The organism is Deltaproteobacteria bacterium, assembly GCA_029210625.1.
In the GTDB taxonomy this organism is placed as follows: domain Bacteria; phylum Myxococcota; class Myxococcia; order SLRQ01; family SLRQ01; genus JARGFU01.
Map to the genome: position 1 here is coordinate 172,456 of JARGFU010000009.1, position 57,223 is coordinate 229,678.

Genomic DNA, 57,223 nt, shown 5'->3' on the forward strand with positions numbered 1-57,223 from the left:
CCAGGAAGCGCAGGTCGTTGTCGAAGAGGAGCCGGAGGTCCTCGACCCGGTGGCGCAGGAGCGCGATGCGATCGACGCCCATGCCGAAGGCGAAGCCGCTGACCTTCTCCGGGTCGTAGCCCACGTGGGCGAAGACGCCGGGGTCGACCATGCCTGCCCCGAGGATCTCGAGCCAGCCGGTGTCCGAGCAGGTGCGGCAGCCCTTGCCCTCGCAGAGGGTGCAGGTCACGTCGACCTCGGCCGAGGGCTCGGTGAACTGGAAGTAGGAGGGGCGCAGGCGGATGCGTGTCTCCTCCCCGAAGAAGACCCGGGCGAAGCGCTCGAGGGTCCCCTTGAGGTGGGCCATGGTGATGCCCTCCTCCACCCAGAGCCCCTCGATCTGGTGGAACATCGGGGTGTGGGTGACGTCCGAGTCCCGCCGGTAGACCTTGCCGGGGCAGATGACCCGGATCGGCGGCGGGTGCCGGAGCATGGTGCGGACCTGCACCGGCGAGGTGTGGGTCCGCAGCAGCACCTTCCCGGGCTCGGGGCCCCGGCCGCCTCCGGCCGTCAGGGCCGCGGCGGGGTGGGCCTCGTCCACGAAGAGGGTGTCCTGCATGTCCCGGGCGGGGTGATCCGCCGGGATGCCCAGGGCCTCGAAGTTGTAGAAGTCGCCCTCGATCTCGGGGCCGTCGGCGACCTGGAAGCCCATCCGCCGGAAGACCTCGACGAGGTCCTCCATCGTGCTCATGACGGGGTGCCGAGCGCCGGTGTGGACCGGCCGCCCGGGCAGGGTCACGTCGATGGGCGGGCCCGCGACCTCGGCCTCGAGCATCCGGCGGCGGGCGTCGTCCTTGGCGGACTCGACCGCGGCCGTGATGGCATCCCGGACCCGGTTGGCCACCTGCCCCACCTGGGGCCGGGCCTCGGCCGAGAGCTTCCCCATGGCCTTGAGGATCTTGCTGACCTCGCCCTTCTTGCCGAGGTAGCCCACCCGGACGGACTCGACCGCCTCGAGAGGCCTCGCCTCGGCGAGCGAGCGCGCCAGCTCCTCGCCGGCGCGCCGCTCGGCGTCTTCCAGATCCCCGATGAGCCGCTCCGGGGAGCCCTCACCCGACATGGCTACTGCTCGAGGTTGGCGGCCGCCACGATCGCGGCGAAGCCCTCGGCGTCGTGGTAGGCGATCTCGGCCATCACCTTGCGGTCGACCTCGATGCCGGCATGCTTGAGGCCGGCGATGAGGCGGCTGTAGGTGGTGCCGTTCTGGCGGGCCGCGGCGTTGATCCGGGCGATCCAGAGGGCGCGGAAGTGGCGCTTGCGCTGCTTCCGATCCCGGGTGGCGTTCTCGCGGGCCTTGTCGACCGCTTCCTGGCCACGCCGGATGGTGTTCTTCCGGCGACCCCGGAAGCCCTCGGCGTTCTTCAGAATCCGCTTGCGACGCTGCCGCCGCTGAGCTCCTGCGCTCTTGACTCTCATCTCGAGACTCCTTTCGCCCCGGTCCGATGGCGGCGCTCGCCTCGCCCGGGAGCGGCTTCACCCCGTTCTTCGGGGCTCACCGACTTTGTTGGTTACTGCTGGGGGGAGCAGCTTCCCTAACCGTAGGGGAGCAGCTCCTTGCGGACGCGCTTGGCGTCCGGATCGGCCATCGTGGAGGTCCCACGAAGGTTCCGCTTCTGCTTCTGGGACTTGGAGAAGGTCAGCATGTGACGGGTGTGCGCATGCTTGAACTTCACCTTGCCCGACTTCCGGATCTTGAACCGCTTCGCGGCTCCCCGGTTCGACTTCAACTTCGACATCGTTCCTACTCCTTCGCTAGTTCGTCTCGGCGGCGGCCGGTGCCTCGGGCTGCTCACCCTGGCTCTCGACCTCCACCTTCTTCTTTTCGGCGGGCTTCTCGCTGGTCTTCTCGCTGCTCGATCCCTTGGAGGTCTTCCATCCGCTCTGCTGGGCGGCCTTCGGGGCCAGGATCATGTGCATGGTTCGGCCTTCCATCTTCGGCGACGCCTCGACCTTGGCGAGATCGTCCACCGCGGCGGCGACGGTCTGCAGGCGCTTGATGGCGATGTCCTTGTGGATGACCTCCCGGCCCCGGAACATGATCGTGACCTTGACCTTGTCGCCCGCCTCGATGAAGCGGCGCACGTGCTTCAGCTTGAAGTCGTAGTCGTGATCGTCGGTCTTGGGGCGGAGCTTGACCTCCTTGAGCTCCTGATGGGTCTGATTTCGCTTGGCTTCGGCCTGCTTCTTCTTCTGCAGGTACTTGTACTTGCCGAAATCCAGGATCTTGCAGACGGGCGGCCGAGCCTCCGGGGCGACCTCGACGAGATCGAGTCCGGCGTCCTCGGCTCGCTTGAGCGCAATATCCGTGGGCATCACCCCGAGGTTCTCGCCGTCGGCTCCGACGACCATCACCTCGCGGGCGCGAATTCTCATGTTGATCCGGGGACCTCGATCGGCATTTCGTTCGCGGTCGAACCGTCTGAATCGTCGGATGGCTGACATCCTCCTGGAAGGGTCTCTCTTGCCCCACCGCGAGGCGGCGGGAGCGGCAAGCCGCGAACGATACTCAAGCGGCTTGCGCTGTCAAGCGGCGCAGGGGCCGGATCTTTCGTTTCAGGGCAACTCCGGGGCAGATTCCCCCAGTTTCGGGCGCCGGGCGGCGGCCGCGAGGCGCTCGACCAGGGCCTCTCGGGCGAGGAAGCCCTCGTCCGCCCCACCCCGCAGGCGCAAGCTGGCCCCGCCCTCCTCGACCTCCTTGTCGCCCAGGACCAGCACCGCCGGCACCTTCTGGAGCGAGAAGCGCCGGATCTTGGCGTTCATCTTGTCGGAGGCCTCATCGACCTTCACCCGGATCCCGGCGGCCTTCAGGTCGGCGGCCAGGGCCAGGGCGGCCTCGAGGTGGCGGTCGGCGATGGTGACGATCCCGACCTGCACCGGAGAGAGCCAGAAGGGGAAGGCCCCGGCGTGGTGCTCGGTGAGCACGCCCACGAAGCGCTCGATGGAGCCCAGCAGGGCCCGGTGGATGACGTAGGGGCGGTGCGCGGCGTTGTCGCTCCCCACAAACTCCAGGTCGAAGCGCTCGGGGAGGTTGAAGTCGAACTGCACCGTCGAGCACTGCCAGGTCCGCCCGATGGCATCCTTGAGCTTCAGATCGATCTTCGGGCCGTAGAAGGCGCCGCCGCCCTCGTCGATCTTGTAGTCGAGCCCCGCCGCGGTGGCGGCCTTCTCCAGGGCCTTCGTGGCCCGGTCCCATTCCTCGGGCTCACCGACGGCCTTCTCGGGCATGGTCGAGACGTAGGCCTCGAACTCGCTGAAGCCGAAGGTGCGCAGGATCTGGAGGCAGAAGTTCACCACGTCGACGACCTGCTCCTCGAGGTTCTCGGGGGCCACGAAGAGGTGGGCGTCGTCCTGGGTGAAGCCGCGGACCCGCATCAGGCCGTGGAGGGTGCCGCTGCGCTCGTAGCGGTAGACCGTCCCGAGCTCGGCGAACTTCAGGGGGAGCTCGCGGTAGCTGCGGTGCCCGTGCTTGTAGATCATCATGTGGAAGGGGCAGTTCATCGGCTTCGCGTAGAAGCTCTGCCCTTCCAGCTCCATCTCCGGGTACATCCCCTCCTTGTAGAAGTCGAGGTGACCGCTGGTCTCCCAGAGGGTCGCCCGGCCGACGTGGGGGGAGTAGACGAGGTCGTAACCGGCCGCGAGGTGCTCGTCCCGCCAGAGATCCTCGATCTGCTTGCGGATCAGGGCGCCGTTCGGATGCCAGAGGATGAGGCCGCCGCCGACCTTCTCGTCCACCGAGAAGAGGTCGAGCTCCTTGCCCAGCTTGCGGTGGTCGCGCTTCTTCGCCTCCTCGAGGCGCTCGAGGTGGGCCTTGAGCTCCTTCTTGTCGGTGAAGGCGGTGCCGTAGATCCGCTGGAGCTGCTCGTTGCCCTCCTGGCCGCCCTGGTAGGCGCCGGCCACCGAGAGCACCTTGAAGGCCTTGATCTTGCCGGTGTCGGAGAGGTGCGGGCCCCGGCACATGTCCTCGAACTCGCCGTGCTTGTAGAAGGAGATCTCGGCGTCCTCGGGGAGGCGCTCGATGATCGCGGCCTTGTAGCGCTGGCCCGTCTCCTCGACCCACTTCAGGGCCTCCTCGCGGCCGCAAGAGCGCTTCACGAAGGGCGCGCCCTCCTTGAGGAGCTTCTTGCACTCCTCCTCGATCCTCTCGAGGTCCTCGGGGGTGAAGGGATCCACGCCGCCGATGTCGTAGAAGAAGCCCATCTCGGTGGCCGGGCCGTCGTCGAAGACCGCGCCGGGGAAGAGGCGCTGCACCGCCGAGGCGAGGATGTGGGCCGCCGAGTGGCGCAGCCGCATCAGGCCCTCCTCGTCCCGGGAGGTGAAGATCTTCAGGGCGCTGTCCTTCTCGATGGGCGCGCCGAGGTCGACCTCGACCCCGTCCAGGGAAGCGCCGAGCGCCGCGCGCAGGAGACCCTCGCCGATCTGCTCCCGGATAAACTCGGACACCGGGGTGCCGGCGGCGACCTGCTTCTGGCTGCCGTCTGGGAGGGAGACCTTCACTTCGCTGCTCATCGCTTCGTTCCTTTGCGGCTGCTGGAGCCATCCTGCTCCACGAACACGAACGCCACGACCCTCTTGCGTGGGCCGTGGCGTTCTCTTGGTAGGCGCGAGTGGTTTCGAACCACCGACCTCTACCGTGTCAAGGTAGCGCTCTACCCCTGAGCTACGCGCCTGTATCCGTACTGCGAGACGGGAGATTTATGCTCGCGCCGCCCGGGTGTCAACGAGGCTTTCGATCTCCGAGGGTCGTTTCCAGGAGCTCCAGCGCCCGCCGCGCCTCCTTGCGACGAGCCCCCGAGAGCCAGAGCGTGAGGCGGAGCCCATCGGGTTGCCGCTTCAGGCCCCGGAGGGTCGCGGCCTGCAGCCCGGACCCGAGCAGCAGGTCCACGTAGGCGCGCTCCTGCGGCCAGAGGGCCACGGGGCGGCCCCCCGCCTCCCGGAGGTCGAGGAGCACTCCGAGGGGATCGATGGCCGGCAGGCGCGCGGGCGCAGCACCTCGCTCGCCGATCCAGAGCGCGGCGCCCGCCTCGCCTCGGGCCACGAGGAGCGCCAACGCCTCGGGCGAGAGGCCCTCCGGCGCCTGCTGGACCAGGAGCTGATCCCGGGGGCGCGACCCCCAGCCGCGCAGCCGCTCCGGGCTCGTGGCCCCCCGGAGCCAGACCCGCACCCGGGTCGGCGGCAGCCGCCCCAGCCCCACGCGGGCCGCCTCGTCCTCCCCGGGATCCACTCCCAGGGTGATCCCTCGCAGGCCCCGCAACCCCTCCAGCTGCTTCACGTGCACGGGCAAGAGCGGCATCTCCAGCCAGAGGTGGACGGCGGGGTGCGCGCGGAGCCGGTTCAGCAGCGCCGGCCGGATCATGTTTCCGCGCGGCAGGTGCAGCGCGAGCACCACGCCCGGGATCGCCGCGGCCTGCTTCCAGGTGGCCGAGGGATCGTCCTCTCCGAGGACCACCATCCGGGGGATCGGGCCGAGGTCGAGCTCCAGGGCCTCGATGGCCTCCCGCTCCGGCTCGGGCCGGGGCGGCGGCGGCCGGGGCACCTCGGGCAGGCGCCCTCCCCGCTCGACCTCCAGGGGCAGCCCCCGCCGGGGCGGCTCCTTCGCCTCCCGCGCCTCGTCCTCCCCGGCCCACCCGGCGGCGGGCGCGGTGAGGAGCAGCGCGCAGCCGATGCTAGCGATGCAGCTCTTCGACCTCACGGTGGTAGCCCTTCCACTCCCGCAGGTGCGGATCCCAGCGCTCGTGGCGCTCGCTCCACTCCAGCAGGGCGTAGGTCAGCTTCACCTGCCGCCCCAGGTGCTCGATCTCGAGGCTGGTGACGTGGTTCCAGGTGCCGGTGTTCAGGTAGGTGCGCCCCCCGGGGTACTCCCGGAAGAGGGCGTGGTGGGTGTGGCCGAAGACCACGATCTCGCACTGCTGCGCCTCGAGGAGCTGCGCCGCCTCCCGCTCCAGGCTGGGCGAGGCGCTGTAGCGCAGGATCTTCCCGGCCAGCTCGAGGAAGCGGAAGCGCCGGTGGGCCTTGGGCGTGAAGATCGAGTGCAGGAGGAAGGCGAAGGAGCGCCGGACCAGCCGCAGCAGCCAGCGGGTGTCGTTCCAGACGGCCCAGCGCAGGAAGCGCCGGAAGGGGGTCACCTTGTCGATGTAGGGGCGCTGGGCCTTCTCCACGGCCATCACGTGGATCAGGTAGTGCGCGCCCCAGGGCAGGTTCACGACCGGCTCGGGGAGCCCACGGGTGAGGAAGAGGCGGCTGGCGTCGAAGTCGTTGAGGACGTCCCAGCGGTGGCCGTGCTCGATGTGGACCGCGTCGAAGCGCAGGTGGTCGAGGTGGAAGCTCACCCGCTCCCCCAGCCGCTCGCGCAGCAGCGCCTGCACCGAGTCGAAGAGGAGGCCCGGATCGTGGTTGCCCATCACGAAGGCGATGGAGCGGCGCGGCACGCTGGCGAAGCGCTCGAGGGCGTCGAAGAGCTTGCGGTGGCCGTCCAGCACCCGCCGCAGCAGCTCCCGGCAGACCTCCTCGGTGAAGAGGTCCTCCTGGCGGGCCACCTCGTTGAGCTGCAGCAGGTTGAAGAAGTCGCCGTTGATCACCAGCTCCACCTCGGCGTCGTGGAACTCGCCGGTGCGGTGGAACTCGAGGAACTCGACGAACTTCTCGTCGAAGAAGAAGTCCTCGAGGTAGTTGCGGGTGCCGTCGGCCCGGTAGCGGCCCGTGCCGAGGTGGAAGTCCGAGACGACGAGCTTGACCTTGCGCACGGGGCCCTCAGGCCTCGCGGTAGAACTCGGACTCCCGGTAGAAGTCGAGCACCACCTTCAGGAGGATCTTGAGGATCGCGGCCAGGGGCACCGCCACCAGGACGCCGAAGAAGCCGAAGAGCTCCCCGAAGACCAGCACCGCCACGATGATCACGAAGGGCGAGAGGCCCACCGAGTCGCCTACGATCTTAGGCGTGATCACCCAGCCCTCGAGGAACTGCACCACCCCGAAGACGGCGTAGACCGCCAGGAAGGGGCCCCAGCCGTGCCAGTCGAGGATGGCCAGCGAGGTGGCGAGGATCAACCCGACGGCGGTCCCCAGGTAGGGGACGATGTTCCCCAGGCCGGCCGAGATCCCCACCAGGGTGGCCAGCGGCAGCCCCACCGCCCAGAAGCCGACGGTGTAGAGCAGGGCCAGGATCGAGGAGACCGTGAGCTGGCCCCGGACGAAGGCGCTCATCGCCCCGTCGATGTCCCGGAAGCGGGCCGAGACCGGCTCGCGGTAGGCGGCCGGGAGCAGCTCGCGGATCCGGGCCACGATGAGGTCGAAGTCCCGCAGCAGGTAGAAGGCGAAGACCGGGATCATGAGCAGCCCGGCCAGGGAGGCCAGCAGGCTGACCGTGCCCCCGAAGAGCCCCTGGAGGACGCGCCCGACCGGCGCCGCCAGGCCCTTGAGCTCGGTGGACTGGAGCTGCCCCACCGTGTTGGTCACCAGCTCCCGCAGGCTGGCGGGCAGCTCGAGGCCGAGCTGCTCCTGCAGGTAGGGATCGGCCCGGGTCAAGAGCAGGCTCACCTTCCCCGGCACCTGGCCGAACTCGGCGACCACCTGGGGGATGATGAGCAGGGTCAGGAGGGCCAGGACCGTCAGGAAGGAGGCCAGGAGGATCACGATGGCCGAGGTGCGGGGCACCTTGCGTGCCTCGAAGCGGTCCACGACCGGATCCAGGAGGTAGGCGATGATGAACGCCACCAGCAGGGGCACCGCCACCGAGCGCACCAGGGAGGCGAGGTAGACCAGCGCGGCCAGCGCCGCCAGGACCCCGAGCCCCCAGAGCATCCTCCGCTTCAGCCCCAGGAAGACCGCCGGATCCTCCCGCGGCCCTTCGACCCCAGCATCCGCCTCAGCCTCAGCATCCGCCTCGGCGTCCGCCGCCTGCCCCTCCGCGCCCGGAGCCTCCTCGGCCTTCACCTCGACCGGGGCTTCCTCGGCCTTCACCTCGGCCCTGCGAACCTTCTTCTTCGTCACGCGCCGATTCTAGGCACACACCCCGCTTCACTCCCAGGGTGCGCGCTCGCGGCAGCGCCCTACTCGCCAGCCAGCGCCGCGTCGCGCTTCTGGTTCCAGGCGACCCACGCGGCCTCGGCGGACTTCGCCTCGTCGGCCGCGGCGAACTCCTCGGGCTCGGCGGGCAGGCCGTTGGCGCCGATCTTGATGGACATCATCTCGCCCACCAGCTTCTCCCACTGGTCCTTCGAGACCTGCTGGGGACCGGCGACCTCCTGCCGCTTCTCGCCCGTCTCGTGGGTCTGGTACATCGGCCGCATGCCGGCGACGGCCACCGCGCCGTTGTAGACCCGCACGAGGGTCGACTTGTCCTTGTTGGCGTTGACCCGGAAGGTCGTGCCCCGGACGCCGGCCACGGCGTTGTCGGTGGTGATCTCGTACTTGCTGTCCGCCCCGAAGGCCTTGGTCACCTTGGTCCAGGCCTTGCCGAGGGAGAGCCCCACCGAGACCTTGCGGCCGCCGTCGATGAAGGCGGCCTCCTTGATGGTCGCCTCGCTCTTGGGGCCGAGGCGCACCATCGAGCCGTCGCCCAGCTTGATCTCGAGCTTGGAGTTCCCGATGGTCTTCACCTTGTCGCCGGCGAAGACCGACTCGCCCTTCTTGAGGGCCTTCTTCTGGTCCTTGCCGAAGTAGCGGAAGGCGCGGCCCTCCCGGAAGGTGACCTCACCCGCGGCCTCGACCGCCGGAGCCGCCGCCGGCTCGTCGGCCGCGAAGGCCGAGGTGATGCTCACCGAGGCCAGAGTGGCGAGAGAGATCGCACCCACGAGGAGCGCGATATGGCGGCTGTCGATTCGAGCCTTCATGGGGCTGTCTCCTTGTCCTTTTCGTCCGATCCCTCGGGCATCGCCGGAAGACGCCGGAGCTTCACGGGAATGGTTTCGGTCACGTCGGCAGCGACGTGCACCTCCGCGCGGTAGGTCTCGTAACCGGTCAGGCGAACCTCGATGCGATGGGTCCCGGGATCGAGCTCGAGGTAGGCGGGCGCGATGAAGTCCGAGCCCAGGCCCTGGGTCACCCCGTCCAGCTCGATCTCCGCCTCGGTGGGCTGCACCGCCAGGCGGATCCTGCCCCGGCCCGGGGCCGGCATCTCGATGGGGAGGGCCGCCGGGGCGGCCTCCCCGGAGGTGACGGGGAGCGGGGTCGCCGGGGGGTCAGCCGAGGCGGGGCTCTGCGCTCCCGCACATCCGCCCAGGCCCCCGAGGAGGCCGAGGCCGCCCAGGAGCAGGATTGGCAATCGGCTCACCCCTCGACTCCCTCGACTACTTCTCCAGCTTCAAGGTCAGCGCGCCGGGCTTCACGCCCATCACGGCGACCGAGAAGGGCCCCAGCTTCTTGGCGGAGAGCTCAGCAGCGATGTCCTCGGCGCTGGCCGTGGTCTGCACCTCGAGCTTGGCCTTTCCATCGGCGAACTCGCGCTGCTGCACCGAGCTGATGCCGGTGATCCCGTCCTGCAGCAGACCCTTGAACTTCATCAGGTCGCCGTAGGAGGACACGCCGCTCACGTCGAGCTTCACCCAGGAGCCGCTCTCCTGGTTCTGCCAGGTGTCGGCCAGGCCCTGCTTGATCTTCACCGAGAGCGAGCGGGCGAGGCTCTGGAAGCTCCAGTTGCCGGCCAGGTCGGGGGAGACCGCGGTGCCGTTGCCGTCGCCGGAGGCCGTGGTGAGCACGGCGCCGGTGCGGATGTCGATCAGGCGGACCGAGCCGGAGGCGTGGGAGGCGACCAGCGAGTCCGAGTTCCACATCTGCTTGAGGTTGTTCTTGGGCACCATCGCCGTGGCCGTGCCGTAGACGATGATCTCGGCGTCGGTCAGGCCGCCGATCTTGGCCAGCACGTCGTCGGAGACCTTCTCGCCCTTGAGCCCCGCGACCAGCGGGTGGGAGGCGAGGGAGGTGTAGTCGAAGAAGCGGAACTGGAGGTTGGCCGGCAGGGGCTCCCAGCACTCCTTGCGCTTGGTGGCCTTGGGCGAGCCGCACTCCTCGTCGCCCTTGCGGGTCTTCACGGTCTTGCCCTCACCCACGTAGGTCTTGTTGAGGTAGTCCATGAGGGCGTTCTCGAAGACCTGCGGCCTCGGACCGGCGGCGCCACCCTCGGCGTTCCACCAGTAGCTCGGCTTCGGCGAGTCGGCGTTCTGCTCGGCGACCATCAGGAGCACGCGCGGGTAGCGCTGCTTCTGGATGAGGAGGCCGATGCGATCGAGGCGATCGCGCAGCTTGCCCTTGGACACGGTGACCTTCAGGGTCACCTTGCAGCTCGCCGCATCGCAGGAGGGCGCACCGACCGGCTCCCAGCCGCTCACGTAGCCACCGCTCTGGGCGCTGACCTCGTCGCGGACCGCGATCCAGTCCTTGCTCTCGGAGATGCCCGTGACGAAGGTGCCGGCCACCCTCTCCACCGCGTCCCGGAGGGCGTACTGCTTCGCCTTCTGCTTGGCGGCCTCCACGTTGCCCGCCACGATGGCGGCCTCACCGGTGCTCTCCACCGTCTGCTCCGCGGCCTTCTCGGCGAAGGCCGGAACCGAGAACATCGTGGTGACTGCAAGCGCCACCACCGTCCAGACCTGCTTTTCGAGGCTTCTCATCCTCTTTGCTCCTTTTTCTTGGCGCTCATCAGTCAGTAACGATCATGACGCGCCCCTCCGAGAGGAAGGGCTCGCTCTTGGCGGCTCCGCGGACCTTGCCGGCCACGTCCATGGCCAGCACGACGTCGCTGCCCTTCGCCTCGGTGGCCTTCACCACCAGCGGCGAGCAGCCGACGCGGGCGTTCGACTTCGCCTCGTCCACGGACTTCGCGTAGGCCGCGACGCCACGGTCGGCGGCCGCGCCGGGCTCCAGCAGCGCGGAGGCGGCGACCTCCTTGCCGGAGGCATCCAGGACCCGCGGCGCCAGCGCCGGCACGACGCCGGTACCCTTGGCGTCCACCACCAGGCCGGTGGTCCCGCCCGCGCAGGCGCCCTTCGGGGTGGCGCTCGCCGGGATCACGGCAGAGGCCAGCTCGCCGTCGAGCTTCATCTCCACGTCCACCTCCACGCCGCCGTCCGAGAAGTAGCGCGTCGCGGTGACCTCGAAGTTGCGCAGCACGCCCTGGACCTTGGCCTTCACCGAGGAGTTCGACTCGATGATCCCACCGACGCTCTCACCGCCGGTGACCTCGACCCCCTCGAGGGTCTCGAGGATGTTCCGCATGGCATCCAGCTTGGCGGCCTTCTCGGCCCCCAGGCGGGCGACCGTGATGTTGGCCGCCTTGAGGTTGGGAGCCCCCTTACCGGTAGCCTTGACCACCCGGTTGCTCCAGTCGACTTGACCCTTCTCCGCTACCGCCGAGCTCGACAGGCCAACCCCCAGGGTAAGACTCATCAAAGCGACGACGACCCGCCCTCGCATCATCATGCGGAACTCCTTTCCGGATGTGTCCCACTAGCGTTCTCTTTGTACTCGACAGTGATCAGACCTCTTTGGATCGGGTCCCGTCAAGCATCACCGGCGATATCCAATATGAGTCCAAGGCCTCGAAATCTCTGTGATTGTAATCACAGGGACTCATTCGGCTCCGCAGCGCTCCGACGGGAGGCGGCCCGGTCTATTCGCCGCCGCCCCAGCGGAAGCCGAAACCGAGGACCACGTCGGTGACCCAGCCCCGCCGCAGCACCTGCAGCTCGACCACCGGCTCGGCCCGGGTCCAGGGCCAGGCCAGCTGCACCCGGCCTCCGAAGACGGGGCGCAGGCTGGTGCTGGTCTCGGTCTGAACCCCGCCCGCCTCGACGCGCTGGAGGGTGGAGCCCAGCGCCACCCCGCCGAGGCCGCCCAGCTCGAGATCAGCCTCTCCCAGCCGCAGAAGCACCGAGATCGAGCCCTGCGCCGCCAGCAGGATCTGGCGCACCGTGAGCACCGAGGTGCTCCGGCGGTGCCAGCTGGCGAGCCCCCAGGCCTGGAGGCGCAGGCTTCCCAGCGCCACCCCTCCCCCGCCGGCCAGGCCCGGCGCGAGGGCCGGGCTCTCCCGCTTCGGGGACCCCAGGGCCCAGATCCCCATCACCACGCTCCCCAGGGGCCGCAGCCCCCGCCGCCCCCGGGGGCGCGCCTCGCGCTCGCCCTCGGCGGCCTCCGGCCGGGCCGGCGCCGGTCCGAGATCCACCTCCTCCAGGGAGGTCTCCTCCTCCCCCTCCTCGCCCAAGGGGGCCCACTGCGCGTGGGCCGCAGGGGCGGCGAGCAGCGCCGTCAGGAAAAGGGCGATCGGGGGGAGGCGCCGCATCATCGCTTCAGGGACACCCGTTCACGGGCCCGGCGGCGGCGAAGCGCTCGCCGAGGATCCGGCAGACCCGGGCCTGGAAGGGGGCGCCCTCGCCGGCGCTGGCGGCCGCGAGGACGGCGAGGAAGTCGGGCACGGTGAAGGTGCCCACCCTCTGGATGGCCCATTCGAGCGCGGCGGGCAGCGCCGCCAGCGCGGCGAGGACCCAGCGGTCGGCGACGCCCGGGTCCTCGCTCTCGGCGCGGATGCGCCAGAGGGCGCTGGCGAGGACCGCCCCCAGGAGGTAGGGGTCGAAGCCCGTGAGGTTCTGCTCCGCGTCCGCCATGGCCTGGGTGTAGAGGCGGGCCACCGAGACGTCCCGCCGGTCGCTCTCCGAGGGGAGCGTCAGGGCGATGAAGTCGGGATCCCCCGTGACCCAGGCCCCGAAGTAGTCGGCCAGCCCCTCGTTGAAGCCCGCCAGCCGGGCCTGCGCCGGCCCGTCGAGGGAGAGGGTCCGCCAGGAGAGGGGCTCGAAGTCGTCCACCAGGCAGGACCAGATGCCGTGGCTGTACTCGTGGGCGATGATCCCCTGGTTCATGGCCATCGCGAGGGTCGGGAACGCGTCGTGGGGGAGGAAGAAGATCGAGCCCATCAGGGGCATGAAGAAGGCGTTGTCGTGCTGCTTGCCCCCCACCCCGCCCGCGCGCTCGATGAAGGTGAGGTCGTAGTAGGTGGGCAGCCGGGCCAGGCAGGCGGGCGGCAGGCCGGCGCCCACCGCCGCGCGTCGGGCGCGGGCCACGTGGGCGTAGGCGGTGGCCATCCCGAGGGAGTGGTAGTCCTCGGCCAGCCAGACCGTCTGCGCGCCCCCCGCGCTCTCCAGGGTGCCGGGGCTGAACATCGCCCGGGGAGGCCGGCCCCTCCGGCGGACCATCGCCTCCTTCACGTCGTCCAGGGTGAGGAGCTCGCCGGCCTCGATGCCTCGGGCGATCTCGTCGTGATCGAGGACCAGCTTCGCTCCGGCCAGCACCTCCACGCCGGGGCCGCGGAGGTGAGCCAGGGACTCGATCTCCGGCAGCTCGGTCGGGACGATGGCGTAGGTCCCCGGCGTCTCACCGGGGCCGAGCACCCCCACCGTCACCGGACCCGAGACGTCGGGCCCGCACCCCGCCGCGAGGAGCAGCAGGATCGTCGGTAGGCAGCGCGGCGGACGAGAGGCCATCCGCCGCAGTCTACCCTCGCCGGCTAGTTCGCGCGCGGGAGGCTCCGCCGTCGGCGGCGGCGGCGGGCCACGTAGGCCGCGATCAGGGTGCGGTAGCGCTCGGGCATGGCGGTGAAGCGGATGCCGGAGCCTTCCCGGCCGTCCTCCCCCACCTCTCGCACGATCTCGCCGCTGGCCCAGATGACCTCGCGGCTGCCGGGCAGCGCGAACTCGAGGTGCACCTCCTTGCCCTCGAGCGCCGGCTCGATGAGGCTGCGCAGGTAGATGCCTCCGATGGAGATGTTCCGGGTCCGGCACATGAAGGGCTCGTCACCGACGATCTTGTTCAGGAAGATGTCGAGCGGTGCCCGCTGCTGCCGTCGCGTCCGCTCCTCGCTCCAGGTCTTCTCGGCTGCAATCACGGTGGCTCCTCCTTCGAGTGGGCCTTTTCGGGGGGTGGTGGGACTCGGGTCTCCCTCGGTCTCCCCGGAGAGGCGTTGTCCTACCTCCAACCTACCGACCCCCCGGCGGCCGTCAAAAAAAAGGCCCACCGCGGATCGAAGCAGTTCGGTGGGGCTGGCAAGTGCCCGGAAATCGCGGTTGAATGGCCGCAATGGCCGCGCGGATCCTCGTCGTGGACGACCACATCGAGCTCGCCACGCTCCTGGGCACAGCGCTCGAGGGACGGGGGCACGTGATCGAGCTGGCCCACAGCGGAGAGGAGGCCCTCCAGGCCGTCCGCGTGCAGCGGCCCGACGCCGCGGTCGTCGACCTGCTCCTGCCGGACATGCTGGGCACCGACGTGATCGACGCCCTGGTGGCCTCCGAGCCGCCGATCCCCGTCATCGCGATCTCGGGCGTCTTCCGGGGACCCTCCGGCAGCCACGCCGCGGTCGAGGAGCACGGGGCGCACCTCTTCCTCGAGAAGCCCTTCAGCACCAAGGCCCTCCTGGACGGGATCGCGGACCTGGTCGGCGCGACCGCCGAGGTGCCGGTGGAGATCGCCGAGGAGGACGCGGCCGAGGAGGCGCTGATCGAGCTGGAGCTCTCCGAGGCCATCGAGATCGACGAGGAGGAGCTGCAGCCGACCAACCCGCCCTCCCCTCCGGTGGCCTACGAGGCGCCCCTGACCTACGAGGCGCCGCTCCCCGAGCCCGGTCCGGCGCCCGAGCGCCGCAGCGCGGGGAAGCTGGCCCGGATGGGCTTCGTCGAGGATCTGGCGGGCGAGGCCGACCCCGGCCCCGCGCCGGATCGTTCGGCGAGGGCGCGGCTCCCCCGCCCCCCCCCGGAGCCGGCCACTCCGACCCGGCCCGCGGCGCGCTCCGGCGACCTCGCCCTCACCCGGGTCCCCCGCCTCATCGCCGCGCAGACCCTCGCCCGCACGACCGGCAGCCTGGTCCTGCGGCGCGGCAAGGCCACGAAGGCCATCTACTTCCAGAACGGTGAGCCGGTCTACGCGGCCTCCAACCTCGCCCGGGACCGCCTGCTCTCCTTCGCCGTGCGGCGCGGCAAGCTCGCCCGGGAGGACGCCGAGGCGGCCATGGAGATCGCCCGGGAGACCCAGAAGAAGACCGGCCAGATCCTCCTGGAGATGGACGTCCTCGATCGGGACGAGCTCACCGCGCTGGTGAAGGACCAGCTCCGGAGCCTCCTCTGGAGCACCTTCGACTGGCGGGAGGGCAGCTACCAGCAGCGCCCCGAGAAGGGCACCCGCTCGAACGTCGGCATGGGTCTGCCCCTCGGGAGGCTCGTCCTCCAGGGCATCGCCGAGACCCTCTCCCTCGAGGCCCTCCAGGACTGGCTCCCCGAGACCACCGTGCTGGGCCCGGGCACCGCCCCGACCGTCCCCCTCGAGGAGCTCGACCTCGACTCCGGCACCGCCCACCTCCTGGTGGCCGCCGATGGCACCAAGACCGTGCGCGACCTGCTGGCCCTCGCCGCTCCGCTGCCCGAGCGCGAGGTCCTCGCCTTCCTCGCCGGCCTCGAGGCGCTGGGCATCCTCGTGACCCGCGATCAGATGCTCACGAGCCTCTCGCGGGTCGGCTTCCTGATCTGACCTAGCGGTCCAGCTCGCCGGCCTCGCGCTTGCGGTCGCGGACCTCGCGGTGCCGGGTGACGGCGTCCAGCGCGCGCTTGCGGATCCGGATCACCTTCGGGGTGACCTCGACCAGCTCGTCGTCCCGGATCCACTCCAGGGCCCGCTCGAGGCTCATCTGCCGGGGCGGCGTGAGCAGCACGGCGTCGTCCTTGCCGGCGGCCCGGATGTTGGTGAGCTTCTTGGTCCGGCAGACGTTCACGTTCAGGTCGTTGTTGCGGTTGTGCTCGCCGACGACCATTCCGTCGTAGACCGGCACGCCCGAACCGATGAAGAAGACGCCCCGATCCTCGAGGGAGAAGAGCCCGTAGGGCACCGAGACGCCCTGCCGGTCGGAGACCAGCGCGCCACTCGAGCGGCGCACCAGCGGCCCGGCCCACTCGTCCCAGGTGTCGAAGATCGTGTGGAAGATCCCCTCCCCCTTGGTCTCGGTGAGGAAGCGGGGCCCCAGCCCCACCAGCGCGCGGGTCGGGATCCGCCACTCCATCTTGGTGCGGCCCGAGCCGGCGTCCTCCATGGCCAGCATCCTCCCCTTTCGCTCCCCCAGGATGGTGGAGATGCCGCCCACCGCCTGGGTGGGCAGGTCGAAGAAGAGGATCTCGTAGGGCTCGAGGATCTGGCCGTTCTCCTTGTGCAGCACCGGCGTGGGGGCGCTGACGGTCAGCTCGTAGCCCTCCCGCCGCATGCTCTCCACCAGCACCGCCAGCTGCAGCTCGCCCCGCCCCGAGACCTTGAAGCCCTCCATCTCGGGGAGCTTCTCGATCTGGATGGCGACGTTGCGCCGGTCCTCCTTCTCGAGGCGGGCCTGGAGGTGGCGGTTGGTCAGGTAGCGTCCGTCCTTGCCGGCGTAGGGGCCGTCGTTGACCCGGAAGACCATCGAGAGGGTCGGCGGATCGACCGTCAGGCGCGGCAGGGCCCGGACCTTCTCGGCCTCGCAGATGGTGTCCCCGACGGTCACCTCCTCGATCCCCGAGACCAGGACGATCTCGCCGGCCGAGACCTGCTCCACGGTCCGCCGGGCCATCCCGGAGTAGACCCCGAGGGTGGCGATGGTCCCGTTGATGGTCTGGCCCTCGTCCTGGCAGACGGTCACCCGCTGGTTGGTGCGCAGGCGCCCGGCGTGCAGGCGGCCGATGGCCAGCCGTCCGAGGTAGTCGTCATGGTCGAGGTTGCTGACCAGCAGCTGAGGCGGGTCGTCCTCCGAGCCGACCTCCGGAGGCGGGAGGGTCTCGATCAGGGTCTCGTAGAGGGCCTTCAGATCCGTCGCGGTCTTCAGCTCCTCCAGGCTGCGGGCCGCCTTCCCGTCCCGGGCGATGGCGTAGATCACCGGGAACTCGATCTCGCTGTCGGCGGCGTCGAGATCGATGAAGAGGGCGTAGACCTCGTCGAGGACCTCCTCCGGGCGGGCGTCCTGGCGATCGACCTTGTTGATCACCAGCACCACCGGGAGGTTCTTCTTCAGGCTCTTCTGGAGCACGAAGCGGGTCTGGGGCAGCGGCCCCTCGGCCGCGTCCACCAGGAGGAGCACCCCGTCCACGAGGTTCAGCGCCCGCTCGACCTCGCCGCCGAAGTCGGCGTGCCCGGGGGTGTCGACCAGGGTGATCCGGTGACCCTCCCACTCGAGGGCGGCGGCCTTGGCGAGGATGGTGATGCCCCGCTCCCGCTCCTGATCCATGGAGTCCATGACCCGGTCGATGGCCTCCTTCCGGGCGAGCGCGCCGCTCTGCCGGAGGAGGTGGTCCACGAGGGTCGTCTTGCCGTGGTCGACGTGCGCAACGATCCCCACGTTGCGCAGACGCCCGGCGCCTGCACGCGAAATCTCGCTCACTACTTTGCTACTTCCTGGATGGGTGCGTCAGAAGACGTACTTGAAGCGAGCCGCGATCTCGAGTCCGATGATGTTCGCCCCGCCCGCGGAGCGGAAGCGTGCCCCCAGATCCGCTCCGATGACGAAGTGGTTCAGGTAGGTATGAAGCTCGGTCGTCGCCAGCAGCCCGCCGCCGAAGCCGAGGGCGAGCCGGTTGGGAACCACCCCCCGCTGGTGCTCGGGCACCGGGCCCACGGCGGCGATCCCGCCGAGGAGCTTGCCGCCCACGAACCACTGCTGGGTCATGGGGTGGCTGTAGCCGAAGAAGACGTCGGCGGTGGTCAGCGAGAACGAGTCGGCGCCCTCGGTCACCATCCCGGGGTTGTTGACCTGGTTGCCGCAGACGTCGGCCAGGCAGGCGCCGGCGACCGATCCCATCCCCAGGCGCAGCCCGAGGGTCAGGCGGTCGGTGAGGTCGTAGCCCACCCCCAGCCCGAGGAAGGGCTGACCGTCGGAGACCCCACCCGGCCCGAAGGCGAAGTAGGTGCCGACGCTGAAGTCGGTGTAGAGCCCACGGTGCGGCTCGATCGGCACGCCCAGGGGGGGCACGGCGATCTGCCGCTTGGCCTCGTCGTCGGTGGGCGGCGCGCCGCCCTCCTGGGCGAGGGCCGGAGCCGAGAGGGCCAGGAACAGGCCCGCGAGCATGGCCCGCGAGGCCCACTTCTTCGAAAGGGTCGCACCCATCACGCTGTCCCCTCTTCCTAGTTGCTGGGCTTGAAGATCCAGGGGTACGTGACCTGCACGATGCCGCCGCCCTTGGGCTGCGGGAAGCGCCAGCGCTTCACCCGGGTGATGATGCAGTTCTCGACCTCGGAGTTGCCCATCGTCGTCTGGGCCACCGTGGCCTTCGCCACCGCACCGGTCGCGTCGATGATCCAGAGGATCGCGATCTTGCCGTAGAGGTTCGGGTCCTTCTGCAGCTCGCGCTCGTAGCAGTACTTGATCTCGTTCTGGTGCCGCCGGACGATCCGGGCGATGACCTCCTTGTCGAGGCCGCCCTTGACGATGGTGGTGCCGGAGCTCAGGTTGCTCTTGCCGCGGCCCTTGCCGCCGAGATCGACCGAGCCGTAGCCACCGCGGCCGCGGCCGCCACCCTTGGTGCCCAGGCCGCCGATGCCGAGCGCGGAGCCACCGCCACCGGGGCCGGTGCCGCGAGAGCCGAGGCCGCCGACGCCGTGGGCGTCACCCATGCCGGCGCCACCCTGCAGGCCGCCCAGCGCGTTGTTGATGCCGGTGCCGAGGCCGCCGGGACCGAAGACGTTGGAGGCGGCGCCGTCGTCCGGCGCGTTGAGGGCTGCCAGCAGGCCGGACTGCATGACCTTCTTGCGATCCTCTTCCCGCTTGTCGACGTCGACCACGGGGGCGCCCTTCTTCGAGGGAGCGGCCTCCTTCTTGACCTCTTCCTTCTTGCCGAACTTGCCCTCGTCGTCCTTGGCCTTCTTGCCCTCCTCGATGCCCGAGAGGTCCTTGAACTTCTTCTTCTCGGTCTCCGGCGGCTTGATGATCAGCTTCGCGAAGCGGTTCGGGTTCTTGAAGAGATCCTCGGAGAGCTCCTCGGCGTTGATCGGCGTGAAGAGGAGCGCCGCGATGAAGAGGATGTGGGCCATGAACGAGGTCGAGAGGACCTTCGTGAAGTAGAAGTCCAGGGTCGTCCAGACGTTGGTGACGATCCGCTTGGAGGGCTTCACGTAGCGGACCACGAAGACGGTGTCGTCGACGTAGATCATCGCCTGATCGTGGAGCCCGAGCTTGTAGGTGTAGCCCTTGAACTCGGTGTCGGCCCGCAGGGCCTTCCCGCGATCCTTCAGCTCGTCGAGGCCCACCGTGTCGCCGTCGCCGTCGCGGACCTTGAGGTCCATGCCCTCGGCGATCACCAGCTTCCAGGTGTCACCCTCGGCCTGGAGGAAGGGGAAGCGGTTCAGGGGGATGCGGTCGTTGGCGAGGTTGAAGTCGTTCTTCTTGCCGTCGCCGACGGTGACCTGCTTCTGGTTCAGCTCGAAGTGACCGAGACCGATGATGGTGTCGGACCACACCATCACCACCTCGAGGAGCTTCGCCGCGGAGGTGGGGCGCTCGGACTCCGGGATCTCCTCGGAGAAGAGCTTCATGGTGTCGCCCTCGGGCTGCAGCGCCTGGACGATCTCGGTGGACTGCCGCTGCTCCTTGGAGGCGGGGGCGGCCACGGGCGCCTCGGCGGCGGCCTTCTTGGCCTTCTTCTTGTCCTTCTTGGCCGGCTTCTCGTCGCTCTCCGCCGCCGCCTCGGGCACCGAGACCACCTCGGTCATCTCCCGGCCGGCCTCGGCGCCGTCGCCGAAGGAGACGCGGATCTTGCAACCGCCGATCTCGACCACGTCGCCGCTGTCGATGGACTCCTCGCGGATCTCCTTGCCGCCGATGCGCGTCCCCGACTCGCTGCCGAGGTCGATCACCCGGATCCCCTTCTCGGGGTCCACCTTGATCATGGCGTGGATGCTCGAGACCTTGTCGTCGTCGAGCTGCACGTTGGCGGAGGCGCCCGAGCCGACGATGATGCTGTCCTGCTCGAAGGAGGCGTCCTGGACGTCGCCGTCCGCCTTGATGATCATCAACTGAATCTTCTGAGTCGCCATGCGTGTGCTACCTGCCTAGAGGTTGTCCACCGAGGTCTGCAGCTCGGAGAGGAAGTCGTCGCGGAGCCGGATGAGGCTGCTGAACTTGGTCTTCTTGCGGTCCAGCAGGTAGGCCCCCTCGGGCTTGGTGAGCTCACCCTCGAGGGTGACGTCGTTGAAGTCGATGACGGTCTTGTCCGAGTACCGGACCCCGGCCTCTTCCTGGGCCACCGCCGCCGTCGCCCAGCCGAGCGCCGCCACCAGGGCGAAGGCGACCACCGCCGTCACCGCCATCTTCGTCCAAACCTTCTTCATGCTCACCGCTCCAGCGTGTGCTGTGAATTTCCGCAATTGCTCGTGCTCTGTGGGGATCTTCGGCCGGATCTACGAGGCGCGGAGTCTACAGAAAGGCCTCGGTTTTTGCTTCCCACCGCGCACTTACTTTGACCCCGGGGCGCGGCGGGAGTTCCAGCCTAATTTCCCCAATGACTTCAGCCGTTTGCGCTCTCCTTGGCCGATACCTCGGCCTCGGGGCTCGCCGCGGAGGCGTCCTCGGGCGCCGGGGCCGGCTCACCCTCCCCCTCGGAGCCCTCCGGGGCCACCTCGGGATCGGCCGCCGGCTCCCCCTCGGGGGCCGCCTCGCCCTCCGGCGCGGGCTCGCCCTCGGGCGCCACCTCGGGCGTCGCCTCGGGCTCGGGCGTCGGCTCCGGCGCGGCCGCCTCGTTGGCCTTGATCTCGCGCATCATCTGGATGGACTCGATCCGCGACTTGGCGTTCTCCACCTGCTCGGGCTTCGCGCCCTCCATGCCCATGAAGCGCTTGCACTGCGCCTCGGCCTCGACCGGCTTCGTGTTCTGCAGCGACTTGCAGAGGCCGAAGGCCGCCGGGGGGAAGTTCGGCCGGATCTTCTGGACCGCCGCGTACTCCCGGGCGGCGCCGTCGAAGTCCTGGGCGCCCTCGAGCGCCTGGGCGTAGTAGAAGTGCGCCTCCCAGGAGGCGGCGTCCAGGTTCACCGCCTTGGCGAAGGACTCCGACGCGGCCTTGTAGTCCCGGTAGGAGAGCGCGTAGGCGCCGAGGTTGAGGTGCCCCGGGGCGAAGCCGGGATCGAGCTCCACGGCCTTCTGGAAGTTGCCGAAGGCGGCGCGCATGTCACCCCGCTTCATCGCGATCATGCCCAGGTTGTTGTAGATGCCCGGGTCCTTCTCGTTGCGGCGCTTGGCGGTGCCCATCATGAACTCGGCGAGGCGGTAGGCCCCCTGGTCGTAGTGCACCAGGGCCAGGTTCTTGTGGGCGTCCGCGTTGTCGGCGTCGCGGGAGAGCAGCGTGCGCAGGGTCTTCTCCGCCTTCTTGTACTTCTTGTCGAGGCGGTAGAGCACCGCCAGATCGTTGAGGATCCGGCCCTCGTAGGGGTTGTCCTTGCGCAGCTTCTCGAGGATCTCGATGCCCTCGGCGAAGCGCACCTGATCCCGGCGGATCTTCGCCAGGTTCATCGCGGCCTCGAGGTGCCCGGGGTCCTGTGCCAGGACCGCCTCGTAGAGCTCGGCCGCCGGGTCGAGCTCACCGAGGTGCTGGAGGCAGTAGGCGAGGTTGTAGCGGGCCGTGGTCAGGTTGTCGGCCATCTCGAGGGCCTGCTCGAACTTCACCCTCGCGGTGGCCCAGTCCCGGGCCTCCATGGCCTTCACGCCCTCATCGAAGCGGCTCTGGGGCGTGTCCTTCCGGGCCACCGGCCGCACCGCGACCGGCATCTTCTCATCCGGATCGACCACTTGCGGCTTGGGACAGGCGGTGGAGAGGAGCAGGAGGGCCGCAGCCGAGGCGAGCGTCGTCAGCTTCTTCATGGTGATCGTCATCGGTCTAGCCCTCCGCCTCGGTGCCCGCAGGGGCAGTAGTGGCCTCGCCCTCGACGCCGGGCATCGCCGGCGCCGGTGGCGGCTCCGGGGCCCGCTCGATCGGCGTCTCCTTGAGCTCGGCGATGGGACCGCCGGTCAGGAAGAACTCGGAGCCGAAGTACTTCACCTCGGGCACCTCGCCGAAGGCGTTGGGCCGGAAGGCGAGCATCACCTCCTGCGCCTGCAGGGTGCACTTGTTGTAGACCGAGAGCTCGTGGCCCTTGGACAGCGCCTTCTCGAGCGCCTCGATGGCCTTGTCCTCGAGCGGGAAGGCCTTCTCCTCCAGGAAGGAGATGTACAGGCCCTCCTGATCCGCATCGAGTCCCGGCGGGATGGGGGCGTCGAGGAGGTTCCGGGCCAGGTCCTTGTAGGCCAGGCCGATGCGGGTCAGGGCGCAGATGCCCCAGTCGCCCGAGCCCCGGGCCAGCACCGCGGTGTAGTCCTTCTCGAGCTGGGCCAGGGTCAGGGTCTTCTTGTCGAGGCGGGCCTTCAGCTCCTTCTGCTTCACCGTGTCGAACTTGATCGCCAGGTAGGCATCGAAGGCCGGGTCGAGGTTCAGGAAGTCGGACTGCGCGATGGCGTCACGCACCACCGGATGCTCCTGGTCTTCCTTGGCGAGCTTCGGGTACGCCTTCGCGATCTCGCTGAAGAGGCGCATCTTGTTCTTGTCGTCGCCCAGCTCGTCGTAGGCCTGGGCGGCCCGGTACTTGGCGCGGATCACCTGCCAGGGCTTCACCCGCTTGGCGTACTTCTTCGCGTAGTCCTCGAAGAAGTTGGCGGCCCGCTTGTGGTCCTTCTGGGCCTCGTAGATCAGGCCGACGTTGTAGAAGATGTCCGGGACGTCGTCGCGCTTCTCGTAGGTCTTCACGTACTCGAGGTAGGCGGCGATGGCCTTGGGGTAGTCCCCCAGGCCCTCGTACCAGAGCGCGGCGTTGAAGAGGCTGTCGGGCAGCTTCGTCTCGATCTCTTCCTTGATCGCCGTGACCAGCTCGGCCTCCTCCGGCCGCCGGTCCTCGGAGATCTTCTTGTAGGTCTTGCTCGTCTTGTCCCTGTAGTCGTCGAAGTAGCGCTTGTAGTAGGCCGCGGCCTGCTCGTAGTCCGCGATGCGGTCGTAGAACGAGCCGAGGTACTGGATCACGCGAGGCAGCAGCTCGGAGTCGTCGTAGGTCTTCTCGAGCTGGCGGCCGACGTCGATGGCCTTGTCGAGCTCCTTGGCGCGGTCGAAGATGACCATCGCGTTGAAGAGCGCCACGTCGGCGTACTGGGACTTGGGGAACTCGTCCACGAAGGCCCGGAACATCGGGGCGGCCTCGGTGTAGCGCTTGTCCTCGTTCACGCCCATGACGAGCTTGAACTGTGAGCCCTCGATGAGGGTGTCGAGGCGCTGGCCGAAGTCGTTGTCCTCCTTGGAGGCCTTCTTCGTGCCGGACTTGTTCAGGCGCTTGTTCGACCGGAACTTGCGGGCGAGGTCGTTGAGCTGCGCCCACTCCTCCTTGGTGTTCAGGGAGTCGAGGACGAGGTCCGCGGCGACCCGGGCGTTCTTGTCCTCGGGCCACTTCAGGATGATGTGCTCGAAGCGCTTCGCGGCCTCCACGTAGTGCAGGTGCACGTAGTAGAGGAAGGCGGCCTTGTAGCGGACGACGATCTCGTCGGTCTCGAGCTCCTTGATCTTCTTCTTGGAGAGCTTCTTGGCGTTCTTCTCACGCCAGGTGTCGATGACCTTGACGTAGGCGTCGGAGGCCTCGATCTGCTTCTGCTCCCACTTCGGGATCTCCTCGGGCTTGTCGTCCTTGCCGGCGCGCTTCTTGATCTCCATCCGCTGCGCCTTGCCCTTGTCCTCGTCCTCCTTGATCTTCTGCTCGCCCTCGAGGACCTTCACCTTGCAGTCGCCACGGTCGATGCAGGCCAGCTCCTCGTAGCAGAGCAGCGCGACGTAGGCGGCCTCGAGGGTGTACTCCCCATCGGGCTGGATCTCGACGAGCTGCAGGTACTGGGTCGCGGCGTTCTCGAACTCGCGCAGGGTGAAGAGGATCTCGGCGTAGCGGTAGCGCAGGTTGTAGCCGTGCTCGCTGTCGGCGAACTTCTCCAGGTACCGCTTGTAGATCTCGGAGGCGAGCCGGTAGGTCTTCGCGTACTTCGTCTTCCGGGCCTCCTGGTGGTACTCGGTCACCAGCTCGCGCTGGGTGCCCTCGGCCAGGTTGTAGGCGCGCCGGATGGCCGACTCGTCGGCCTTGTTCGCCTCGGCCCAGGGGGTGCTCGGGCCGTAGAGATCGACCAGGCGCTGCATCTCGGCCAGGACCTGCTCGCGCTCCTGCAGGTTCGCGTAGGCGCGCACGACGTTGGCCTGATAGCTCGGGGCGTTCTCGTTGTAGGGCTCGGCCGAGAGGAGGTGCCGGTAGGTGAGGATGGCCTCCTCGTTCTTGCCCGCGCCGTAGAAGGTGTCGGCGAGGCGGGCGATCCACTTGATCGACTTCTTGCCCGCGTGGGACTCGTAGTACTGGATCGCGGGCTCCACGGCATCGAGCTGAGAGTAGGTCAGCACCATGTCGCGGAAGGCCTCTTCCTTCATCTGGATCTTGCCGGCGAGCTCCGGGTTCTTGCGCTCCTGCAGCTCGGCGTCCTCGACGACGAGCTTGAACTTCTTGAGGGCCGCCTGGTGCTCGCCCAGGTTGTAGTCGCACCACGCCAGCTTGTAGGTGGCGAAGACCTTGATGCGCTCGTCACCGGCGTCGTAGGCCTTCTGGTAGCTCTTCTGGGCCTTGAAGACGTCGTTGCTGGTGAAGAAGTGCTCGCCCATCTGGAGGTAGGCGTCGGGCACGAAGCGGGACCGGGGGTAGCGCTTGATGAGGTCCCAGTAGAGGGCCACGCCCTCGTCCTTCTTGTCGGTCTCGTACATGTTGAACGCGAGGTTGAAGAGCACCTCGTCGTTCCGCGGGTAGGTCTCGAAGTCCTTCAGGATGCGGCGGTAGAGCTTGATCGCCTCGGTCCGGTAGAGCTCGGACTCCCGGTGGCTCGCCACCGGCTCGGGCTTCTCCTCACCCCGGTTGGTGGCCTCCAGCCACTTCTCGTACTCCTTGTCCCAGGCCTCCATCTCCACGAAGTAGACGTACTTGCTCTTCTCCCACCACAGCTCGGCGAGCTGGAAGAAGAGGTCGGCCTTCTGGGAGGGGTTGGAGATCTTCGGGATGATCTTCTTGAGCTGCTCGATGGCCTCGGTGCGCTTCTGATCCGCGAGGTCCTCGCGGGTCATGTCCTCGGGGCGCTTGCGGCGCATGTCGGCCAGGGAGGCCGGGCCGACCCGCTCCTCGGGGCCTTCCTTCTTGGCCTCGGGCGCGGCGGGCTTCGACTCCGGAGCCTTCTCGGCCGCGGGGGCCTCGGCGGGGGCCTTCTTGGCCGCCGGCTTCTTGCGCTTGCGCTGCTGGGCCACCGCCTCGCCCGGCGCGAGGCCGAGGGTGGAGGAGGTGAAGCTTCCGAGGAGGACGAGGGCCGAGAGGACGGCCAACCGGCGCACGAGCTTGCTCTGCATCATCTGTCGACTCCGATCGATCACTTCAGGCCCCCGGCGCCACCCTCCTGGGTACAGGCGCTCTTGAGGGTGTACTTGTAGTAGCCGAGCTCATCGACCCACCACTCGCCCTGGAAGCCCCAGTACTCCCACTCGTCACCGGGCAGCTCGGGCTTGAGGAGCTTCTGCCCCGCGAGGCGGGCCTGGAGATCGACGCCCAGCTCGAGCATCTCCTTCTCCTTCTTCGAGGTCTCGAAGCGCAGGATCTGGGCCTGGCCGTCGAAGTTGCCGACGTCGGCGACGAGCTTGGCGAGCCGGGAGCGGATGAAGCGCCCGGTCACGAGCACGTTCTGCTGGCGCTGCTTGCCGAGCTGGGTCTGTAGCTCCTTCTGGAAGGAGGAGCCCCGCCACAGGCGCGTGGTCTCCACCTTCTCGAGCTCCCCGTCGAGGATCCGCAGGTAGCGGATGAGGGACTTGATCCGCTGGTTGTCCAGCATGAGGTTGCGCACCGGCACCGGCAGCTTCTCGCCCTGGGCGTCCGGGGTGGCCACCAGGGAGAGGAAGTAGGGCAGCTCGGTGTCGTCCGGGTGCGCGTCCACGATCTTCTGCACCTCGTCCGACATGGGCTTGTAGCGCGTGTCGAAGGTCTGGAGCTCCTTCTTCACCTCGTCGTAGAGGCAGGCGAAGTAGTAGACGGTCGACTTGAGGATCAGGCTCTCGGGCTGGAAGGAGCCGGAGAACTGGGGGGCGTGCAGGGTGTGCAGGGTGCCCATGGCCGAGCCCACGTCCTCGGCGAGGAAGGAGGACCAGCCGTTCTCGAAGAGCGCCACGTCCCAGTAGGTGGAGTAGCGCGGGATCTTCTCGTACCAGGCCTTCGAGTCGCGGTAGTTGCCCAGGGTGTAGTGGGTCCGGGCGAGGCCGAGGAGCGCGAGCTGCTTGGTGTTCTCGAGGTCCCAGTAGGCCAGCTCGGCGGTGTCCTTCAGGGTGAGGATCTCCTCGTAGTCCCTGATGGCCCGCAGGCCGCCCTCGCGGCCCTGGAAGGTCTTGATGATCCCCTGCAGGTAGAGCGCCTTGGCGTAGTAGGAGGACTCCCGCGGCACGCTGCGCAGGAAGCTCTCGGCCTCCGTGACGTTCTCGCGGCGGAAGGCACCCAGGCCGGTGAAGTAGTTGATCTTGAAGAGGGTCGCCGCCGGCAGGTTGGCGAAGGACTGGTTGTACTCCCGCTGGATCGCGATGGGCAGGAAGAGGTCGTCGCGGATCTCCTCCGCGACCTCCACCAGCGCCGCCACCGACTTCAGGTAGTAGGGGTGCACCGGGCCCTGGGCCATGATGGCCTGGTAGTAGAAGGCCGCCGCCCGCTTCATCTCCATCTTGGAGAGGCTCTGGGCGAGGTAGTACTCGGCCTTCAGCCGGTTCTCGACGACCGGATCGTAGTAGGCCACGTCGTAGAACCCGAAGGCGGCCTCCGGGTACTTCTCGGCGTTGTAGGCCTTCACGGCGTTGTTCAGGCCGGTGGCCTGGGCCAGGCTGGTGGCCGGCAGCAGGAGCGCCAGACCCAGCAGGAGGCTTCGAAGAGAGCTCGAGATCTTCCGCATCGTTCGTTCCACTGACCTAGAAGAAGTAGGAGACGCCCACGTAGCCGCTGACCTGGTTGACGGTCTCGGAGGAGCCGTCCGCACGGCCCTCTGCCAGCTTCGCGTCGGTGGAGATGGTGTTCGGATCGAAGGCGCCGGTGCGGCAACCCTCGGAGAGGTTGGTGGGGGCGCTCGCCAGCTGCGAGAGCTCGTCCGGCGTGCAGCCGTTGAGCTTGGTGATCCGCGCCGAGTAGACGAGGTCGCGGATCTCGAGGCGCAGGGCCCAGTGGTCCGCCAGCATGACCCGGAAGCCGCCGCCGACCACGCCCGCCGGCCAGAGGCCCGCGCTCGCGGCGACCTTGTACTCGCGGCCGCCATCGGTGGGGGTGCGCAGGAGGAGCTGAACGGCGGTGTCCGCGACGCCCAGCCCGCCCGTCAGGAAGAGCGAGAAGGTGAGCATCGCGTTCTTGTAGTAGGCGATCTTCCCGTAGATGGGAGACATCTCCATCGCCAGCACCGTGTACCAGCGGGTCAGGATCGACGGCGCGCTCGGCGGCTGGAGGAGGGCCTTGTCCCGGAGCTCGGCCTGCAGGTCGGTCTCGCGAGCCAGGTAGCTGTTGAAGTTGCCCAGCAGCTGGAGCCCGAAGGTGTCCATGAAGTGGTAGGCGGCGGCGGCGCCGAAGCCCACGTGCTGGGTCCACCGGCTGTTGATCTGGATCGTCGCCGGATAGGCGGTGAGCTCGAGCCGGCCGCCGAGGAGGTCCACCTTCCGCTGGATCACGTGGATGTGCTCGTTCGGGGAGATCGTGTAGCTCCGCCCCTTCTCCTCGGCCTGGCCGAGGCGGGGGGCGAGAAGGATCGCGAGCCCGAGGAGGAGTGCAGTGCGTCGCATCAGCTTTCCGTCACGCATGGTCGTGCTGCTCTCTAGAAGTAGAAGGAGGTGCCGAGGAAGAAGGTCAGCACGGTGGTCATGCCGGAGATCGGCACCGGCGTGGCCGCGTCGAGGTCGAGGGTGTACTTGTCCTGGAAGAGGAAGCCCTTGAGCTCGCCCCGGATGGCCAGGTAGTCGGCCAGGTAGAAGCGCAGGCCGAGCCCGAAGGTGCCGGCCGGCTGCGAGGTGTTGGAGACGACGCAGTCGTCCTGATCCGCGCGCCCGTCACCGTCGGTGTCGGCGACGCTGCTGCACTGGGCCAGGGAGTGGCGGCTGACGCCCACGAAGCCGCCGCCGGCCGAGATGTAGGCGCCCACGTGCACGGGCATCACCGCGCTGATCGAGAGCTTGCCGTAGACCGGGGACCACCGGACCGAGCCGAGGGCCAGCCACTGGAGGGCGCCCATGTCGGCGAACTCGTCGTCCAGGTTGTTGTCGTGGATCGACATCCGGATGTGGCCGGTGAGGGAGGTCTTCTCCACGCCGATCACGTAGCCGCCGGTGAGCTGGAAGGCCCAGGCGTCGGTGAACTGGTAGGCCGGCTCCAGCACGATGGCGTACTGGTCGAGCAGCTTGTTGTTCACCGACATGCCGGCGAGGAGCGAGAGGTCGAAGCGGCCTCCCTGGTCGTAGAGGCGCTCCTGCACCACCTCGTCGGTGGGGCCCACCGCCAGGGCGGGGCTCGCCAGACCACAGAGGGCCAGGAGGGCCACCCCGGTGGAAATCCGTAGGAAGCGTGCGTTCATCTGCCTGCTGTCTCCCATCGTCGGTCCGATAATCGTGCGGGGAAGGTCGGCCTCGCGCCGCCCTCCCCCGCGTTCTCGTAGCTCGGGCTCTTCTCGAAGGTCCGTGGGGTTTCGCCGCCCCCTAGGGGGTGCAGCTCCGGCCTCCCCCCACGTCGACCTGGTAGTTCACGGTGATCTTGGCCTTGGGCAGCGGAATCCAGTTGCCCGAGAAGCGAATGGCGTTGGTGAAGTTCGTGCTCTCGCACAGGATCCACTCCCAGCCGCCGTCGGCCGCCGGGTTGGTCGAGGCCTCGGGCACCTCGCGCCGGGTGGAGGGATCGAGAGGATCGTCCTGCACGTAGACCTTCAGCGGCGCGACGTCGGGCCGGATCGGCCGGCGCGAGAGGCCGAAGTCCGTGCGCTGGCCGGAGACCGCGAAGCCGAGGGCCTCGAGCGCCGTCGAGTAGTCGGACTCGCAGATCGAGGTGGTGATGCCGCCGGTGCGGTTGGCCACGTCGACGTAGCGGGGGGCGTAGTAGGCGGTGCCCGAGCCGTCGGTGGCGCGGCAGCCCAGCCAGTTCTCACCGCCGATGGTCACCGGCGTGTTCTCGGTGCCGACGATGCCCGCGACGGCGACGAGGCCCTCGTTGCCGTAGCCCTTCAGGCCCTCGAAGAAGCGCACGTAGTAGTCGGTGTCGCCGTAGCCGCTGGCGGTGTTGCCGCAGCTGCAGAAGGGGAAGAAGTTGCACGCGGTCTTGTCGGTGCCCGAGGGCTGGGGGGTCAGCGGGCTGCAGGAGGCGTCCCCCTCGTCGCTGACGAAGATCACGTAGAGGGCCGCGTCGTCGCGCAGGAACCCCGCGTTCAGGGTGGACTTCATGGGATCGACCAGCGCCAGGTGCGCGGCCAGGAGCCCCTTCTCCAGCGCGCCGCCGTTGCTGCCCACGTTCACGGTCTGCTGGAAGGCCGAGACCTCGTTGGGCACGTTGCAGGTGCTGCCACCGTTGTTGTTGCACTCGATGTAGCGGAGCGAGGAGTTGGTCGCGAGCGGCCGCAGCGCCCCACCCTCCGAAGAGGCGTCGGTGGTGATGATCCCGAGGTGGTAGTCGACCGGCGGATCGGCCGAGGCCAGGTCGTTGATGAAGGAGCCGAAGTTCGTGGAGAGCTTGGACTGCTCCTCGACCATCGAGCAGGAGTTGTCGACGACCCAGAGGATGTCGACCTTGCGGACGGTCTTCTGGAAGAAGACGTCCACCTGGATGGGTGCGTTGTTGGCGAAATCCGCAGGGTTCACCGTCGGTTGCTGGTCGTCGATGCCTGGCAGGCCCGTGTCCACCGCCGGGGTGCCGTCGACCACGTCGAACTGCGGCCGGTAGCGGACCACGGTGTCGTCCCCGCAGCCTCCGGCGATCAGCAGCCCCGCCGTGAGGACAGGAACACTAAAGAGGGCAACGAGGGTGAGAGCAGCGCTTCTGATGGTGGTACGGCTTCGCATCGAACCTCCCGCGAGACGGGACTGACTATCACGGTGAGCCGATGTGCGGCAACTCACACAATGGCGGATTGTGTGGGTAAGTGTGCGACAACAGGCCCTTTCCCGAGAGCCGCACCCTTACCAAAGGGGCGCCGGCCCCCGTGGGGCCTGCCGGCACCCTCCCCCGCCTCGCCACGGGGCGCCCGGGCGATCGGGCGCCCGGGCGGCGCGCGGCCGGCGGGTCAGGGCGCGAGCTGGGGCGGGAAGCAGAGCGCGACCTCGCGGCCGTCCACGGTGGTGGCCTCGGGATCGCAGATCCAGTCCTCGGGGCAGGTCCCGTCGGTCTCGCAGGGCACGGAGCAGAAGTTCCCCGCCGCGGTCGACTTGATGCAGTACTTCGACGCGCAGGCGGCGGGCCCGAAGTCGCAGTTGGCGCCCATGGTGCCGCCGCCGGAGGGGAAGCAGATCTGGGCGTCGGCGCCGGTCTCCTGATCGACGGCGGGCGCGCAGGCGAAGTTCTCGGGGCAGTCGGCGTCGCCGGTGCAGGTCTGGGTGCAGAGGCGCGCGGTGCCGATGTCGAGGCAGACGCCCGAGCGGCAGGGGGGCTGGCCGGGAGTGCAGTCGGCCCCGAAGGTGCCGCCCACCGGGGCGCAGACCCCGCCGTCGGCGGTCGAGGGGGGCGTCGTGCAGTCGAACTCGGTCCCCGAGGCGGCGACGTTGCAGCAGGTGTAGCCCGAGGTGGCGTCGCCGCAGTCGGCGGCCGAGGTGCAGCGGGCGGTGCAGAGATCGACCGTGCCGAAGTCCAGGCAGATGCCGGTGATGCAGTCCCCCGCCCCGTTCGCCGTGCACTCGTCGCCGAGGCGGCCGGTGCCGGCGAGGCAGGAGCCCCGGGTGGGCACGCACTGCTTGTGGACCACGCCGAAGGCCTCGACGTCGATGCAGGAGAAGCCCAGGGGGCAGGCATCGGTGGTGCAGTCGCTGCCGCAGAAGGTCTCGGTGGAGCCCACGTTCACGATGCAGAGGCGGTCCCCGGTGCCCCCCATCCGGCAGTCGTCGTCGTCGGCGCAGGGGGCGCAGAGGCGACCGTCGTCGGCCTCGATGCAGGAGAAGATCTCGGTGTCGCACATCCGCCCGAAGCCGCACTGGGCCTCGGCCTTGGCGAGATCGCCGGGCGCCGCGTCGCAGTAGCCCTCGCAGGTCGAGGCGTTGGGCACGCACTGGAAGGGGCCGCTGCCCATCCCGGAGAGGTCGACGCAGCCGAAGCCCGCCGGGCAGGAGGCCGCCGTGGCCGGATCGCAGACCTGGCCGCAGAAGTGCTCGCCGGTCACGAGGTTCTCGACGCAGAGGTCGAGGAAGCCGCCGCACTCGGCGTCGCCGCGGCACTGGGCGCAGACCGGCTTGCCGCCGCTGCAGGTCTGCCGCTCGGGGACGCACTGCTCGCCGAGCTCGGGCAGGGTCGAGCAGACGTAGCCCGCCGGGCAGGCGCCGCCGGCCCCGCAGGGCTCGGTGCAGAAGGCCTCACCGCTGGAGGCCTCGAAGCAGCCGCCGCCGGCGGGGCACTGGAGCGAGCTCTGGCAGGGCGCGCAGAGGGTGCGCTGCACCGGCACGTAGCAGACCCCGAGGCCGGGCCCGGGGGTGGTGTCGCAGCGGTGCCCCGAGGGGCACTCGGCGTCGCTGTCGCAGTTGTCCACCAGGGCCCGCGGCACGCAGTGGTTGCCCGCGGGGTTGTCGGTGGGCTGGCAGAGGTAGGCCTCCGGGCAGTCCTGCTCCACCGGATCGCAGACCTGGGTGCAGATCGCCGTCGCGCTGTCGAAGGACAGGCAGAGGCTCGAGGCGCAGTCGGTCGCCGGGCGATCGGCGCACGACTGCCCCAGGAAGAGCTTGGGATCGCTCTTGGGACCGCAGGCAGTCAGGAGCACCCCCATCGCCCCTCCCAGGATGGCGAGGGAGAGGGTGGAAAAGACGGTGCGACCCGACCCGCTGCGATCTGGCATCCGCTAGCTCTCCGTCTTGGCGGCCGCGGGCTGACCCTTGATGGCCGGCCGGATGGTGACGAGGGCGTTCCTGCCGCCGGGCACGGTGCCCTTGATCAGGATGATGCCCTTGTTGGTGTCGACCTCCACCACCTTCAGGTTCTGGGTGGTGATCTTCTTGGCGCCCATGTGCCCGGGCAGCCGGGTGTTCTTGAAGGTGCGGCCCGGCGACTTCCGGTTACCGATCGAGCCGGGGTTCCGGCGCTTCTCGTGGGTGCCGTGGGTGGCGCGCATGCCGGCCATGTGGTGGCGCTTCATGACGCCCTGGAAGCCCTTGCCCTTCGAGGTGGCGGTCACGTCGACCAGCATGCCGGCCTCGAAGATGCCCAGATCGATGGTGGCGCCGAGCTCGAGACCCTCGAGCACCGAGGCGTCGACCCGGAACTCGCGCAGGACCCGCTTGGGGGCCACGCCGGCCTTCTCGAACTTCACCTTCATGGGGCGGGTGAGGTGCTTGTCCTTGACGTCCTCGAAGCCGAGCTGCACGGCGGTGTAGCCGTCGTGCTCGAGGGTGCGGATCGCCGTCACCATGTTGGGGGAGGCCTCGAGCACCGTCACCGGCACCCGCTCGCCCGTCGCATCGAAGATCTGCGTCATGCCGACCTTGCGGCCCAGGATTCCTGCCTTCATCTGTCTTCTCCTCGCGACCGTCACCGCGCCTCCCCTCTTCGGGAGGAAGCGGCCGTCATCGCAACGGCCCCCGGATGTCTCTCCGGGTGGCCTTGTTGATGGATGCGCTCGTGGACCCGCGCTTCTAGCGGAGCCGGACCCGGGCGGTCAAGTCGAGCGCAAGGGGAAATGGGGGCCTCCCCCCAGGGCTCAGCGCAGCTGGGCGGCCAGGGGATCGAGGATGGCGTAAACCTGCTCGTACTGCGGATCCTGGAGCCGGGCGGCGTAGACCTCCTCCCCCAGGGCGGCCAGGGCGTCCTCGTACTGCTCCTCGGCGTCCCGGACCAGGCCCTCGAGCTCCTCGGCCTTCTTGTCCAGCTCCCCGAGGATCTCCTTGAGGACCTTGTCCCGGTTCTGCTCGTTCTCCTGGATCTCCTCGAGGCGGATCTTGGCTCGCATGCCCTCGCCGGCGGCCCCCTCGCCGTCGAGGTAGGCCTCGATCTCCTCCTCGATGTCGGCCAGGGAGGACTCCTGACGCATGTGGTCGAGGCGGACCCGCTTGAGCTGCTCCCGCTCGGCCTCGGCCTGCTCGAAGTGGCCCTCGTCCTCCAGGCGCTGCACCTTGGCCTCCTGGGCCTCGAGCTGCTTCACGAAGTACTTGAAGTTCGCCCGCTTGGCCACGAGCTGCTTGCGCAGGGAGGAGACCTTCCGGTCGAGGTTCAGGATGCCGGCGCGGCTCACCCTCACCATCGCCTCGAGGTCGGGTTTCTCCCTCGCCTCGGCCTCGGCCTGCTCCATGATCCGGCGCTCCTCAGCCTCCATCTGCCCGTCGATCGACTGCAGCTCGGTGCGCCGGGCCTGGACGACCCGCTGGATCTGCGCGACCGCGGCGGCGTGCCGCAGCCTCACCCCACGGGGGGGGCGTCGGCTCACCAGCTCACCGAGCTGGATCAGCGCGTCGAAGTAGTCGTCCTCGACGCCTCCTCCGCCCCCTCCTCCGAACAACTTTCCCAGGAATCCCATTCGCCGAAGACTAGCAGAAGGGGGTGCCGCCGAATCAAGAGGGCGCTAGCCGCGCACGGCGGCGGCGAGCTCCTTGCGCAGGGCCTCGATGGTCTCCGGGGCGGTGATCTTCCGGCCTCCGGCGGCGACGACGTAGAAGGCGTCGGTGGCGCGGTGGGCCTCGGTGGCCACCCGCGCCAGCGCCACCGAGATCCCCTCCCGGTGGAGCGCGGCGGTGATCGCGTGGAGCAGCCCCAGGCGATCGGGACCGAAGACGTCGATGACGGTGTGGGCCGAGCTCACCTCGTTGTCCACCCGGATCCGGACCGGCACGCTGGGCACCGGCCGCTGCTCGAGGCGGGAGCGCGAGAGGCGCCGCCGGGCCTCCTCGCTGCCCCAGCCGGGCTCGGTGACGGCCCGGCACAGCTCCTGGGGCAGCAAGGGATCCGCGCTCACCGCCGGCCCCACCCCGCCGGGCAGGCCGGGCTCGGGCGCCGGCGCGTGGGCCTCGAGCTCGAAGACGTCGATCACCCTTCCGTCGTCGAGAGAGAAGACCTGGGCCGAGAGGATCGAGCGCCGGTGCGCGGCCAGAAGCCCGGAGAGATCGGCGAGGAGGCCCTCGCGGTCCCGCCCGGCGATCGTCAGGGTCTCCACCCTCCCCCCGGTGTCGGCGTCGAGCTCCAGGGCCGCCGCCTCGCCCTCGTCGAGGCGCGCCAGGAGCTCCCGGTGCCGCAGGGCCGCCGCGGGCTCCACCGCGAGGAGGTAGCGCTCGGGCAAGCTCGCCAGGAAGGCCTCGACCGCCTCCCCGGGGCCCAGGGCGGCCCGCAGCCGGGCCCGGGCCTCGTCGATGAGCTCCGGGCCACCCTCCTCGGCGCCGAGGCGCTCGGCCGTGCGCTCGTGGAGCTGCCAGAGGAGAGAGGCCTTCCACTCGGTCCAGGCGGCCTCGCCGGTGGTGCTGGCGTCCACGTGGGTCAGGAGCGTGAGCATCCGCAGCCGGGAGAGGTTCCGGACCTCGGCGGCGAAGCCGTCGATGAGATCCGGATCGGCCAGGTCCCGCCGCTGGGAGAGGTGGCTCATCAGGAGGTGGGCCCGGACCAGCCACTCGAGGTCGGCCGCCTCCCGCTCGGCCAGCCCCAGGCGGGCGGCGACCGCGGGCATCATCGCCGCGCCCTTCTCCGAGTGCCCTCCCCCCAGGCCCTTGCCCACGTCGTGCAGGAGCACGGCCAGGAAGAGGACGAAGGGCCGGTCGACGGCGCGGGAGAGGGGTCCGAAGCGCGCGTCCTCCCGGGCGCCGCTGCGCAGGCGCAGGTAGCGGGTCGCGGCGAAGATCGAGTGAACGTCCACGGTGTAGGCGTGGTAGAGGTCGTGCTGCCAGAGGCCGGCCACCCGCCCCAGCTCGGGCAGGAGCTGGGCGAGCAGCCCCGTCTCGTGGAGCAGCTCGAGGAAGGTGCCGGCGCCCTCGGCTGCCTCGACCCGCTCTCGCAGGAGGGCCACCCGCGCCGGCTGCTGCCACTCGCGCTCCGGGATGTTGCGCGCGGCGGTACGCAGGCGGTCCCGGGCCCGGCTCGCCAGGCTGAGCGCCTCGCGATCCGCCACGGCGATGGCCCGGAGGCAGAGGTCCGGGTCGTGCTCCACGTCCGCCTCGCGATCGAACTCGAGCCGCTCGCCGACCCGCAGGAGGCCCGGCCCCAGCGGCTCCCGGGGCGGGCGGGCGGCCTCGGGCACCAGGGCGTCGGTGCTCCGCTCGATGATCCCGCGGGCGATGCGGTCGACCTCCCGGGCGGCGAGGTAGGTGTCCCGCATGAAGTGCTCGACCGCGAGCTGGTGGGTCTCGTCCTGGTACCCCAGCTCCAGGGCGAGCGCCTCCTGGGCGTCGAAGGTCAGCAGATCCATCCGGCGGCCGGCCCGGTAGTGGAGGCCGCAGCGCACCCGCCAGAGGAAGTCCCGGGCGGAGGCCAGGCTGTCGCGGTCGACCGCCTCGATGAGATCGTGGCGCGCGAGATCCGAGAGGCCGGCGACGTGGTGGCAGACCCGGGCGATCCACATCGCGGTCTGCAGATCGCGCTGGCCGCCCCGGCCCAGCTTGAGGTCGGGCTCGAGGCGATAGACGGTCCGCCCGAAGCGCTCCCGCCGGGCGCGCCAGTCGGCCAGCCGCTCCTTCACGTAGGTCTCCACCCGCTGGCTGTGGACCTCGCCGAGCATCGCCGCCTCGAAGACCGCGTAGGCCTCGGCGTCACCGGCCAGGTGCCGGCACTCGAGCAGCGCCGTGCGCGCGGTCGCGTCGCCGTCGGCCACGCTCACGCACTCGGCCAGGGTGCGCACCGAGTGCCCCAGCTCCAGCCCGCCGTCCCAGAGCAGGTAGAGCAGCCGCTCGACCGCGGGCCCCAGCGCCTCGGCCTCGGCCTCGGGCAGGAGGACCAGGAAGTCCACGTCCGAGTGGGGCGCCAGCTCGGCGCGACCGTAGCCGCCCACCGCCACCAGCACCTTGCCCGGCCCCTCGAGCCCGGCGCGCACCCACGCGGCGGCCAGCAGCCGGTCGATCAGCGCCGTCCGCAGGCGCAGGAGGGTTCGCCCGCTGGCGCCCGCGGCGTAGGCCTCGCGGATGCTGGCCTGACCGCGGCGGAGATAGTCTGCCGCCGCCCGGGCCGCCTCCTCCCCGGAGAGGTCGGGGTGGCCGAGGGCCTCCCGCAGGGTCTCGAAGTCCGCGCCGTGATCCACGGCCCAGTGACTTAGCCCGGGGAGAGACCGAGCGCCACGGTGCGGCGCTGCTCGAGGAAGGCCTTGACCCCCTCGACGATGCCGTCGGCCAGCTCCTCCTGGTAGGCCTTCGTGCCCAGGCGCTTCTCCTCGGTGGGGTTGGAGATGAAGCTGGTCTCGACCAGCACCGCCGGCATCTTCGCCCCGAGGAGGACGTAGAAGAGCGCCGACTTCACGCCCATGTTGCGCACGTCCGAGTACTTCGCCGAGAGCTCGCTCATCGTCTTGCGCTGCACCGCGCGCGCCAGGGTCGCCGACTCCTCGACGTTCGAGCGCTTGGCCAGGTCGGCCAGGATCAGCTGCAGGTCCGAGATCGAGCGCTCGGAGGTCTCGTTCTCCAGGGAGGCGAGGCGCACCGAGTAGCGGTCGCTGGAGACGTCCAGGTAGTAGGTCGAGACGCCCCGCCGGTCCCGCCGGGGGTGGGCGTTGGCGTGGATCGAGATGAAGAGATCGGCGCCCTCGCCGTTGGCGATGGCGGTGCGGCGCTCCAGGGCCACGAAGCTGTCGTCGTCCCGGGTGAGGACGACCTCCAGGCCCAGCTTCTCCAGGCGCTGGGCCACCTGCTTCGCCACCTTCAGCGTGACGTCCTTCTCTCGCAGGCCGCCCTTCCCCACCGCTCCGTGGTCCTTGCCGCCGTGCCCGGCGTCGACCACGACGCGCCGCACCTTGAGCCCGGCCTGCACCGAGAGGGGGATGTCCGGTCCGGCCTTCAGCTTCTGCTCCAGGGTGACGCCGCTGGCGCGATCGCCCTCGACCCGCACCTCGCGGCTCGCCAGGTTGGCGGGGGCGCCCTCGGCGCGCAGATCGATCACCACCCGATCGGGCTCGGTGAGGGTGAAGACCCGGGCCTGCTCCTTCCGCACGCCCTTGAGCACCACCCGCACGGTGTCGGGGGAGAACTGGCCCGCGCGGACCGTCTCGACGAGGTCGCCCTCGACCTCCAGCTCGGCGGGGGCCGCCTCGCCGAGCACCGTCTGCTGCAGATCGACGTAGAAGCGCGCCGGCCGCTCCTTCGCGTCGTCCGGAGGGATCTCGGCCTGACGGAAGCGGGCCGGACCCGAGAGGTGGAGCACGATCCGGGTCGTCCCCTCCTCGGTGGAGGTCCGCACCTCCCGCAGCTCGACCTTGCCCGCCACCGCCCGCGCGGCCGCCGGCGCCTTCGGGGCCGGCTTCGGGGCGTGGGCCGCGAGGGCCTTCACCTGCGCCCGCGCCGTCGGTGCCATGTCACCCTTCGGGTAGCGCTCGGCCGCCGCCGCGAAGTGCAGGTAGGCCTCGCTCGCGTCGCCGCCGTGGGCCAGCAGGATCTCGCCCATCAGGCAGAGGGCGTCGTCGGCCAGCTTGCTCCTCGGGTGGCGCTCGGCGAGGGCCTCGAAGGCGTCGAGGGCGCGGCGCAGATCCGAGCGCAGGCGGGAGACCTTGTAGAGGGACCAGCCGAGCTGCCCGGCGTTGTAGAGGGCGTCCGGGGCCCGGGGATGGGAGCGGTGCTCGGCCTCGAAGCGCTCGAAGCCCTCGAGGATCGGCAGGTAGCTGTCCCGGTAGCGCTGCCTCTTCTCGTCGGCCTTCAGGCCGAGGTAGGCGTCACGCACCATCTGGTACTCGCCCTCCGCGCTCGCCCGGGCGACGCCGGGGCGCAGCGCGAGGAGCAAGAGGATGGCCAGGAATGCCGCCCGGAGACGCATGCCCCGAAACTCGCACGGAGATCCGGGGTGCGCAAAATTATGGTCACTTTCCCGCCCCGGGTGGCCCGAGGTGGTACTCGCGGCGCCGCCCGCCGACAGTCAGCGTCCCAGCGCCGCCTTCCCCAGGTACCGCGCCTCGGCCCCGAGGGCCTCCTCGATGCGCAGCAGCTGGTTGTACTTGGCGATGCGGTCCGAGCGGCTGGCGCTGCCGGTCTTGATCTGGCCGGTCTGCAGACCCACCGCCAGGTCGGCGATGAAGGTGTCGGAGGTCTCGCCCGAGCGGTGAGAGACAACCGAGCGGTAGCCGTTGCGGGCGCCGAGCTCCACCGTCTCGATGGTCTCGCTGACCGTCCCCACCTGGTTGAGCTTGATGAGGATGGCGTTGCAGATGCCCTCCTCCATGCCACGCTTCAGGCGCGCGGTCTGGGTGACGAAGAGGTCGTCGCCCACCAGCTGCACCGAGCCGCCCACGGCCTTCGTCAGCTCGGCCCAGCCCGTCCAGTCGTCCTCGTCCATCCCGTCCTCGATGGAGACGATGGGATAGCGCTCGCAGAGCTCCTGGTAGAAGGCGACCAGCTCGGAGGGCTCGAAGGTGCGCCCCTCCCCCGCCAGCACGTACTTGCCGTCCTGGTGGAACTCGGAGGCGGCGACGTCCAGCGCCAGCGCGATCTGCTCGCCCGGCTGGTACCCCGCCTTCTCGATGGCCTCGACCAGCAGCTTGAGGGCCTCCTCGTTCGAGCCGAGGTTCGGCGCGAAGCCACCCTCGTCACCCACCGAGGTCGCGAGCTTCCGCTCGGCGAGGACCTTCTTGAGGGTGTGGAAGACCTCGGCGCCCCAGCGCAGGCCCTCCCGGAAGCTCTCGGCGCCCCAGGGCATGATCATGAACTCCTGGAAGTCCACGCTGTTGTCGGCGTGGGCCCCGCCGTTGAGCACGTTCATCATCGGCACCGGCAGGGTCCGCGCGGTGGCGCCGCCGAGGTAGCGATAGAGGGGCTCGCCCGTGAGGTTGGCGCCGGCCCGGGCCGCGGCCATGGAGACGCCCAGGAGGGCGTTCGCCCCCAGCTTCTCCTTGTTCGGCGTGCCGTCCAGCTCGAGGAGGCGCCGGTCGAGGGAGAGCTGCTCGTCGCAGGGGTGCCCGAGGAGCTCGGGGGCGATGACGTCGTTCACGTTGGCGACGGCCTGCAGGACGCCCTTGCCGAGGTAGCGCTTCGGGTCCTTGTCGCGGAGCTCGAGGGCCTCGTGGACGCCGGTCGAGGCTCCGGAGGGGACGGCCGCCCGGCCGAGGGCGCCGCCGGCGGTGAGCACCTCCACCTCGACGGTGGGGTTTCCACGGGAATCCAGGATCTCACGAGCACGGATGTCGACGATCTCGGTCACGACGGGCCTCCTCTTCGCCTTCGAGCGGGTACGAGATGGCGCGCAACCTACGCCCTACCTCGCCCCCCTGTCGAGGCGTCGAGACCCACCCCGCGTCACCTCCCGTCGGTGCGCGGCTCGCCCGGACTATGCGCGAGGGTGCGGGTGAAGCACCGGTCGTCTAGGCGGAGTAGTCGATGATGACCACGCCCCGATCCCGCTCGCCCTCTTCCGGGTCGGACGACTCGGGCCGGGCCGGAGCCTCGTCGCCGGGGATCGGCAGCCGCGGTTGCGGCCGCTCGGCCTCCCGACGTCGGGCCTCTTCCCGTCGCCGAATCTCCTCGATGATGAAGGTGTCGAGCATGGCTTCTTCGCTTCGTGCAGGTGGGGAAAGCTGCGACCCCCTGGGCGCTCCCCGGGAGGACACCACTTCCCACCTATTCCCTATGCAAGATCCGCAGCCAACTCCCGGTCTCTAACTCGATCTACGCTCGCTGCAGAAAAAAGATCCCCGAATTCGGCACAGATAGCGATGAAAGAGCCGATGATCACGGCGCGGCGCGTCAGACCCCACCTGGGCCCCCGAGGGCCCAAAAACGTGGCATTTCCTGCACAGCGCGTCCGAATTTCGTCACTCCGGGTCACAACCACAACCTAGCCTCTTCCGGGCAGAGAGCAACTCTCTCACCCTCGGGGTGGCCCGAAGTGATCGCCCTTCCTAGGTGGCGGCGCGCTCGATCCGCCGCTTGAAGGCCTCGAGGGTCGAGGGTAGCTGCTCGGCGGCCAGCCGGTTGGTGATCGACTCGGGCACGATCGCTCCGAGGGCCAGGGCGATCCGGTAGGTCGCCCGGGTGCGGCCCTCGCCGAGGGCCTGGAGCCGCCAGCCCCCCTCGTTGCGCTTCATGAAGTCGCCCTTCACGAGGGTCCAGTCCATCCGCTCGGGTGGCGCGAGAGAGAAGTCGAGGGTGTAGCGGATCCGCTTGAGGATCTGCAGCTCGAAGCTGGCCCGGACGCCGGTCTCACCCTCGCGGGAGTCGATCCGGGCCTCCTGCATGTCGGCCAGGAACTCGGGGTAGGCCTCGAAGTCGGTGATGACCTGCCAGACCCTCTCGAGGCCGGCGTCGATCTCGATGCTGCGCTCTGCCCATGCCATGACGCTCTCCTCCCCTCGCCCGCTACCCGTAGAAGGGCTCGCGGTCGAAGGTGTGCTCGGTCTCGATGAAGCGGACGGTCCCGGAGGCCAGGCGCATGACCACCGAGTGGGTGGAGGCCCCCCGGGCCCGGAAGCGCACGCCCCGGAGGAGGTCGCCGGTGGTCACGCCGGTGGCGGCGAAGACCACGTTGTCGCCGGCCAGCTCCTCGACGCGGTAGATCCGATCGAGGCCCCCGAGGGCGTCGGTCTCCGCCCGGGTCACCTCGTCGTGAGGCAACAGGCGCCCCTGCAGATCTCCCCCGGCGCAGCGGACGGCGGCGGCGGCGGCGATCCCCTCCTGGGCGCCCCCGATCCCCATGAGCACGTCGATCCCCGAGTGGGGGGTGCAGGTGGCCACCGCCCCGGCCACGTCGCCGTCCTGGATGAGGCGCATCCGGGCGCCGGCCCGCCGGATCTGCTCGACCAGCTCCTCGTGCCGCGGGCGGTCGAGGATGCAGACCGTGAGGTCGTCGATGTAGACCCCCTTCGCGTCGGCGATCCGCCGCAGGTTGTCGATCGGGGGGAGGGAGAGATCGATCGCGCCGCGCGCCCGGGGGCCGACCGCGATCTTCTCCATGTAGGTGGCCGGTGCCCGGAGGAACTGCCCCGCCGGGGCCAGCGCCACCACCGAGATGGCGTTCGGCAGGCCGGTCGCGCAGAGGCGCCGGCCCTCGAGGGCGTCGATCACCACGTCCATCCGCGGCGCGCCGTTCTCCACGCCCTCGCCCAGCGTGGCGCCGACGGAGAGGGCGCCGTCCACGAGGCCCCGGCTCTCTCCGATGACCACCTCTCCGGCGATCTCGACCGAGGCGAAGGCCTTGCGCACCGCGCCGATGGCGGCGGAGTCGCAGGCGTCGGCGTCGCCGCGGCCCATGAGGCGGGCGGAGGCCAGGGCGGCAGCCTCGGTCACCCGGACGACTTCCAGTGCGAGATTCCTCTCCATGGCTTCCCTCTCTAGTTCACTCTCCCCGGGCCGTCAGGAGGGCCGCGCGCAGCCGGTCGGGCAGGCGCCGCAGGCGCCCCCCCTCCCCCAGGCAGGCGTGCACCGTGTGGCCCGAGACCAGGAGCGTGTCGTCGGCGCTGCGGTAGAGCTCGTAGTCGAAGCGCAGCTGCACCCGGCCCACGCTGGAGACCCAGGTGTCGAGGCGGAGCAGATCGTCGTAGCGGGCGGGCTCCTGGTAGCGCGCCTGCGCCTCGACCACCGGGAGGATGAAGCCCTCGGCCTCCACCTCGCGGTAGGGGATCTCCCGGGCGCGGCAGAGCTCGTTGCGGCCCACCTCGAAGAAGCGGAAGTAGTTCGCGTAGTAGACGACGCCCATCTGATCGGTGTCGCCGTAGATCACGCGGATCGGATGCGACACCCGGGAGGGGGCGCTCATCCCTCGTCCTCCGGGAGGATCCAGAGCCGCCGGGGCGGCGCCGCCAGGAAGGGCAGCGCGGCGATGGCCGAGATCGCGCGGGCCAGGTCCCCCTCGAGGCAGGGGTGGGTGATCACGACCACCGGCACCGGGCGGGGGTCGCCCGGGGAGTGGCGCGACTGCTCGACCGCCGAGAGGGAGACCCCGGCGTCGCCCAGGGCCGTGGCGAGGCTCCCGAGGACCCCGGGGCGATCCTCGACCTCGAAGTGGAGGTAGGCCGCGGCGCGGTGCTCCCCGGGCGGCAGGAGGCGGGCCTCCTGCATCTCGGTGTCCCGCACCGAGCGGGCCGGCACGCGGCCGGCGGTCCCCAGCCGGAGGTTGCGGGCGCACTCGACGAGATCCGACACCACCGCCGAGCCGGTGGGCAGGCTGCCCGCGCCGGCGCCGACCAGCAGGCTGCTCCCGAGGGCCTGGGCCTGCAGCATCACCGCGTTGTCCGCCCCCCGCACCGCGGCGAGGGGGGAGCGCACCGGCACCAGGGTCGGGCGCACCGCCAGGGCCAGCCGACCGTCCTCGCCCCGGGTGGCGGTGGCCAGCAGCTTCACCATCTGCCGGCGCTCGCGGGCCTCCTGCACGTCGGCCCGGGCGATGCCGGTGATGCCGACGGTGGGGATGTCGCCCGGATGGACCCGCACCCCGAAGCCGATGGCGGCCAGGAGCGCCAGCTTCTCGGCCGCGTCCCGCCCCTCGACGTCGGAGCTGGGGTCGGCCTCGGCGTAGCCGGCGGCCTGCGCCCCCGCGATGGCCTCCTCGAGCGCGCAGTCCTCGTTCCACATCCGATCGAGGATGTAGTTGGTCGTGCCGTTGAGGATGGCGGTGATCCCCTCGAGGCGATCGGAGGCCAGCCCCTCCCGCAGGGTGCGGATCACCGGCAGGCCGCCGCCGACCGCCGCCTCGTAGAAGACGTCGAGGGCCTTCTCCCGGGCCAGCGCGAAGATCTCGTCACCGTGGTGAGCCAGCAGGGTCTTGTTGGCGGTCACCACGTGCTTGCCCCGGGAGAGGGCGCCGAGGACGGCCTCCCGGGCCGTGTCGGTGCCGCCCATCACCTCGACGACGATCTGGATCCGGGGATCGTCGAGGACGGCGGCGAGGTCGGTGGTGAGCTCCAGCCCCTCGAGCTCGAGCTCCCGGGGCCGCTGCGCGTCTCGCACCAGCACCTTCCGGATGACCGGCCGCGCTCCCAGGCGCGCCTCGATCTCGGCGCCGTGGGAGCGCAGGATGTGGAGGACGCCCGAGCCGACGTTGCCGAGCCCGAGCAGTCCGATGGAGATCTCGCTCATGGCGTGGCGGTGGCCGGCAGCTCGTAGCGCACCAGCTGCAGGGAGGCGGCGGGCACTCTGCCCCTCCCCTGCACCTCGGCCCAGGTCTCGAAGCGCACCAGCCCGACCTCCGGGCAGTAGACGTCACGCTTGAAGAGCAGGGTCGAGGCGTCCTGCCGGTTCTCCGCCAGCACCACCACGCAGCCCTCGAAGTTGCCGGCCGGCGTGGTCTGCCGCACCCCGACGTTCTCGATCTGGTAGCGCTCCGTGCTGCTCACGCTCACCACCGAGTTCCAGCGGGTGCCCTTCACCAGGGGACCCTTGAGGAGGTAGCGGGCCGGGCTGCGCAGGCCGTCGCCGTCGAACTGATAGCGCTCGCTCTCGCTGTCCACGAACCAGCCGGCGTCCTCGCTGACCACCGAGACGCTGCGGCTCACCTTCTGGCCCAGGAGGGTCCCCTCGTAGTGCCAGGTGTTCCCGACGGCGAGGGGAAAGAAGGGCTCGACGCTCGCACGGGCCGGCGCGCCCACCTGCTCCTCGGCGGCCGGCGCGTGCGCGCAGGCTCCGGCCAGCATCAGGGTGATCCCGAGCAGGGCCAGCGTGGCGGGCGCGCGCTTCATTCCTCGTCTCCCCGGAAGAGGCGCAGGGCGGTCTCGTCGACCGTGACCCGCTCCTCGTAGGCGTAGCGGACACCGACGCCGAGCTTCAGGCAGAGCTCGGCGAGGGCGGTGCCGTCCAGGATCAACACCGTCGGGCGGGAGGCGTCCTCGGCCTGCGCCCGCGCGGCGGAGCTCGCCTTGCCGCGGCTCACCAGGACCCCGATGCTGGCGCCGTTGCCGGCCTGCTCCGCCCGCAGCTGCTCGATGTCGTCGACCCGCAGGTCGCCGCTGCCGTGGTCCACCCGGATGGCGATCCGGATCCGCGCGGCGCCGAAGGCCACCTTGGCGGTGAAGAGGGGCGAGCCGTCGGCGGCCCGGGAGGCGGTCCTGAAGCCCTCGAGCCCCATCCGCATCCCGAGGGCCCGCACCACGCCCTCGAGCTCGTCGCCGTGGAGCTTGCGCAGGAAGGGCACCAGCTGCCGGACGGCCTGCCGGCTCTGCTCCTCGTTGCGCCGGGGGCGCGGATCTTCCGGCGGACCGGCGTCGTTGAGGGGCGGCCGCAGGGTGATGCGATCGCCCTCGAGCTCGAAGGTGCCGGCGAGGCCGGCCGCGAGGGCCCGCTCGGTGTCGGCAGCGGCCAGGGTGCGCAGCCCATCGATGTCGGTCGGGAAGCCCTCGGGCAGGTTCTCCTGCCGGGGGATCGCGTCCGCGATGTAGAGCAGATCGATCGGGCCTCCGCCGACCTCGCGCACCAGGGCGACCAGCGCCTCGATCTGCGTCTCGCCCTCCCGTGCGCGGCGGCGCCGGCGGCGCGAGCGCGCGCGGGCCTGCTTCTCGATGGTGTCCCAGCGTCCGGTGCGCTCGGCCTCGGAGGCCAGCCGCGCCTCCTTCAGGGGCATGGGGTTGCGCTCGGGTCCGCGCAGGGGCGGCCCCTCCCCTCGATCGGGGGAGAGGATCTCCTCGACGGCCTCGGGGACGTGGGTGAGCCCCCAGGAGGCCAGCCCGAAGATGCCGGCCTCGGTGGCCACCAGCTCTCCCGGCGGCTCGCGCGAGGCCATGGCGGCCAGGCGCGATCGCATGACGGATTCGGGCAGGCGCCCGGTGTGGGAGAGCAGGTCCTTTTCGAGGGCCGCGGCAGTGATGGCCTCGAAGTGCATCGGCTCTCCGGCGGCACGTAGAACTTCCAGAGCGGCTTCGTAGTAAGTCATGGGCGGGGGAATCTAGACCAGGCTCGACCCTTTGTGGAGCTTCGAGACACTCGGGTACCCTCGGGGCTCCCATGTTGCGCCTCGGATTCAGCCTCCACCCGGACCTCGATCGCGATCTGGGGGCCCTCGCCGGCCTCCCCTCGGTCCTCCTCGCGGAAGAGACCGAGGTCCTCCACCTGGAGGTCGACGGAGTCGAGCTCCTGGCCGGACACGGGGAGGAGCGCCTCGAGCGGCTCCTGGAGGAGCTGCTGCGCCTGGGGGAGATCCTGGCCGGCGGCGCCGAGGCGGCGACCGCCCACTTCGGCCCCGAGCCCGTGGAGCTGGCGATCCAGCGCGGCGACGACGAGGCCTGGCTCTCCCTGCTGATCCCGGGGATGCCGCCTCGCCTCCTCCTTCACCACCACCCGGTCCCCCTGGCGGATCTGCTCGGCCAGATCGCCGGGCTCGCCCGCTCGGTCGCCGGCCGGCTGGGCGGCGGCGAGCCCGCCCTCGATCGCCTCCGGCGGCGCCTCGTCACCCGGGCCGATCACCTCTGCCGCCCGCCTGCCCCCCGCCGCGCCCCCCGCGCCCGGCCCCCGGCGATGGAGCTCCCGGGCGCCGGCCGCTGGCGGCGCTCCCTGCCGGGCGGCGCCGAGCTCGCCCTGGAGGTCGATCCCGTCACGCCGCCGGGAGGTGCCCTGCCCTCGGTCGTGCTCGGGGAGCTCTCCCTGGGGGACTGGCGGCACCGGGGACCGCTCCTGCCCTTTCTCGAGGGGCTGCTCGAGGAGCTGAACGCGGCCCTGTCCACCCTCGACGACGAGAGCTTCCCCGCCCTCCCCCTCGGGGAGGCCACCCTCCACCCCGCCCCGCAGGGCAGGGCCTCCCTCCTGGCCGGGGCGACGCTCCCGATCGGCCCGGGGCGGATCATCGCCTTCTTCCTCGAGGTTTACGGGGACTACCTCGAGTCCTGCATGAAGGCGTCCCGGGCCGCGGGGGAGCGGCCTCCGGCGCGCCTCGCCGAGGCGGACGAGGCACGCCGCGCCCTCCTCTACCGCCTCGGCCTCGAGGAGGTGGCGGGCGGCCTGCCGCTCCCCGCCGCGCCCCCGGAGCCCCCGGCCCGCCCCGGCCAGGCGCCCTCCTTCGGCCCGGGTGACCTGCGCCACGTGGGCCTGCGCCGCCAGTGGGTGCGGGAGCACCCGCTCGAGGGCACGCGGGCGCTGCTGACGCACCACCGATGCCTGGTCCTCGCCGGAGAGGGAGGCCTGGCCCTGATCGACGCTCGCGCCGGCGACCTCTGCCGCTCACTCCCCGAGGGCCGCGGGGCCCTGCCGGTGCCGGGCCACCCCGACCTCCTGATCCGGAGCGGGGAGGCCCTCGAGCGGCGGGGCGCCGGCGGCGCGCTGCGCTGGCGGAGGGAGGTCGGCCCCCTCGCGGCGGAGCCGGCCCTCGCCGGGGCCCGGCGGCTCCTCCTCCTCGAGGCCGGCCGCCACCTCCACTGCCTCGACGCCGGGAGCGGGGAGACCCTCTGGCGCAGCCTCTCGGCCACCGATCCCGCCGCCCGCCGCTGGCTGCGGCCCCTCGGCGCGGCCCTGCTCCTCCTCGACGAGTCGGGGGCCGTCGAGCTCTTCGATCCCCACGGGCACGGTGAGGTGCGGGGCCGCCTGCCCCTGCGCCCGGATCGTTCCCCGCTGCCCCTCCCGGGGGGCGGCCTGCTGGTCCTCGGGCGGCGAGAGGGCGGCCCCGGAGCGCTCCTCCTGCGACCCGAGGGGCCGAGCGGGCCGGCCGCGCCCGGCCTCCCCCTGCCCCCCCTGCGCTCCCTCGAGGGCGCGCTCCCCCGGGGCGGGCGCCTCCTGCTCTGGGGCCGGGACGGGGAGGAGACCTCGTCCCTCTGGTCGCTCCGGCTGGACGGCGCCGAGGCCCGCCTGCTGCTGCGGGCCCCCGGGCCCCTGACGCTCGAGGCCTGGCGAGGGGGGTGGCTGGCGGTGGACGGCCGGGGCCACGCGCACGCCTCGGGCAGCCCCGGCGCGAGCCTGCCCCTCGAGCTCGGCGAGGGCCCGGTCGGGCTCCTGCGCTTCGGGGAGATCGTGATCGCCACCGCCGAGCACCTGGCGGTCGTCCATCGATCGGGATCGCGCCGCCTGGGTGCCCTGGAGCTGGGCCCGGCCGAGGGGCCCGTGATCCTGCGACGGGGGCCGGGGCGCTCCTTCAGCCTGGTCGACGGACACGGCTGCCTGCAGCGCTTCTCCGTCGCCGGCCACCTCTCGGTGGTCGTCTAGCTAGATCCCCAGGAAGAGTCGCTTGCCGAAGTTCAGGGCGAGCTCGGCGTCGAAGATCTTCCGGGCGGCGGCCTCGATGTCGTACTCGACCCGGACGTACTCGAAGGTCCGGGCGTTGGTGTCGAAGACGCCGCAGCAGGCCCGGTTGTCGTAGTCCCGGGGCTGCCCCACCGAGCCCACCGTGATGATGTAGTTGTAGCCCTTGCGCACGCCGAAGCGCTGGGCCACCACGTCGTGGGCGTCATCCGTCCCCAGGGCGAAGGACTTGCAGAGGTGGGAGTGGCCGATGAAGTTCACGTCCGAGAGCTGACCACGCAGGGGCAAGAGCTCCCGGGCCTGCTCCAGGGCGAAGACGTAGGCGTACTCCTCGGGAGAGATCGGGCTGCCGTGGGTGTAGCAGAGGCCCAGCTCCTCGTCCCGGATCTGGTAGGGCAAGGAGGTCAGCCAGTTGAGGTTGTCCTCGGAGAGGTGGTTGCGGCACCAGTCGAGGGCGTGGCGGGCGGCGTCGTAGTAGTAGGAGTAGTCCATCCTCCCGGCCACCGCGGCGTCGTGGTTGCCCAGGACGCAGACCTCCGCGACCTCCCGCACCCGGCTGCAGCACTCGTCCGGCTGCGCCCCGTAGCCCACCACGTCGCCCAGGCAGATGTAGCGGTCGATCTCGAGGCCCGAATACGCCTCGAGGACCGCCTCGAGGGCGTCCAGGTTGCCGTGTACGTCGGAGAAGATGCCGATCCGCATAGCTGCTCGAAAGCCCGCCTCCGGGGCCCTACCCCCCGCTCCGAGTGTGGGCCAAGGCCGGGAGACATGCAACGACTCCGGCGGCCGCCGCGAAGATCAGCTGGCCAGCCTCCGGGTCACGTAGGCGTCGATCGACTTCCAGAGCGCCGGCGCGAGCGGGTGGAAGGAGAGCCCCATCCCCGCCGGGAGCCCCCCCTGGTGCCCGATCGCGCGACTCCAGACCACCGTGGCCTTCGCCTCGAGATCGACGCCGCCCTCCTCGAGGGTCCAGCGGATGCTCAGCACCGTCCCATCGGGGATCGGCGTGGCCGTGCGGATGAACACTCCCCCGAGGGAGATGTTCTCCATCCGGGCGAAGAGCGTGATCTTGCTGGTCTCGATCCAGCAGCGCTCCCCGATCTCGGCTCTCGGGTGGGCGCGTTGGGCAGTGGTGTCGTGCATGTGGATGGGGGGGTTCACCCATTCTACGAAACCGGGAGCGATTCCACCAGGAATCCCTCACCCTGGCCCCCCCGGCCGTCTGCGTCTCGACGCTCCGCATCCCGGTCCCGGTCCGTCTAGTGAGGGAGGGGCTCGAAGCGGGTGAGCTCGACGAAGCCCTCGAGCCGCTCCTGGAGCTCCTCCCGGGAGGCCTCCCAGAGCCGGTCGAGGCCGAAGCCCTGCACCGCGAAGGAGGCCAGTGCGCTGCCCGCGACCATGGCCTGACGCAGGGTCTCGGCGTCGACCTTCCCCTTCCCGGCCAGGTAGCCGGTCAGGCCGCCGGCGAAGCTGTCGCCGGCGCCGGTGGGATCCACGACGTCGGTCAGCGGCATGGCCGGGACGAAGAAGGGCTTGGCGTCGCCGACGAAGAGCATGGCGCCGAACTCGCCCCGCTTGATGATGACGATCTGGGGGCCCAGCTTCTGGATGGCCGCCGCCGCCTTCACGATGTTCTTCTCGCCCGAGAGCATCCGCGCCTCGGTGTCGTTGACCAGGAGCAGGTCCACCCGGGCGATCGTCTTCAGGAGCGCCTCGCGCTTGCCCTCGATCCAGAAGTTCATGGTGTCCAGGGCGATGAGCTCGGGGTCCTCGAGCTGGTCGATGATCTTCCCCTGGATGTCGGGATCGTTGTTGGCGAGGAAGACGAAGCGGCTGTCCCGGAAGCTCTCGGGCAGGACCGGATCGAAGGTCGCCAGGACGCCCAGCTTGGTGTCGATCGTCTTCGCGTCGCCGAAGTCCTCGCCGTACTCGCCGGTCCAGCGGAAGGACTCACCCTCGGTGCGCTCGACGCCGCTGCAGTCGATCCCGCGCTTGCCCAGCTCCGCGAGGGGCTCCTCGGGGAAGTCGGCGCCGATCACCGAGACGACCCGCACCGGGTGGAAGAAGGCGGCGGTGGTCGAGCTGAAGGTGGCCGCGCCGCCGATCACCTCCGGGCGGTGACCGGCCGGAGACTTGAGGTTGTCGATGGCCATCGAGCCCACGACGAGTAGGGACATGTTGCTGCTCCGGTGGCTGGAGGGGTCAGGAGAGGTGGCGATCGACCAGGAGGGCCAGCCGCTCGCGCGCCTCGGCCGGGATGTGATCCGGCGAGGTCATGATGGCGTGCTGGAGGGCGTTCGGGCAGGCGCAGGGCCGCTCGGTGGAGAGGCGCTCGGCGACCCCCCGGATGACGGCCTGGGCCCGCTGCACGTTCTGCCGCAGGGTCTCGAGCACCGAGGCGACGCTGACATCGTCGTGACCGTCGTGCCAGCAGTCGTAGTCGGTGGCCAGGGCGAGGGTCGCGTAGCAGAGCTCCGCCTCCCGGGCGAGCTTCGCCTCGGGGAGGTTGGTCATCCCGATCACCGAGACGCCCCAGCTGCGGTAGATGTTGGACTCGGCGCGGGTGGAGAAGGCCGGCCCCTCCATGCAGATGTAGGTGCCGCCCTCGTGCACCGCCCCGCCCTCCTCGGGCTGGGTGGCCTTCGCCGCCGCGGTGATGAGGCCGCCCAGGCGGTTGCAGATGGGGTCGCCGAAGGCCACGTGCGCCACGATCCCGTCGCCGAAGAAGGTGGGCACCCGCTGCCGGGTCCAGTCGAAGAGCTGATCCACGATGACGACGTCACCGGGGTGGATCTCCTCCTTCATCGAGCCCACGGCCGAGACCGAGAGGATCTGCTCGACCCCCAGCTTCTTCAGGCCCCAGATGTTCGCCCGGTTGTTGATCTCCGAGGGCATCAGGCGATGCCCCACCCCGTGGCGGGGGAGGAAGACCAGGGTGGTCTCCCCGAGCCGGCCCCGGACGTAGGCGTCGGAGGGCTCACCGAAGGGGGTCGAGAGCTCGATGCGCTCGACGTCCTTCAGGTCGGGGAGATCGTAGAGGCCGCTGCCTCCGAGGATTCCGAGGGTGGGTCCAGACATAGGGGGCGCTTCCTACCGCACCGCGGGCGCCTTGCGCAATGCCGGTACCCTGCTAGCCACGCGCGGCGAGCTGTCCGCAGGCCGCGTCGATGTCCCGGCCGCGGGAGCGGCGGATCACCGCCGTGAGGCCCCTGCGCTCCAGACGGGCCCGGAAGGCCTCGATCCGGTCGTCGCCGGGGCGCCGGAACATGAAGGGCCCCGAGTGCCCGTCGTCCCCGACGCCGGGCTCCACCTCGTTGAAGGCGATCAGGTTCACCTTCGCCGGCAGATCGGCGAGGAGATCGGCCAGGCGATCGGCGTCCTCGAGCTCGTCGGTGACGCCGGCCAGCAGCACGTACTCGATCGTGACCCGCCTCCCCCGCCGCGTGGGCAGGTTCCGGCAGGTTCGGATCACCTCGGCCAGGGGCCAGCGGCGGTTCAGCGGCATCAGGTGATCGCGGACCTCGTCGGTGGTGCCGGTGAGGGAGAGGGCCACCTTCACCTCGGTCTCCCGCCCCAGCCGCTCCAGCTGCGGCACCAGGCCCGCCGTGCTGACCGTCACGTGCCGGTGGGAGAAGTCGGGGCCCATCGGGTCCAGGAGGACGTCCAGCGCCGACTTGAGGGCCTCGTAGTTGTGGAGGGGCTCCCCCATCCCCATGAAGACCAGGTTGGTCAGGGGTCGGGGTCCCTTCAGGCCCTCCTCCACCAGCAGGTCGTTCACGGCGTGGACCTGGGCCACGATCTCGCTGGCGGAGAGCTGCCGCACCAGCCCGAGGGTGGCCGTCATGCAGAAGGCGCAGCCCATGGCGCAGCCCACCTGGGAGGAGACGCAGAGGGTCTTGCGGGTGGGCGGCACCTCGCCGGCGGCCCCCGCCGCGCGCTCCTCCCGATCCCACTCGGGGATGTAGACCGACTCGATGAGGTGCCCGTCGTGGGTGCGGAAGGCGAACTTCATCGTCCCGTCGCTGGAGCAGTGGGTCCGGTCGAGGGTGAGGGGCCGCGGCGGGTCCAGCTCCTCGAGGCGCTCCCGCAGGTCGGCCGGCAGGTTGGTCATGGCGCCGAATTCGGGCTGGCGCCGGAAGTGGAGCCACTGGAAGAGCTGGTCTCCGCGGTAGCGGGGCATCCCCAGGCGCTCGACCAGGAAGTCGGTCAGGGCCTGGCGTCCGAGGCCCCGCAGGTCCAGGGTTCCGGTCTGTTCGCTCATCGGGAGCTCTCCCTGCCGTCCTTGCGCGCCACCGCGGCGGCGTAGCTGCCGGTCACGCCCTCCGGCCGCACCAGGCGGGCCTGGGGCGAGGCGTCGACCCACTCCCCCACCCGGAAGACCTCCACCCGCCCGACCCGCCGCTCGTCGGCGGAGCGGACCACGAAGGCGTAGCCCCGGAAGCGCACCATCGTGCCGACGTCGGGCACCCGCCCGGCGGTGGCCGTGATGAAGCCGCCGACGGACTCGTAGTCCCCCTCCTCGGGGAACTCCACCTCGAGGCGCTCCTCGAGGTCCCGCAGGTGGGTGCTGGCCTCCACCAGCAGGTGGCCGTCGGCCAGGCGCCGGATGCCGACCCCCAGCTCGTCGGTCTCGTCGTGGATCTCCCCGACGATCTCCTCGACCACGTCCTCGAGGGTCACCACGCCGCTGGTGCCGCCGAACTCGTCGACCACGATGGCCATGTGGGTGTGGCGCTTCTGCATCTCCTTCATGAGCCGGGAGACCTTCATCACCTCCGGCACGAAGAAGGGGGGCTTGAGCAGCGAACGCAGGTCGAATTGCTCGTCCTCCCGCAGGGCGCCGAGGAGCTCCTTGGCGAAGAGGACCCCCACCACCGAGTCGACGTTGCCCTGGTAGACGGGGATCCGGCTCTTCTCGGAGCGCTGCACCACCTCGAGGATGTTCGCGCGGCTCTCCTCCACGTCCAGGGCGATCATCTGGGTGCGGGGCACCATGATCTCCTTGGCCAGGAGGTCGGTGAACTCCAGCACGCTGGAGAGCAGCTCTCGCTTCACGCCCTTGATGGCGCCGGTCTCGGAGCCCAGCCCGATCAGGAAGTCGATCTCCTCGCCGGTGACCGGCGGGGGCTTCTCGCTGCCGTGCGCGCTGCGCGAGACCGCGAGCGAGATGGTGTCGAGGAGCCAGATCGCCGGGAAGAGCCCGTAGTAGAAGGGGCGCAGCATCCGGATGCAGGGCACCGCCCAGCGCTCGGCCTGCTCCCGGGCCAGGGTCTTCGGGGTGATCTCGCCGAAGACGAGCACCACGAAGGTCATCACGCCGGTGACGATGGCCAGGGCCGCCGAGCCGAAGAGGCCCAGGGCGATCTCGGTGGTCAGGGCCGTGGCCCCGATGTTCACCAGGTTGTTGCCCAGGAGCAGCGCCGTCAGCACCCGCCGGGGCTGCTCGATCCAGAGATCGAGCGCCCGCGCGCTGTCGCCGAGGCGATCCCGCAGCGCCCGCGCCCGCGCCTCACCGAGGCTCGAGAGGGCGGTCTCCGTCCCCGCGAAGAAGAACGAGCCCACCAGCAAGAGGATGAGCACCGCCAGGTCGAGGAAGGACCAGGGTTCCGGAGGGGGTTCCAAGACTCGAAGATCGTAGCAGTCGGCTCCCCGGGCCCGCAATCGTGCAGGCCACGGGGCGCCGGGGGAGGCCCGCTAGCCCTGGTGGACTTCCAGGCCGCGGAAGAACCAGCCGGTCTCGAAGGCGGCGGTCTCGACGGCGTCGGAGCCGTGGACCGTGTTCTCCTCGATGTTGCTGGCGTAGAGCTTCCGGAGGGTGCCCTCGTCGGCGTTCTCGGGGTTGGTCGCGCCCATGATGCCGCGCCAGCGGGCGATGGCGTCCTCGCCCTCGAGGATCATCAGCACCACCGGACCCCGGGTCATGAAGGTGACCAGGTCGGCGAAGAAGGGGCGCTCCTTGTGGACGGCGTAGAAGCCCTCGGCCTCCCGCTTGGAGAGGTGCTGCATGCGCATCGCGACGGGGGTGAGCCCCTCCTCGAGGATGCGGTCGATGATCTTGCCGACGACCTTCTTCTCGACGCCGTCGGGCTTGATGATGGCGAGGGTGCGCTCGGTGGCCATGGGTGACTCCTTGGTGAAATCGGGTCGAAAAAGGAAAAGGGCGACGCCCCATAGCACATGGAGCGCCGCCCGTGAAAAGGGATCGGATCCCCTCGATCGGCTAGGCCGCCTCGAGGGCCGCCTTCATGGTGGTGCCGAGCTCGGAGGGGGACTCGGCCACGGCCACCCCGGCCTCCTTGAGGGCCGCGATCTTCTCGGCCGCGGTGCCCTTGCCGCCCGCGATGATCGCGCCGGCGTGGCCCATCCGCTTGCCCGGAGGGGCCGTCCGGCCCGCGATGAAGCCGGCGACCGGCTTCTTCATGTTCTCGCGGATCCAGGCGGCGGCCTTCTCCTCGTCGTTGCCGCCGATCTCGCCGATCATGATCACGCCCTCGGTCTCGGGGTCCTCGTTGAAGAGCTCGAGGACCTCGACGAAGCCGAGGCCGTGGATGGGGTCACCGCCCATGCCGATGGCGGTCGTCTGGCCCATCCCGATGGCGCCGAGCTGACCCACGGCTTCGTAGGTCAGGGTGCCCGAGCGGGAGATCACGCCGATCTTGCCGGGGGTGTGCACGTGGCCCGGCATGATGCCGATCTTGCACTGCCCCGGGGTGATGATGCCCGGGCAGTTGGGGCCGAGCAGGCGGGTCTTGCTCTGCTTCTCGAGGAAGGCCCGCACCGGGACCATGTCCTGGATCGGGATGCCCTCGGTGATGCAAACCGCCAGGGGCAGCTCGGCGTAGGCGGCCTCGAGGATCGCGTCGGCCGCGAAGGGCGGCGGCACGAAGATGACGGAGGCGTTGGCGCCGGTCTCCTTCGCCGCCTGCTCGACGGTGTCGAAGATCGGGACCTTGCCCTCGAACTTGGTGCCGCCCTTCCCCGGGACGACGCCGGCCACCACGTTGGTGCCGTACTCCATCATCTGGCCGGTGTGGAAGGCGCCGGCGCCGCCGGTGATGCCCTGAACGATGAGCTTGGTGTCCTTGTTGACGAGAATGGCCATCGCTTCAGCCCTCCTTCACCGCGGAGACGACCGCAGCTGCCGCATCGCCCATGGACTGGGCGGGGATGATCTTCAGGCCGGAGTTCTCGAGGATCTCCCGGCCCTTCTCCACGTTGGTGCCCTCGAGCCGGACGACGAGCGGGACCTCGAGGCCCAGCTCCTTCGCCGCCGCGACGACGCCCTCGGCGATGACATCGCACTTCATGATGCCGCCGAAGATGTTCACGAGCACGCCCTTCACGGCGTCGTCCTCGAGGATGATCTTGAAGGCCTCGGTGACCTTCTCGGTGGTCGCGCCGCCGCCGACATCCAGGAAGTTCGCCGGCTCGCCGCCGTGGAGCTTGATGATGTCCATGGTGGCCATGGCCAGGCCCGCGCCGTTGACCATGCAGCCGATGTTCCCGTCGAGGGCGATGTAGGAGAGGTCGAACTTCTTGGCCTCGGTCTCCTTCGGGTCCTCCTCGCTGAGGTCCCGGTACTCCTCGATGTCCTGGTGGCGGTACATCGCGTTGTCGTCGAAGGACATCTTGGCGTCGAGGGCCACGACCTCGCCGGCCTTGGTCACGACCAGCGGGTTGATCTCGGCCAGGGAGGCGTCGCTGTCGACGTAGGCCTGGTAGAGGGCCTTGGCGAACTTCACGAACTGCTTCGCCGCGTTGCCCTCGAGCTCGAGCCCGTAGGCCAGGGAGCGGCCCTGGAAGTCGCGCAGCCCCAGGACCGGGTCCACGGCGGCCTTCAGGATCTTCTCGGGGGTCTCGGCCGCGACCTTCTCGATCTCGACGCCGCCCTCGGTGGAGGCCATGAGCACCACCTGGCCCCGCTCACGGTCGAGGGTGAGCCCGACGTAGAGCTCCCGGGCGATGTCGCAGCCCGCCTCGACCAGCACCTTCTCCACCCGCTTGCCCTCGGGGCCCGTCTGGTGGGTCACGAGCTGCATTCCCAGGATCTCCCGGGCCCGCTCCTCGGCCTCCGCCGGCCCCTTGGCCAGCTTCACGCCGCCGCCCTTCCCGCGGCCGCCCGCGTGGATCTGGGCCTTGACCACCACCACGTCGGTGCCGATCTCCTGGGCGGCCATCTTGGCCTCCTCGGGAGTGCGCGCCACCCGGCCCTCCAGGGTGGTGACCCCGTAGCGCCGCAAGATCTCCTTGGCTTGATACTCGTGAACCTTCATTGGCTTCCTCTGTTGAAGACGGCGGCCCTCGCACTCACGAGGGCCGCCGTCGTGAACTTCTGGTGTCTGCTATCGGTCTAGCCGAGGCGGGTCTTGGTCTCCTCGACGACCTTCTTCACGGCCTCGAGGCTGTTCGCCAGCTCGGCCTTCTGGTCGTCGGTGAGCTTCACCTCGATCACCTTCTCGACGCCCTTGGCCGAGATCTTGGCCGGCACGCCGATGTAGTAGCCGTCGATGCCGTACTCGCCCTCGCAGAGGCAGGCGCTGGGCAGGATCCGGCCCTGGTCGAGGATGTAGGCCTCGGCCATGGCGATGGCGGAGGCGGCCGGGCTGTAGAAGGCCGAGCCGTTCCCGAGCAGGCCCACGATCTCACCGCCGGCCTTGCGGACCCGGGACTCGATGGCGTCGAGGCGCTCGGCCGAGATCAGCTCGTTGACGGGGATGCCGCCCACCGAGCAGTAGGAGCGCAGGGGCACCATGGTGTCGCCGTGGCCGCCGAGCACGATGGCCTGGACGTCCTTCACGGAGACGTCGAGCTCCATCGCGACGAAGGAGCGGTAGCGGGCGGTGTCGAGGACGCCGGCCATGCCGACGACGCGCTCCTTCGGGAAGCCCGTGATCTCCTTCATGGCGTAGACCATGGAGTCGAGGGGGTTCGAGATGACGATCACGAAGGCGTTCGGGCAGTGCTCCTTGATGTTGGTCGCGACGTCCTTGATGATCTTCACGTTGGTGTCGAGCAGGTCGTCCCGGCTCATGCCCGGCTTGCGGGGCACACCGGCGGTGACGATGCAGACGTCGGCGCCCGCGCAGTCCTTCCAGTCGCTGGTGCCGGTGATGCGAGCGTCCCAGCCGTCGACGGGGCTGCCCTCGAAGAGGTCGAGGGCCTTGCCCTTGGCGGTGCCCTCGGCGATGTCGAAGAGGACGACGTCGCCGAGCTGCTTCATGCCCGCCCAGTGAGCCAGGTTGCCGCCGATCATGCCGGCGCCGATCATCGCGATCTTCGTGCGTGCCATGGGAGTGTCTCCTTCTGGTGGGCTCGTCCCGGAGTTCGGTTGGCCCGTTATGGTTCGTTCAGGCGTGTACGGGAGCGGCGCGCATCGTGCCGACGCCGGTTACTGCGGAGGTCAGGCGAGTGGCCCCCTCTGTCTCGCCGAGTTGGACCGTAGGTCCCCCACCCGCGGATGGCAGCGCTCCACCGAGGGCTCGAAGGAGTCCCCTAAAGGCACGGCCGAGAGCATCGAGGAGAGAGTGCATGGCAACGAGCTAGGAGGTGGGTGCGGAGTACCTAGCCCGCCCCCCGGGGGGGGTCAAGACGCACTCGACCCCTCCAGGGCGAGGCCTGGAAGGGTCGAAGGGACGCGGAAGAGGGCGCGGGGCCCCTTCAGGCGCCTACCACTTCTCGGCGAAGCTCGAGA

Annotated in this window: 50 protein-coding genes, 1 tRNA gene and 1 pseudogene (2 of these 52 running past the window's edge); 2 read left to right on the plus strand and 50 right to left on the minus strand. The window is 70.1% G+C overall.

Features of this window, described 5'->3' with window-relative positions; all coding sequences use genetic code 11:
• The 16 genes and pseudogenes from pheS to P1V51_10725 form a co-directional block, all read right to left on the minus strand.
• Positions 1-1,099 carry the 5' portion of a phenylalanine--tRNA ligase subunit alpha gene (pheS, locus tag P1V51_10650; GenBank protein ID MDF1563496.1) on the minus strand. The gene continues 17 nt to the left of window position 1, outside the view, so only the first 1,099 of its 1,116 coding nucleotides appear in the window; the start codon lies at positions 1,097-1,099; its stop codon lies off the left edge, out of view.
• Between the two features lie 2 nt (positions 1,100-1,101).
• Complete coding sequence (rplT, locus tag P1V51_10655) at positions 1,102-1,455, minus strand: 50S ribosomal protein L20 (protein ID MDF1563497.1); 354 nt, start codon at positions 1,453-1,455, stop codon at positions 1,102-1,104.
• A gap of 116 nt (positions 1,456-1,571) precedes the next feature.
• Positions 1,572-1,775, minus strand: a complete 204-nt coding sequence (gene rpmI, locus P1V51_10660; GenBank protein ID MDF1563498.1) for a 50S ribosomal protein L35 — start codon at positions 1,773-1,775, stop codon at positions 1,572-1,574.
• A gap of 148 nt (positions 1,776-1,923) precedes the next feature.
• Positions 1,924-2,481, minus strand: a pseudogene (infC, locus tag P1V51_10665) (translation initiation factor IF-3).
• A 111-nt stretch (positions 2,482-2,592) separates the two neighbouring features.
• Complete coding sequence (thrS, locus tag P1V51_10670; GenBank protein MDF1563499.1) at positions 2,593-4,545, minus strand: threonine--tRNA ligase; 1,953 nt, start codon at positions 4,543-4,545, stop codon at positions 2,593-2,595.
• An 86-nt stretch (positions 4,546-4,631) separates the two neighbouring features.
• Positions 4,632-4,706 (minus strand) — tRNA-Val (locus tag P1V51_10675).
• Between the two features lie 47 nt (positions 4,707-4,753).
• Positions 4,754-5,728 (minus strand): hypothetical protein, encoded by a 975-nt coding sequence (locus P1V51_10680; GenBank protein MDF1563500.1) that lies wholly within the window; start codon positions 5,726-5,728, stop codon positions 4,754-4,756.
• Positions 5,703-6,779 carry a metallophosphoesterase gene (locus P1V51_10685; protein ID MDF1563501.1) on the minus strand — a complete coding sequence of 359 codons (1,077 nt, stop codon included), beginning with the start codon at positions 6,777-6,779 and terminating at the stop codon, positions 5,703-5,705. The genes P1V51_10680 and P1V51_10685 overlap by 26 nt, the downstream gene beginning before the upstream one ends.
• A 7-nt stretch (positions 6,780-6,786) precedes the next feature.
• A complete protein-coding gene (locus P1V51_10690) occupies positions 6,787-8,025 on the minus strand; it encodes an AI-2E family transporter (protein MDF1563502.1) in 1,239 nt (412 codons plus the stop codon).
• A gap of 59 nt (positions 8,026-8,084) precedes the next feature.
• Positions 8,085-8,867 carry a FecR family protein gene (locus P1V51_10695; protein MDF1563503.1) on the minus strand — a complete coding sequence of 261 codons (783 nt, stop codon included), beginning with the start codon at positions 8,865-8,867 and terminating at the stop codon, positions 8,085-8,087.
• Entirely contained in the window at positions 8,864-9,307 is a 444-nt protein-coding gene (locus P1V51_10700; GenBank protein ID MDF1563504.1) for a PEGA domain-containing protein, read from the minus strand. Before P1V51_10700 ends, P1V51_10695 begins: the two co-directional genes overlap by 4 nt.
• A 16-nt stretch (positions 9,308-9,323) precedes the next feature.
• On the minus strand, positions 9,324-10,643 hold the full coding sequence (locus tag P1V51_10705) for a hypothetical protein (protein MDF1563505.1): 1,320 nt from the start codon (positions 10,641-10,643) through the stop codon (positions 9,324-9,326).
• A gap of 28 nt (positions 10,644-10,671) precedes the next feature.
• Positions 10,672-11,343: a hypothetical protein gene (locus P1V51_10710; protein ID MDF1563506.1), complete on the minus strand. Its 672-nt coding sequence runs from the start codon at positions 11,341-11,343 to the stop codon at positions 10,672-10,674.
• Positions 11,344-11,641: 298 nt separating this feature from the next.
• Positions 11,642-12,313, minus strand: coding sequence for a hypothetical protein (locus P1V51_10715; GenBank protein MDF1563507.1), 672 nt, complete (start codon positions 12,311-12,313; stop codon positions 11,642-11,644).
• 4 nt (positions 12,314-12,317) lie between these two features.
• Positions 12,318-13,505, minus strand: coding sequence for a hypothetical protein (locus P1V51_10720; GenBank protein MDF1563508.1), 1,188 nt, complete (start codon positions 13,503-13,505; stop codon positions 12,318-12,320).
• 23 nt (positions 13,506-13,528) lie between these two features.
• On the minus strand, positions 13,529-13,906 hold the full coding sequence (locus P1V51_10725; protein ID MDF1563509.1) for a PilZ domain-containing protein: 378 nt from the start codon (positions 13,904-13,906) through the stop codon (positions 13,529-13,531).
• A gap of 191 nt (positions 13,907-14,097) precedes the next feature.
• On the opposite strand from P1V51_10725, the gene P1V51_10730 reads away from it, so the two are divergent.
• Positions 14,098-15,540, plus strand: a complete 1,443-nt coding sequence (locus P1V51_10730; protein MDF1563510.1) for a response regulator — start codon at positions 14,098-14,100, stop codon at positions 15,538-15,540.
• A 1-nt stretch (position 15,541) separates the two neighbouring features.
• Here the strand turns inward: P1V51_10730 and typA are convergent, their stop codons facing one another.
• From typA to P1V51_10845, 23 genes are all read right to left on the minus strand, one after another.
• On the minus strand, positions 15,542-17,407 hold the full coding sequence (gene typA, locus P1V51_10735; GenBank protein MDF1563511.1) for a translational GTPase TypA: 1,866 nt from the start codon (positions 17,405-17,407) through the stop codon (positions 15,542-15,544).
• Between the two features lie 27 nt (positions 17,408-17,434).
• Complete coding sequence (gene cglE, locus P1V51_10740) at positions 17,435-18,130, minus strand: adventurous gliding motility protein CglE (protein ID MDF1563512.1); 696 nt, start codon at positions 18,128-18,130, stop codon at positions 17,435-17,437.
• Positions 18,131-18,147: 17 nt separating this feature from the next.
• Positions 18,148-20,031 (minus strand): AgmX/PglI C-terminal domain-containing protein, encoded by a 1,884-nt coding sequence (locus tag P1V51_10745; GenBank protein ID MDF1563513.1) that lies wholly within the window; start codon positions 20,029-20,031, stop codon positions 18,148-18,150.
• A gap of 39 nt (positions 20,032-20,070) precedes the next feature.
• Positions 20,071-20,349, minus strand: a complete 279-nt coding sequence (locus P1V51_10750; protein ID MDF1563514.1) for a hypothetical protein — start codon at positions 20,347-20,349, stop codon at positions 20,071-20,073.
• A gap of 176 nt (positions 20,350-20,525) precedes the next feature.
• Positions 20,526-21,884, minus strand: coding sequence for a tetratricopeptide repeat protein (locus P1V51_10755; GenBank protein ID MDF1563515.1), 1,359 nt, complete (start codon positions 21,882-21,884; stop codon positions 20,526-20,528).
• Positions 21,885-21,888: 4 nt separating this feature from the next.
• The gene (locus tag P1V51_10760; GenBank protein ID MDF1563516.1) at positions 21,889-25,452 is read right to left on the minus strand and encodes a tetratricopeptide repeat protein; all 3,564 of its coding nucleotides are present in this window, start codon (positions 25,450-25,452) and stop codon (positions 21,889-21,891) included.
• 17 nt (positions 25,453-25,469) lie between these two features.
• Positions 25,470-27,023, minus strand: coding sequence for a hypothetical protein (locus P1V51_10765; GenBank protein ID MDF1563517.1), 1,554 nt, complete (start codon positions 27,021-27,023; stop codon positions 25,470-25,472).
• Between the two features lie 16 nt (positions 27,024-27,039).
• On the minus strand, positions 27,040-27,894 hold the full coding sequence (locus P1V51_10770; GenBank protein MDF1563518.1) for an outer membrane beta-barrel domain-containing protein: 855 nt from the start codon (positions 27,892-27,894) through the stop codon (positions 27,040-27,042).
• A 32-nt stretch (positions 27,895-27,926) separates the two neighbouring features.
• Positions 27,927-28,679 carry an outer membrane beta-barrel domain-containing protein gene (locus tag P1V51_10775; protein ID MDF1563519.1) on the minus strand — a complete coding sequence of 251 codons (753 nt, stop codon included), beginning with the start codon at positions 28,677-28,679 and terminating at the stop codon, positions 27,927-27,929.
• Positions 28,680-28,800: 121 nt separating this feature from the next.
• A complete protein-coding gene (locus tag P1V51_10780) occupies positions 28,801-30,150 on the minus strand; it encodes a hypothetical protein (protein ID MDF1563520.1) in 1,350 nt (449 codons plus the stop codon).
• Between the two features lie 221 nt (positions 30,151-30,371).
• On the minus strand, positions 30,372-32,123 hold the full coding sequence (locus P1V51_10785) for a hypothetical protein (GenBank protein ID MDF1563521.1): 1,752 nt from the start codon (positions 32,121-32,123) through the stop codon (positions 30,372-30,374).
• A 3-nt stretch (positions 32,124-32,126) separates the two neighbouring features.
• The gene (gene rplC / locus P1V51_10790; protein ID MDF1563522.1) at positions 32,127-32,792 is read right to left on the minus strand and encodes a 50S ribosomal protein L3; all 666 of its coding nucleotides are present in this window, start codon (positions 32,790-32,792) and stop codon (positions 32,127-32,129) included.
• Positions 32,793-32,981: 189 nt separating this feature from the next.
• Positions 32,982-33,794, minus strand: a complete 813-nt coding sequence (locus tag P1V51_10795; GenBank protein ID MDF1563523.1) for a hypothetical protein — start codon at positions 33,792-33,794, stop codon at positions 32,982-32,984.
• A gap of 45 nt (positions 33,795-33,839) precedes the next feature.
• Positions 33,840-36,491 (minus strand): [protein-PII] uridylyltransferase, encoded by a 2,652-nt coding sequence (gene glnD / locus P1V51_10800; GenBank protein MDF1563524.1) that lies wholly within the window; start codon positions 36,489-36,491, stop codon positions 33,840-33,842.
• An 11-nt stretch (positions 36,492-36,502) separates the two neighbouring features.
• Positions 36,503-38,209, minus strand: a complete 1,707-nt coding sequence (locus P1V51_10805) for an N-acetylmuramoyl-L-alanine amidase (protein ID MDF1563525.1) — start codon at positions 38,207-38,209, stop codon at positions 36,503-36,505.
• 99 nt (positions 38,210-38,308) lie between these two features.
• Entirely contained in the window at positions 38,309-39,586 is a 1,278-nt protein-coding gene (eno, locus tag P1V51_10810) for a phosphopyruvate hydratase (GenBank protein ID MDF1563526.1), read from the minus strand.
• 160 nt (positions 39,587-39,746) lie between these two features.
• Positions 39,747-39,929, minus strand: a complete 183-nt coding sequence (locus P1V51_10815) for a hypothetical protein (GenBank protein ID MDF1563527.1) — start codon at positions 39,927-39,929, stop codon at positions 39,747-39,749.
• Between the two features lie 354 nt (positions 39,930-40,283).
• Complete coding sequence (locus P1V51_10820) at positions 40,284-40,718, minus strand: SRPBCC family protein (GenBank protein ID MDF1563528.1); 435 nt, start codon at positions 40,716-40,718, stop codon at positions 40,284-40,286.
• Positions 40,719-40,740: 22 nt separating this feature from the next.
• Positions 40,741-41,700, minus strand: coding sequence for a class II fructose-bisphosphatase (gene glpX, locus P1V51_10825; GenBank protein ID MDF1563529.1), 960 nt, complete (start codon positions 41,698-41,700; stop codon positions 40,741-40,743).
• Positions 41,701-41,716: 16 nt separating this feature from the next.
• A complete protein-coding gene (locus P1V51_10830; protein ID MDF1563530.1) occupies positions 41,717-42,136 on the minus strand; it encodes a thioesterase family protein in 420 nt (139 codons plus the stop codon).
• Positions 42,133-43,455: a homoserine dehydrogenase gene (locus P1V51_10835; GenBank protein MDF1563531.1), complete on the minus strand. Its 1,323-nt coding sequence runs from the start codon at positions 43,453-43,455 to the stop codon at positions 42,133-42,135. Before P1V51_10835 ends, P1V51_10830 begins: the two co-directional genes overlap by 4 nt.
• The gene (locus tag P1V51_10840; GenBank protein MDF1563532.1) at positions 43,452-44,054 is read right to left on the minus strand and encodes a hypothetical protein; all 603 of its coding nucleotides are present in this window, start codon (positions 44,052-44,054) and stop codon (positions 43,452-43,454) included. The genes P1V51_10835 and P1V51_10840 overlap by 4 nt, the downstream gene beginning before the upstream one ends.
• The gene (locus P1V51_10845) at positions 44,051-45,241 is read right to left on the minus strand and encodes an HTH domain-containing protein (GenBank protein ID MDF1563533.1); all 1,191 of its coding nucleotides are present in this window, start codon (positions 45,239-45,241) and stop codon (positions 44,051-44,053) included. The genes P1V51_10840 and P1V51_10845 overlap by 4 nt, the downstream gene beginning before the upstream one ends.
• 71 nt (positions 45,242-45,312) lie before the next feature.
• Between P1V51_10845 and P1V51_10850 the strand changes: the two genes are divergently transcribed.
• Positions 45,313-47,496, plus strand: coding sequence for a hypothetical protein (locus P1V51_10850; GenBank protein MDF1563534.1), 2,184 nt, complete (start codon positions 45,313-45,315; stop codon positions 47,494-47,496).
• Here P1V51_10850 and P1V51_10855 read toward each other — a convergent pair whose 3' ends face one another.
• The 11 genes from P1V51_10855 to P1V51_10905 form a co-directional block, all read right to left on the minus strand.
• A complete protein-coding gene (locus P1V51_10855; protein MDF1563535.1) occupies positions 47,497-48,234 on the minus strand; it encodes a metallophosphoesterase family protein in 738 nt (245 codons plus the stop codon).
• A 96-nt stretch (positions 48,235-48,330) separates the two neighbouring features.
• Complete coding sequence (locus P1V51_10860) at positions 48,331-48,693, minus strand: PilZ domain-containing protein (GenBank protein MDF1563536.1); 363 nt, start codon at positions 48,691-48,693, stop codon at positions 48,331-48,333.
• 98 nt (positions 48,694-48,791) lie between these two features.
• Positions 48,792-49,709, minus strand: a complete 918-nt coding sequence (locus P1V51_10865; protein MDF1563537.1) for a PfkB family carbohydrate kinase — start codon at positions 49,707-49,709, stop codon at positions 48,792-48,794.
• A gap of 25 nt (positions 49,710-49,734) precedes the next feature.
• Positions 49,735-50,610 (minus strand): S-methyl-5'-thioadenosine phosphorylase, encoded by an 876-nt coding sequence (gene mtnP, locus P1V51_10870; GenBank protein MDF1563538.1) that lies wholly within the window; start codon positions 50,608-50,610, stop codon positions 49,735-49,737.
• Positions 50,611-50,662: 52 nt separating this feature from the next.
• Entirely contained in the window at positions 50,663-51,793 is a 1,131-nt protein-coding gene (rlmN, locus tag P1V51_10875; GenBank protein ID MDF1563539.1) for a 23S rRNA (adenine(2503)-C(2))-methyltransferase RlmN, read from the minus strand.
• Positions 51,790-53,154, minus strand: coding sequence for a hemolysin family protein (locus P1V51_10880; protein ID MDF1563540.1), 1,365 nt, complete (start codon positions 53,152-53,154; stop codon positions 51,790-51,792). Before P1V51_10880 ends, rlmN begins: the two co-directional genes overlap by 4 nt.
• A 72-nt stretch (positions 53,155-53,226) precedes the next feature.
• On the minus strand, positions 53,227-53,652 hold the full coding sequence (gene ndk, locus P1V51_10885; protein MDF1563541.1) for a nucleoside-diphosphate kinase: 426 nt from the start codon (positions 53,650-53,652) through the stop codon (positions 53,227-53,229).
• Between the two features lie 100 nt (positions 53,653-53,752).
• Positions 53,753-54,634: a succinate--CoA ligase subunit alpha gene (gene sucD, locus P1V51_10890; GenBank protein ID MDF1563542.1), complete on the minus strand. Its 882-nt coding sequence runs from the start codon at positions 54,632-54,634 to the stop codon at positions 53,753-53,755.
• Between the two features lie 4 nt (positions 54,635-54,638).
• The gene (gene sucC / locus P1V51_10895; GenBank protein MDF1563543.1) at positions 54,639-55,805 is read right to left on the minus strand and encodes an ADP-forming succinate--CoA ligase subunit beta; all 1,167 of its coding nucleotides are present in this window, start codon (positions 55,803-55,805) and stop codon (positions 54,639-54,641) included.
• A gap of 77 nt (positions 55,806-55,882) precedes the next feature.
• Positions 55,883-56,821 carry a malate dehydrogenase gene (gene mdh / locus P1V51_10900; protein MDF1563544.1) on the minus strand — a complete coding sequence of 313 codons (939 nt, stop codon included), beginning with the start codon at positions 56,819-56,821 and terminating at the stop codon, positions 55,883-55,885.
• Between the two features lie 376 nt (positions 56,822-57,197).
• Positions 57,198-57,223, minus strand: the final stretch of a protein-coding gene (locus P1V51_10905) for a DUF4870 domain-containing protein (GenBank protein MDF1563545.1). Its footprint extends 367 nt past the window's final position; only the last 26 of its 393 coding nucleotides appear in the window; its start codon lies off the right edge, out of view; the stop codon is at positions 57,198-57,200.

Coding starts and splice junctions, on each gene's coding strand:
- rplT (MDF1563497.1), bottom strand. CDS start 1,455: ATGAGAGTCAAGAGCGCAGGAGCTCAGCGGCGGCAGCGTCGCAAGCGG.
- rpmI (MDF1563498.1), bottom strand. CDS start 1,775: ATGTCGAAGTTGAAGTCGAACCGGGGAGCCGCGAAGCGGTTCAAGATC.
- thrS (MDF1563499.1), bottom strand. CDS start 4,545: ATGAGCAGCGAAGTGAAGGTCTCCCTCCCAGACGGCAGCCAGAAGCAG.
- P1V51_10695 (MDF1563503.1), bottom strand. CDS start 8,867: ATGAAGGCTCGAATCGACAGCCGCCATATCGCGCTCCTCGTGGGTGCG.
- P1V51_10705 (MDF1563505.1), bottom strand. CDS start 10,643: ATGAGAAGCCTCGAAAAGCAGGTCTGGACGGTGGTGGCGCTTGCAGTC.
- P1V51_10715 (MDF1563507.1), bottom strand. CDS start 12,313: ATGATGCGGCGCCTCCCCCCGATCGCCCTTTTCCTGACGGCGCTGCTC.
- P1V51_10720 (MDF1563508.1), bottom strand. CDS start 13,505: ATGGCCTCTCGTCCGCCGCGCTGCCTACCGACGATCCTGCTGCTCCTC.
- P1V51_10730 (MDF1563510.1), top strand. CDS start 14,098: ATGGCCGCGCGGATCCTCGTCGTGGACGACCACATCGAGCTCGCCACG.
- cglE (MDF1563512.1), bottom strand. CDS start 18,130: ATGGGTGCGACCCTTTCGAAGAAGTGGGCCTCGCGGGCCATGCTCGCG.
- P1V51_10745 (MDF1563513.1), bottom strand. CDS start 20,031: ATGATCATCAAGGCGGACGGCGACGTCCAGGACGCCTCCTTCGAGCAG.
- P1V51_10750 (MDF1563514.1), bottom strand. CDS start 20,349: ATGAAGAAGGTTTGGACGAAGATGGCGGTGACGGCGGTGGTCGCCTTC.
- P1V51_10755 (MDF1563515.1), bottom strand. CDS start 21,884: ATGACGATCACCATGAAGAAGCTGACGACGCTCGCCTCGGCTGCGGCC.
- P1V51_10760 (MDF1563516.1), bottom strand. CDS start 25,452: ATGATGCAGAGCAAGCTCGTGCGCCGGTTGGCCGTCCTCTCGGCCCTC.
- P1V51_10765 (MDF1563517.1), bottom strand. CDS start 27,023: ATGCGGAAGATCTCGAGCTCTCTTCGAAGCCTCCTGCTGGGTCTGGCG.
- P1V51_10770 (MDF1563518.1), bottom strand. CDS start 27,894: ATGCGACGCACTGCACTCCTCCTCGGGCTCGCGATCCTTCTCGCCCCC.
- P1V51_10775 (MDF1563519.1), bottom strand. CDS start 28,679: ATGAACGCACGCTTCCTACGGATTTCCACCGGGGTGGCCCTCCTGGCC.
- P1V51_10780 (MDF1563520.1), bottom strand. CDS start 30,150: ATGCGAAGCCGTACCACCATCAGAAGCGCTGCTCTCACCCTCGTTGCC.
- P1V51_10785 (MDF1563521.1), bottom strand. CDS start 32,123: ATGCCAGATCGCAGCGGGTCGGGTCGCACCGTCTTTTCCACCCTCTCC.
- rplC (MDF1563522.1), bottom strand. CDS start 32,792: ATGAAGGCAGGAATCCTGGGCCGCAAGGTCGGCATGACGCAGATCTTC.
- P1V51_10795 (MDF1563523.1), bottom strand. CDS start 33,794: ATGGGATTCCTGGGAAAGTTGTTCGGAGGAGGGGGCGGAGGAGGCGTC.
- P1V51_10805 (MDF1563525.1), bottom strand. CDS start 38,209: ATGCGTCTCCGGGCGGCATTCCTGGCCATCCTCTTGCTCCTCGCGCTG.
- P1V51_10815 (MDF1563527.1), bottom strand. CDS start 39,929: ATGCTCGACACCTTCATCATCGAGGAGATTCGGCGACGGGAAGAGGCC.
- P1V51_10820 (MDF1563528.1), bottom strand. CDS start 40,718: ATGGCATGGGCAGAGCGCAGCATCGAGATCGACGCCGGCCTCGAGAGG.
- glpX (MDF1563529.1), bottom strand. CDS start 41,700: ATGGAGAGGAATCTCGCACTGGAAGTCGTCCGGGTGACCGAGGCTGCC.
- P1V51_10830 (MDF1563530.1), bottom strand. CDS start 42,136: ATGAGCGCCCCCTCCCGGGTGTCGCATCCGATCCGCGTGATCTACGGC.
- P1V51_10835 (MDF1563531.1), bottom strand. CDS start 43,455: ATGAGCGAGATCTCCATCGGACTGCTCGGGCTCGGCAACGTCGGCTCG.
- P1V51_10840 (MDF1563532.1), bottom strand. CDS start 44,054: ATGAAGCGCGCGCCCGCCACGCTGGCCCTGCTCGGGATCACCCTGATG.
- P1V51_10845 (MDF1563533.1), bottom strand. CDS start 45,241: ATGACTTACTACGAAGCCGCTCTGGAAGTTCTACGTGCCGCCGGAGAG.
- P1V51_10850 (MDF1563534.1), top strand. CDS start 45,313: ATGTTGCGCCTCGGATTCAGCCTCCACCCGGACCTCGATCGCGATCTG.
- P1V51_10855 (MDF1563535.1), bottom strand. CDS start 48,234: ATGCGGATCGGCATCTTCTCCGACGTACACGGCAACCTGGACGCCCTC.
- P1V51_10865 (MDF1563537.1), bottom strand. CDS start 49,709: ATGTCCCTACTCGTCGTGGGCTCGATGGCCATCGACAACCTCAAGTCT.
- mtnP (MDF1563538.1), bottom strand. CDS start 50,610: ATGTCTGGACCCACCCTCGGAATCCTCGGAGGCAGCGGCCTCTACGAT.
- rlmN (MDF1563539.1), bottom strand. CDS start 51,793: ATGAGCGAACAGACCGGAACCCTGGACCTGCGGGGCCTCGGACGCCAG.
- ndk (MDF1563541.1), bottom strand. CDS start 53,652: ATGGCCACCGAGCGCACCCTCGCCATCATCAAGCCCGACGGCGTCGAG.
- sucD (MDF1563542.1), bottom strand. CDS start 54,634: ATGGCCATTCTCGTCAACAAGGACACCAAGCTCATCGTTCAGGGCATC.
- sucC (MDF1563543.1), bottom strand. CDS start 55,805: ATGAAGGTTCACGAGTATCAAGCCAAGGAGATCTTGCGGCGCTACGGG.
- mdh (MDF1563544.1), bottom strand. CDS start 56,821: ATGGCACGCACGAAGATCGCGATGATCGGCGCCGGCATGATCGGCGGC.